Below are 47,421 nucleotides of genomic sequence, written 5' to 3'. Positions count from 1 at the left end.
GATTCCCGGCAGGAAGGCGGCGTAGCATGCGCTAGAATGACGGCATTCTAGGTGATTCTCGGCTCCTCGGGCAGCCTGCGGCTACCCTCGAGAACCGAGCTCTACACCAACATTCGGGACACTACCCGAGCCATCGCCAAGCACCGAACGTCGATCGAGAAGCTCATGCGAGAGCTCGGCCTTACCACCCGCCATGACTTCATCGGCATGATACGCTGTCTGTCGCTGACTGACACCTTCTGGATGAAGCGCGAAGACGAAGCTTTGACCTGGGACGACGTATCGCTCTATCGCAATCCCTTCGATGGTGTCATCGCGCGCATCGCCTTCGACGGCACCGGCATGTACGGGCGACGGAGCTCCCCCACCTCCCCGGAGTTCGCGACGTCGGGTTCGTTTGCGAAATGCTGGATTCGCGAAGACGGGCAGATCTCACTTTTGAAGCGCGGTTCCACCGGTTATGCGAACGCGGGGTTCGAACCGTATTCCGAGAAGCTCGCATCCGACCTGCTCGACGCTGCAAAAATCGACCACGTTCCCTATTCGCTGCTTCGATTCCACAAAAAGCTCGCCTGCAAATGCCCCCTGTTCACATCGGAACGCGAGGGATTCGTCTCCGCTCACCGCTTTTTCGAGGGTCCTTTCGATGTCGACGACATGCTCGCCTTCGCCGCCAAACACGGCACTGAAGAGGCCTTCCGCGAAATGGTCGTGATGGATGCGGTCATGGCAAACGTCGATCGGCACGCAGGGAATTACGGCTTTTTGGTCAACAACGCGACGGGTGAGATTCTTCGCATGGCGCCGCTGTTCGACCATAACATGGCATGCCTGCCCATGATGATGGAGATGGACGACTTCGACGAGTACATCCGCCTCATCGGGCCGAAGATCGGCACCGACTTCATCGCCATCGGACGCGCCCTCATGACGCCCGGCATCCGCGCGAAGCTTGTCGACTTGAAGGACTTCGAATACGAAGACCCAGGCTTTGATTACCCCAAGTGGAAGCTCGATGCCGTGAACAAGCTGAAGAACGTCCAGATCGAAGCACTGCTGGCATAAGGAGTCAAGGCTCCCCTGCCGGGGTCGAAAGCTCCCTGAAAGCAGGAAAGGTGCCCCGCATTGTGCGGGACGCCTTTCCCATTTTCATTGCAGCTACCTGGCAAATCGTGATTCGAGAGCCGCGCAGCGCTCCTCTATCACATGCCCCATCAGATCGCATTCGGAATCCTTGCATCCGTTTCGCTTGGCAAACGCGCGCCAATGGCGAACCGGCGCAAGCGTTTCCCCCACAATCTGTGCCTTTGCCTCAGCTGACAGTCCGCAGATTTCGCCAAACGAATCCAAGCCCTCGACCTCGCTTTTTCCCGCTTCCCCAAAGATGGAAGTGGCACGGACCCGCGCGGCAACGGGATTGATGTTGACATCGAAAACAGGAGCCAACACCCATCCGCTCTTCTTGCGAATGAGGCCTAGGTTTCGAAGATGGTCATCGGTGTTATGCAACGCCACGGAAAACACGACTCTTCGGAAGAGTTCCGTCAGCTCACAACTTGGGCTTGACGTCCAAACCGACAAGGCATCGGCAACGGTCGTATAGTCGCAATGCTCACCATCGTACGCACCGATCAGACTCATCGCACTCAAATAGGGAATCCTCTCACCCTTCTCAAGGGAACCTGATCGATCGAAGCGTTCGAGGAGCAACGCCGAGTCGCCTCCAATTCTCACAAGCTTCGAGGAAGGAACCGCCATACCCGCGGCACCCGCAATATCAAGCGCCGTTTTTTCCCACGCAATCACGTCCCATTCATCCCCTGGATGGGAGAATTTTGCAAGGAGAAGTTTCCCCTCGTCGACAACGGAAGCTTTTGGACGAGCACCGCCCAAAGAACCCGATCCAGCATCGAGAAGCTCTTTTATCTGGCCGTTTCTTTCGTTGCCCCGAGCTATTTCGTTTGACGCGAAAAGGAGCCGTTTGAGCTCGATAATCGGAGGGACCTCGTTACTCGCAGACAACCAGTCGTCGGAATCGGGAACGGAATAGCGAAGGGACCCTTGACGAGTGGAATCAAAAACACCGAGCAAATAGTCAACTTCATCAATAGCACGAAGCGTCACGCCCGCCGTCTGAGCCTCGACAATCGCCCTTCTGTCAATCAGATGCCTTCCCCAGCGATCGGGAGAAGAGTCACGCATCGCGCCAGGCATTCCCTCGCAATGATAAAAGGCAGTTCGCAGCGGCAAAGCGGGATCGATCGCATAAGCATCTGGTCTCTTGAGGTAGGCATCGCTGTAGGCAAACGAACAGCTTATCCGCCCACGACGCAAACCGAACCGACACGTTCCGACGAGAACTTCGGCAGCTTCACCGGCAAAACTCGTAAAGACATCGACAATAGGAACCATCAGGAACTCCTTACCCGTTGCGGAAGCACCTGATCAGCCCGAACGCGACCATAGTCGGTCTCGTAAGGGTCCGTGGCCTCCACCACGGCATCGAGGGAAGACAACGCGCGGCACACGTTGAGAAACGTTTCGAAGCTCACTTTCGGGTCTCCGTTTTCGAGACGGGAAATGGTGGCGCGCGACACCGCCGCTTTGTCCGCAAGTTGCTGAGATGTCAGATTATACAATTTGCGCCATGTTGCGAGGTTTTCCCCGATTTGCTTTGCAGCAAGTTTCACCGTTGGTGACGAAAGGCGCTTCATAGTAGTCCTTATTGTCTATATTACGTTACGTTATCTATGCTAGTGTAACATATTTTTAGCATTAATAAAGGCGCCCCGCATTGTGCGGGACGCCTTCTCTGCAAGATAGTTCAGCGGTGCAATTGAGGCTACAGCCCCAGATCGACCGCCACTTCAGCCGCGCACTTGAGCGCGTCGGCCATCGAGCTCACCACAAGCGAGCTGCCGTTGCGCGCATCGCCCGCGACATACACTGCGGTACGACCCGCCGCAGCAGCGCCTTCTGCCAGCTCAGCGCGATGCGTCGCCGCAGCCGCACCAGTCGCGCCGCCTTCCATCACGGGAAGGGGACGGCCCGCCGTCGCCACGGGAACGCCGAGCGCATCGAACACGCCATGTTCGGGACCCGCGAAACCGCAAGCCACCAGCACCAGCTGCGCCGCGATCTCCCGCTCAGAGCCCTCGACCGCAGAAGGCTTGCCCGCCGACCAATCGAGCGAATGGACCTGCAGGCCGCGCACGCGCCCGTCGCCATCCAGGAGCACGCGCTGCGTGTCGGCGCACCATTCACGCAGGTCATCACCTTGAAGCGCAATAGCCTCCTCCTGGCCGTAATCGGTCTTCTTCACGTTGGGCCACTCAGGCCACGCATTGGAGGCCGCACGCACCTCGGGCGCGCAGGGGCCGTATTCCAGCTGGCGCACCGTGCGCGCGCCCTGGCGCACCGCCGTGCCCATGCAGTCGTTGCCCGTGTCGCCGCCGCCGATGACGACGACGTCTTTGCCCGCAGCGCTGATGACGGGCTCGCGGCCTTCGAGCAGCGCACGCGTCTGCTCGGTGAGATAATCGACCGCGTAGACCACGTCACCCGAGGCGAGGCCTTCCTCGAAGCCTTCGGCGCGAACACCGCGTGCCGCACACGCGCCCGCCGCCACGACGACCGCATCGAATTCCTCGGCAAGCCCCGCGGCCACCACGGAATCGGCTGCGTCGGTGTTCAGCCGGAACTCGATGCCGAGCTCGGCCATGAGCTCGGTGCGGCGCGAAACCACCGACTTGTCGAGCTTCATGTTGGGAATGCCGTACATGAGAAGGCCGCCCGCACGATCGTGGCGCTCCACCACCGTAACACGGGCACCGCGACGCGCGAGGTCCCAAGCGGCGACCAAACCTGCAGGTCCCGAACCAATCACAGCGACCTTCGGGGCACCCGCGGCAGCAGGCGCGAACCTGCGCGGCCCGCCGTGCTCCCATTGCCAATCGGAAATGGCGCGCTCATTGTCGTGAATCGTCACGGGCTCGTCGTTGCGGCCTAGGTTGCACGCCGCCTCGCACAGCGCCGGGCACACGCGGCTCGTGAACTCGGGCATGGGACTCGTGAGCGACAGACGCGCCGCCGCCTCGCCCCACTGCCCGCGCCATGCGAGGTCGTTCCACTCGGGAATCAGGTTGTGAAGCGGGCATCCCGAAGGACGCGCCTTCCCGAACGAGGCCCCGAACTGGCAAAACGCAACGCCACATGCCATGCAGCGACTCGCCTGCACCCTCTGCTCGCCCTCGGGGAGGTTCACACCCAACTCGTTGAAATCCTGCGTGCGCTCCGCAACGGGACGCAGGTCATGAGCATGACGACCATGCTCCAAAAACGCTCCTGGCTTGCCCATCGCTTACTTCCCTTCCGTCATGGCGTCGAACGCGATCTGCAACGCCTCTTCATGCGACTTCCCCGATGCCTCGGCGGCCTCGACCGCGTTGATCACGCGCTCGTAATCGCGGGGAATCACCTTCACGAACAGCTTCTTCAATGTGTTGAACTGGTAGAGCAGCTTGATGCCGCGCGGCGACTGCGTGCGCTCGGCGTGCTCCTCGATCAGGCTGCGGATGAGCTCGATCTCGTCCTCAGAGGGCTCGCACAGGCGCACCATGTCGAGGTTGCAGTTGTCCGCGAGCGTGCCGAACTTGTCGTACACGTACGCTACGCCGCCCGACATACCCGCCGCGAAGTTCGGCCCGACCTCGCCCAAAATGAGCGCGATGCCGCCGGTCATGTACTCGCAGCCGTGATTGCCCACGCCCTCGACGACCACCGTAGCGCCCGAGTTGCGCACAGCGAAGCGCTGGCCGGAAAGGCCGTTCACGAAGCCTTTTCCGCTGGTCGCACCATAGAACGCCACGTTGCCCACGACCACGTTCTCGTCGAACTTGTACGTCGCCGCCTCCGGCGGGCGCACCGTCAGGACGCCGCCCGAAAGCCCCTTGCCGAAGTAGTCGTTCGCATCGCCCTCGATGTTCAGCGTGATGCCACGCGGCAGGAAGGCGCCGAAGCTCTGACCGCCCGAGCCGTCGCAGTCCACCGTGATCGAACCCTCGGGAAGCCCCTCGGGATGCCGGCGCGTCACCTGGCTGCCGAGCATCGTGCCCACGCAACGGTTCACGTTGGCGATATCGGCGCGGAAGCGGATGGGGCGCAGATGCTCGCGCGCCTCGGCCGTGTAGGGGATGAACAGCGTCGCGTCGAGCGCGCGGTCGAGCTGGCAATCGGGCGCCATCGAGGGGAGGAAGTGTTTGCCCTCGGCACCGGGGATAGCCTGGCCGAACTCGTTAGTCACCGTGGCGAGCATGTCGGAGAGATCCATCTCGTTCGCCTTCCAGTTGCCCGGCACCTCAACCTGGCGCAGGTACTCGGGGTGGCCGACCATCTCGTCGACCGTGCGGAAGCCGAGCTGCGCCATGATCTCACGCATCTCCTCGGCGACGAACATCATGAAGTTCACGACGTATTCGGGTTCGCCGGCAAAGCAGCTGCGCAGCTTGCAGTTCTGCGTCGCGACGCCCACGGGGCAGGTGTCTTGCTGGCAATCGCGCTGCATCATGCAGCCCATGGCGACGAGCGGCATGGTGGCGAAACCAAACTCCTCGGCGCCGAGCAGCGCGGCTATGACCACGTCGCGCCCGCACATGAGCTTGCCGTCGGTTTCCACCACGACACGGCTGCGCAGGCCGTTGCGCAGAAGCGTCTGTTGCGTTTCGGCGAGGCCAATCTCGAACGGGATGCCCGCATGGTAGATCGAGTCGCGCGGGGCCGCGCCCGTGCCGCCGTTGTGGCCGGAGATGGTGATCTTGTCGGCGCCGCCCTTAGCAACGCCCGTGGCGATGGTGCCCACGCCCGCGAGCGCGCACAGCTTCACCGACACGCGCGCGCCGGGATTGGCGTTCTTCAAGTCGAAGATGAGCTCGGCCAAATCCTCGATCGAGTAAATGTCATGGTGCGGCGGCGGGGAAATGAGCCCCACACCTGGGGTGGAGCGACGTACCTCGGCAATCCAGGGATACACCTTCTTGCCGGGCAGATGCCCGCCTTCGCCCGGCTTTGCGCCCTGCGCCATCTTGATCTGGATCTCGATGGCGGAAGAGAGATAGCGGCTCGTCACGCCGAAGCGGCCCGACGCCACCTGCTTGATGGCGCTGCACTTGCTGTCACCGTTGGGAAGCGGCGTCTCGCGAGCGGGGTCCTCGCCACCTTCACCCGTGTTCGACTTGCCGCCGAGGCGGTTCATCGCGATGGCCAGGCATTCATGCGCTTCCTTGGAGATGGAGCCGTAGCTCATAGCGCCCGTGTTGAAGCGCTTGACGATCTCGCTTGCGGGCTCGACCTCGTCGATCGGCACCGGGGATCCCTGTGGCGCGAAATCGAGCAGGTCGCGCAGCGTGACCGCACGGCCGGGCACATGGCATGCGGCGCTGTATTCCTTGAACATGCCGTAGTCGCCTTCGCGCACCGCACGCTGGAGCAGGTAAATCGTCTGAGGATTGATCAGGTGCTCCTCGCCGTCAATCGGGCGCCACGAGGTCACGCCGAGCGAGGGAAGCTGGTCGGGCGCCGGGGTCTTGTCAAGCGCGATCGCCTTGTCGTAGCGCTCGTTCAGCTCGCGCTGCACGCCTTCCACGCCAAGTCCGCCGATGCGCGTGGACGTATGGGTGAAGCACTCGTCGACGAATGCGTCGTCGAGGCCCAGAATCTCGAAGATCTGCGCGGAATGGTAACCCTGCATCGTGGAGATGCCCATCTTCGACATGATGGACGTGATGCCCGCGGTGACTGCCTTGTCGTAGTTCGCGACAGCGGTGTCGCCGTCCACGTCGAGCTCGCCGCGCTCGCACAGATCGCGGATGCACTCGTGCGCCATGTACGGGTAGATACCCGAAGCGGAATAGCCCACCAAGCAGGCGAAATCGTGCGCGCGCATCGCGTCGCCGGTCTCCACGAGCAAATCGGCGTCGGTGCGCAGGCCTACGTTGATCAGGTGGTTGTGCACCGCGGCGAGCGAAAGAAGGCTCGGGATGGGGACTTCCCCCTCGCCCGCGCGATCGGACAGCACGATCAGGTTCGCGCCGCCGCGCACGGCCGCCTCCACGTTCTCGCGCAATGAGGCGAGCGCCCCTTCGAGCGCGCCCTCCGCAGCGCTGCGCGGATAAGTGCAACTGAAGCGCGCCGTCTTGAACCCGACGCGGTCGATTGAGCACAGACGGTCGAACTCGTCGTGCGTGAGCATCGGGCCTTCGAGACGCACGAGGCGGCAGGTGTCGCGGCAATCTTCCAAGAGGTTGCCATGGTTGCCGACGTAGAGCACCGTCGAGGTGACGAAGCTTTCGCGCAATGCATCGATCGGCGGATTTGTGACCTGGGCAAACAGCTGGTTGAAATAGTCAAAGAAGCTGCGCGTCTTCTTGGAGAGACACGCAAGCGGCGCGTCGGTGCCCATGGACGCAAGCGGAATCGATCCCTTGTTCGCCATGGGGCGGATGAGCTCTTGAATATCATCGAAGTGGTAACCCAGCTTGGCCATACGGCGTGTGAAGGACACGCCTGCGTCCTCCTCAGCGGCAGGGGCGGCAGGCTCGGGCAGGGGCAAATCGTCGACCGAGAGCATTTCCTCGCCAAGCCAATCGCGGTAGGGCTTCTCGTTCGCGTAGCGGTTGCGAATCTCGTCGTTCCAGATGACGCGTCCCTGGTCAGGGTCGACCTCGAGCATCTCGCCCGGGCCGAGGCACCCCGCCTGCAGGATGTCCTCGGGATCAACGTCGATCGTGCCGACCTCGGAAGACAGGATGAGCCAGTCCTTGCGCGTAACGTAGTAGCGAGCCGGGCGCAAGCCGTTGCGGTCGAGCGCGGCACCCAGCATGCGGCCGTCGGTGAACGCGATGGCCGCAGGCCCGTCCCAAGGTTCCATGAGCATGGACTGGTAAGCGTCGTAGGCGCGGCGCTTCTCGTCGATGCGATCGTTGTTGTCCCACGGCTCGGGAATCATCATGGTGACGGCGCGGTCGAGCGGACGGCCGTTCATCGTCAGGAACTCGAGCACGTTATCCAAGATGGCGGAGTCGGAACCCTCGCGATTGATGATTGGCAGGATCTTCTTCAGGTCCTCGCCGAGCACCGGGCTGTAAAGCTTCGGCTCGCGGGCTCGCGTCCAGGAGATATTGCCGCGCAGCGTATTGATCTCGCCGTTGTGGATGATGTAGCGGTTCGGATGCGCGCGCTCCCACGACGGCGTCGTGTTCGTGGAGTAACGCGAATGCACGAGCGCAAGGGAAGTCTCGACCGCCGCGTCGTTCAGATCGGTGAAGAAGCGGCGCATTTGGGTCGCCACAAGCATGCCCTTGTAGACGATAGTGCGGCTCGACATCGAGCACACGTAGAAGATCTTGTTCGCGAGCGCCGGGTTCGCGTCAGCTGCACGCTCGATGGTGCGACGGCACACATAGAGCTTGCGTTCGAAATCCTGGCCTGCGGAAACGCCTTCCGGGCGACGCAAAAACGCCTGCAGGATGGTCGGCATGCACGCCTGCGCGGTGCTGCCGAGGTCGTGCGGATCGACCGGCACCTCGCGCCAGAACATCAAGGGCACGCCGCACTTCGCGCAACCTTCCTCGAAGACGCGCTTCGCGTCGCGCACGCCAACTTCGTCATCGTGCGGAAAGAAGAGCATGGCAACGCCGTAGTCGCCTTCCCCTGGCAAAAGCTGGCCTTCCTTCTGCGCTTCCTTGCGAAAGAAGCGGTGCGGAATCTGGAAGAGCACGCCCGCGCCGTCACCGGTGTTGCGCTCGAGGCCCGTGCCTCCGCGGTGCTCAAGATTGACCAGCACCGACAGCGCATCGTCCAGCATGGCATGGCTGCGCTCGCCCTTCAGGTGCGCCAATGCGCCGATGCCGCACGCGTCGTGCTCGTATGATTCGCGGTAAAGACCCGCCGCGGGCTGCTTCCCCTCGCAAGCTGCGCATGCCCCTTGCCCAGCCTCACACCGAGGCGCCCCCGCCTGTTCGCTCAGTTGATAGTTCATATGCGATCCTTCGTCTATAGGGCTGCCGTTTTACCAAAATGGCAGTCTATGACGTAGTGTATCGGCTCTCGAGCGCTTTGTTTCAAGCTGCAACATGGTTATGACAACCTGGAAACAGACTTGAAACAAAGCGACCGCGATGCGGCGGCGGGCGGCAGAAAGCATAGGGGGAAAGCAAGATTCTGGCACAAAAGCCGAGCTGTCCCACGAATTACGTCCCTATCGTTCCTCAAATCGAGGGAGACTTGGAAACTGCGCCAACATTTCAGAAAGAAACCCCAGGTCGAGCGATTGCTCAACCTGGGGTTCCTTTCTTAGCCGTCAACCCTCCGTGGGACAGCTCGGTTTTTGTGCCAGAATTTCCCGATTTCGCTGCACTTTTTGCTAGTGGGCGCCTCGTGTACACGAAACGCCCGCCCAACTCACAGCGACACCCGCGTCCCGCTTACGCGAGCTCGGTTTCCACCTCGAGCTTGCCCGCATCCTGCGCCTTGCCGTGCGACCCGTCGGCGTTCACGAAGGTGTCGCGGGCCGCGCGAGCCTCCGCCTCCTTCTCCGCCAAATTCGCCTTCGCAACTGAGATCATCAACTTGATGCGGTTGAGTTGGTTCACCTCCGACGCGCCCGGATCGTAGTCGACAGCCACGATGTTGCTTTCGGGATAACGGCGGCGCAGCTCCTTGATTACGGCCTTGCCGACAACGTGGTTCGGCAAACACGCGAACGGCTGGGTGCACACCACGTTCGGCGCGCCGGTCTTGATAAGCTCCACCATCTCAGCGGTGAGCAGCCACCCCTCGCCCATCGAGTTGCACAGCGAGAGGATCTCGCTCGCATATTCGGCCAGCTCATAGATGTTCGCCGGCGGGTTGAAACGCGACGACTCGGCGAGCGCCTTGTTCACCGGTGCGCGGAACTTTTTGATTGCGGAAAGTGCCACCTTCGACCCGAGCGCACCCTTCGAGCTGCGCCCGAGCGGATCTTTCTGGAAAATGCCGCCTGCAACGCCGAACAGGAAAAACTCGATGAGCCCCGGCACCACGGCCTCGCACCCTTCCCGCTCGATCACGTCGACGATCTGGTTGTTCGCCGTGGGATGGAACTTCACGAGAATCTCGCCCACCACACCGACGCGCGGTTTGGTTCCCTCGCCCTGAAGCGGCAGCGTGTCGAAGTCCTCGACGATCTGGCGAATCGTGCGCTTGAAGCGGCCGTACGACTCGCCGCTTTTCAACTGGCCCTTGCACGTGGCCATCCAGTGGTCGAACAGGCGATTCGCGCTACCGGGTTCCACCTCGTAGGGGCGCGTGCGATAGAGACACTGCATGAGCACGTCGCCGTACTGCAACGCGTACACGGCCTGGAGCAGCATCTTCGGCGTGATCTTGAAGCCGGGGTTGTGCTCACCTAAGTCCTTGAACGAGATGGCGATCACGGGAATGTGCGCGAGTCCCACAGCCTTCAGTGCCTTGCGGATAAGCGAGATGTAGTTGGTGGCGCGGCAACCGCCGCCCGTCTGCGTGATGAGCACGGCAAGCTTGTCGGTGTCGTAGCGCCCCGACATGACGGCTTCCATAATCTGGCCGGTGACCAGGATGGACGGGTAGCAGATGTCGTTGTTCACGTACTTGAGGCCCGCGTCGACCGCGCCGTGGTCCACACTCGGCAGAAGCTCGACGTTGTAGCCGAAGCGGCTGAAGATGGGCACGAGAAGCTCGAAATGGTACGGCGCCATCTGCGGAGCCAGGATGGTGTAGCCCTGCTCCTTCATCTCTTCGGTGAACACCGCGCGCGGGAACTCCGTGTCGGCACCTTCGCGCTGGCGCATGCGCTCCTGAGCCTCGGGCGCAGCCTTCTCGTTGAACGCGTCGGGGACGGCGTCGGGCGAGATCTCGATGTCGCACGCGGGGCAGCTAGCGGGCGTCGCGGTGCGTTCGGCCTCTTCATCGGCCTGATCCTTCAGTGCGGCAAGGAGGCTGCGCACGCGGATGCGGGCAGCGCCCAAGTTGGACACCTCGTCGATTTTAAGCACGGTGTACACCTTGCCCGCCGACTCGAGGATTTCCTGCACCTGGTCGGTGGTGAGCGCGTCCAAGCCGCAACCGAACGAGTTCAGCTGGATGAGATCGAGGTCGCGACGCTCGGTCGCCACCTTCGCCGCCGCATAGAGGCGCGTGTGGTACATCCATTGATCGACCAGGCGAATCGGGCGCTCGAGCGTACCCAAGTGCGCGATGGAGTCCTCGGTGAGCACCGCCAGCCCAAAGCTCGTGAGCAACTCGGGGATGGCATGGTTGATCTCGGGGTCGTTATGGTAGGGGCGGCCCGCCAGCACGATGCCGTGGGTGCCGGTCTCCTCCATCCATTTCAGGGTCTCGGTGCCCTTCACGCGCATGTCGCGCTTGAACGCCTCGTCTTCGGCCCAAGCAGCGTCGACCGCAGCGTCCACTTCCGCCTGCGTCGGGGCGGAAACACCTTCGCCCATGAGCTCAGGGTGCGCCTCGATAAGCTCAACCATCAGGCGTTTCTTCAGGTGCTCCTTCTTGTCGTAGGGAAGCCACGGGTTCAGGAACTGCGTCGATGACTCACGCAGCTCATCGATGTTCAGGCGCAGCGCCTCGGCATAGCTCGCCACGATCGGGCAGTTGAAATGGTTGCCCGCCGTGTCGTCTTCCTGGCGCTCCCACTTGCTGCAGGGGAACCAGATGAAATCCGGATGCTTGTCGAGCAGGTTCATGATGTGGCCGTGCGAGAGCTTCGCCGGGTAGCACACGCTCTCCGACGGCATGGACTCGATGCCCGCCTCGTAGGTCTTCTTCGTGGACGGGTCGGAAAGCACCACGCGCCATCCGAGCTTCGTGAAGAAGGTGAACCAGAACGGGTAGTTCTCGTACATGTTGAGCGCACGGGGAATGCCCACCGTGCCACGCGGGGCCTTGTCGGCGGAAAGCGGCATGTAGTGGTCGAACAGGCGCTTGCTCTTGTACTCGAAGAGGTTCGGCACCTGCTGCGACTTCTTGTCGAGCGCGCCGGCGCCCTTCTCGCAGCGGTTGCCCGTGATGAAGCGGCGGTGTTTGCCGGTGTTCTCGTCCTTGCCGAAATCGTTCACCGTGAGCAGGCAGGCGTTCGAGCAGCCCTTGCAGCGCACGGTCTTGTGCGTGGGAGAGAGAGATTCGATCTGCTCGAGAGAAAGCAGCGTGGATTTGATCTGGGGAGCGACAACTTCGGCGTCGGCGGAAGCCGATTCAACCTGCGGGACGGCGGAAGCCGCGGTCGAGCTGCGCTCAGAAGCTTCGCAGCCTTCGCTCCGCTCGCCGGCGTCTTTCGCCTGGTCGTGGCTGGATTCCAACGCTGCGACCTGCTTGCGATAGCGGTCGCGCGCGAGAAGCGCGGCACCGTAGGCGCCCATGTTGCCCGCGATGTCGGGGCGCACGGCGTGCACGCCCGCGAGCTGCTCGAACGCGCGCAGCACGGCATCGTTCAAGAACGTGCCGCCCTGAACGATGACCTTCGTGCCCACGTCATGCGGGTCGCGGATCTTGATGACCTTGAACAGCGCATTCTTGATGACCGAGATGGCCAGGCCCGCGGCGATGTCGCCCACCGTAGCGCCTTCCTTCTGCGCCTGCTTCACGCGGGAGTTCATGAACACAGTGCAACGACTTCCCAGGTCAACGGGGTGTTCCGCATGGATTGCCGTCTTGGCGAATTCGGAAACGTCCAGGTTCAGGCCTGTCGCGAAGCTCTCGATGAAGCTGCCGCAACCCGACGAGCACGCCTCGTTCAGCATGATATGGTCGATTACGCCATCCTTCACGCGCAGGCACTTCATGTCCTGGCCGCCGATATCGAGGATGAACTCCACGCCCGGAAGCATCTGTTGAGCGCCGCGCAGGTGCGCGACCGTCTCGATCTCGCCCGAGTCGACGCGCAGCGCCTCAAGGAGCAGCGCTTCGCCGTAGCCGGTGACCGTGGCATGCCCGATGGTGATGAGCGGTTCGCCCGTCTCGGCATCGACTGGCATGTCGTTGTAGAGCTTGGCGATGGCTGCCTTCGCGCACCCGAGCACGTCGCCCTTGTTCGACACGTAGTGCGACCAGAGGAGGCTGCCCTCCTCGTCGATGAGCGTCGCCTTGAACGTGGTCGAGCCCGCGTCGATGCCCAGATAGGCAACGCCCGTGTAATCCATGAGGCTCTCGCGCTTCACGCACTCGGCGGCATGGCGCTCCTTGAACTCGTCGAGCTCGGCGTCGCTTGCGAACAGCGGAGGCAGGCGCACGACCTCGGAGCCCTGGATGTCGCCCAGATTCTTCAGGCGATCGAGCACTTCGGAGAGCTTCTCGGCGCGCACGGTCTCGCTCGCCGCGCCCGCGATGGCGCAGCCGCTTGCCACGAACAGGTGCGCGTTGTCGGGCACGATGCGGTGCTCCTCGTCGAGCTCAAGCGTCTCGTAGAAGCGTTTGCGCAGTTCGGGAAGGTATTGCAGCGGACCGCCCAAAAACGCCACGTAACCGCGGATGGGTCGGCCGCATGCGAGGCCGGAGATGGTCTGCGTCACGACGGACTGGAAGATGGACGCGGCAATGTCCTCCTTGCGCGCGCCCTCGTTCAAAAGCGGCTGCACATCAGTCTTCGCGAACACGCCGCAGCGCGAGGCGATGGGATAGATGGTGGTCGCATTCTGCGCAAGCTCGTTCAGGCCGCCCGCATCGGTGTTCAAAAGTGCCGCCATCTGGTCGATGAATGCGCCCGTACCGCCCGCGCAGGTGCCGTTCATGCGCTGCTCGATGCCGTTTTCGAAGTAGATAATCTTCGCGTCCTCGCCGCCGAGCTCGATGGCCACGTCGGTTTTGGGGATGAAAGTCTCGACCGCGGTTTTGCTCGCGATGACCTCCTGCACGAACTCGATGCCGAGCCACTGGGCCAAAAGCAGGCCACCCGAGCCAGTGATGGCAATCGTCATGCGCTCATCGCCGAAGCCTTCGGCGGCCTCGGAGAGCACTTCCACGATCGTTGCGCGCACGTCAGCGTGATGACGGCGGTAAACCGAGTACTTGACCTGGTTGTTTTCGTCCAAAATAGCAAGCTTCACCGTCGTCGAGCCGACATCGATGCCAATATGGAGCGCGTCCTTCACGACGGGTTCCCCAACCGGAGTCGCATCAACCGTTGTGGTGCGGGGCGCGCAACCCTCGCCCGAACATGCGCTAAGCGACGCCTTCTCGTCCACCGTCAATTCCTGATTGTTCATGTTTTCGTCTTCCATCGTTATCGCCTTCGTTTACAGCTTGATCGGATCGCCCGGTTTGATGAAGAAGAGCTTCATCGCGATAAGTGCCATGTCCCGGGAACTCTCGCGCATGCCCGTTTCGACCCAACGCGTGATGACCCCCAGATACGCGCTCGCGTAGAACGCGACGTAATACTGCACGAACGGCTCGGGATTGTTGCGGTAGCGCTCGTGCAGGATGGTCTGGATGATTTCGGTGCACAGTGCATCGCGCACGCGGGGGCCGAAACTCGGATCGCCCTTAGGGCCCATCACCGCATGCAGGAAGTCGCCCTGTTCACGCAGGCAGTCGAACAGTTCCACTAAAAAAGGCATTGGGCGCTTGCTCACACGGTAGCGCATGACGTCTTTCAAGCCGATCGTCTGCATCTTTGCCTGAAGAGCCTCGAGGTCGGCCATGATGTCTCCCTCGAGCGCGCGAAGCAGCCCATCTTTGTCCCCGAAGATGTTGTAGAGCGTGCCGCGGTTGAGCCCCGCGCGAGCGCACAGGTCGCTTGCGGAGAACCCGTCGAGCCCGCATTCCTCCGTCAGCTCGATGAAGGCCTCGCGCAATGCCTGCTTCGAGCGCGTGATCCGCCGATCTTCAGAAGCGGCACCTTCGTTCGCCGAACATGCCATAAGCTCCACCCCCATTCAACAATCCGACCAATAATAAACATATTGTTCAATAGTGTGATTGTAGCGAGCTGGCACGCGAATGGCAACGGATGCACGCCGTGTTTACACAGGTTTTGTATGGAGAAAGAGGGGCCGGCCAAGACGCAGCCGAATCGTCTTCCCCCGCCGCACCAAATCAGCGCCGTTTTTCCCGCTAAAACGGTGACGGCTGCCGTTTCCCCTCCGAAAAAAGGTATCCTGTTCGAAGAAATCAACAGCCCACGCGCAATTCAAAACGCCCATTCGCGAGAGGGAGAGCATCTATGCAAATCACACCTGCCGAAATCGCCGAAACCCTGGCGATGGTGAACAAGGAGCACCTCGACATCCGAACGATCACGCTCGGACTGAACCTGCGAGGATGCACCGATTCGGACATCGACACGATGGCGCGCAAGGTCTACGATCGCATGACCACCGCAGCCGAGCAGCTCGTTCCCACCGCCGAACAACTCGAGCGCGAATACGGCATCCCCATCGTGAACAAGCGCATTTCGGTGACGCCCATCGCCGAAATCTGCGCAGCGACCGACGCCCGCGACCTGTCGCCAATCGCTGTGGCCATGGACAAAGCCGCGAAGGTCGTCGGCGTCGATTTCGTCGGCGGCTTCTCCGCCCTCGTGCACAAGGGCGCGTCGCGCGCGGACAACAACCTCATGGACTCCATCCCCGACGCCCTCGCGGCGACCGACTTTGTGTGCTCAAGTGTGAACGTAGGCTCAACGCGCGCGGGCATCAACATGGACGCCGCCTTCAAGATGGCGGGCATTGTGAAGAAGACCGCCGAAGCAACCGCCGATCGCCAGTGTATCGGCGCAGGTAAACTGGTCGTTTTCTGCAATGCCGTGGAGGACAATCCCTTCATGGCAGGTGCGTTCCACGGCTCGGGCGAGGCCGACGCCGTCGTGAACGTGGGCGTCTCGGGCCCGGGCGTTGTGCGTTCGGTGCTCGCCAACATGCCGAAGGACGCCGACATGACCGCCATCTCGGAAGCGATCAAGGCAACCGTCTTCAAGATCACGCGCGCTGGCGAACTCATGGCTCGCGAGGCGAGCAAACGCCTGGGCGTGACGAAGGGCATCCTCGATTTGTCGCTCGCGCCGACGCCGGCCGAGGGCGACTCAGTCGCGGAGATTCTGGAAACCATCGGCGTCGGAAAGTGCGGCGGTCCGGGCACTACGGCGGCGCTTGCCATGCTCAACGACGCGGTGAAGAAGGGCGGCGTCATGGCATCGTCGAGCGTCGGCGGTCTTTCAGGCGCGTTCATTCCCGTGTCGGAAGACGCCGGCATGATCCGCGCAGCCGAGGCAGGCGCCCTTTCCCTCGAGAAGCTCGAGGCCATGACCTGCGTCTGCAGCGTGGGGCTCGATATGATCGCCATCCCGGGCGACACGTCAGTGGAAACGATCTTCGGCATCATCGCCGACGAGTGCGCCATCGGCATGATCAACAACAAGACCACCGCCGTGCGCGTCATCCCCGCCATCGGCAAGAAAGTCGGCGACCGACTGGAATTCGGCGGCCTTCTGGGATACGCCCCCGTCATGCCCGTGAACGGGCACGCCGGCACTGTCTTCGCCCACCGCGGAGGCCGCATGCCCGCCCCGATCAACAGCTTGAAGAATTAACAATTGTCAATTCCAAGACAGCAAGAGGGGCCGAAGCATTCAACTTCGGCCCCTCTTCATATTGCAGGGAATCCCCGCTTCCTCATCTAGCGAAACCTCAGCACGTATCCGCAGGTCGGGGGTAGGTGCTTCCCGAACAGTGCCGCCGCAGGCGTCAAGCGCCGGCAGCGCTCGCATCGCGTAAAGCGCTCATCGTACACGCGGCACAACCGCGAGTCCTCGTCGAGGAACTCGCACGGCGCCGGGAAGTCGATGCCGACAGAGCCGTCTTCACCGACTTCCCGCTCATAGCAACACATTCCGCAGCGCAGGCACGCATTGTCCCACGAGCCGTCGAACCATGCCCGCAGCGCCGCAATCGACTTCGACATCGTCCGGCTAGTCCCGCGTCAGCTTGCGATGGAGACGATGCGGCTTCGAGGCCTCCTCGCCCAAGCGCTCGATGCGGTTCTTCTGATAGCTGTCGAAGTTGCCCTCGAACCAGAACCAGTTGCCCGGGTTCTCGTCAGTGCCTTCCCACGCGAGGATATGCGTGGCAATGCGATCGAGGAACATGCGGTCGTGGCTCGTCACGACGGCGCATCCGGGGAACTCGAGCAGCGCCTTCTCCAAGCTGGAAAGCGTCTCGACGTCCAGGTCGTTTGTGGGCTCATCGAGCAGCAGCAGGTTGCCGCCCTGCTTCAGCGTGAGCGCCAAATTCAGGCGATTGCGCTCGCCACCCGAGAGAACGCCAGCGGGTTTCTGCTGATCAGAACCTTTGAATCCGAAGCTTGCCACATACGCGCGGCTCGGCACCTCGGTCTCGCACACCATCATGTAGTCGAGCCCGTCGGAGACCACCTCCCACACGTTCTTCTTGGGATCGATGCCCTCGCGCCCCTGATCGACGTAGGAGAGCTTCACCGTCTCGCCCAGCTCGAGCGTACCCGAGGTCGGCTGCTCCTTGCCGACGATCATCTTGAAGAGCGTGGACTTGCCCACACCGTTCGGGCCGATCACGCCCACGATGCCGTTGCGCGGCAACTCGAACGACAGGTTGTCGATGAGCACACGGTCGCCAAAGCTCTTGCAGAGCCCGTCCACCTTGAGCACGTTCGCACCAAGGCGCGGACCTGCGGGAATGTGGATCTCGGTGAAGTCGACCTTCTTCGACTGCGCAGCTTCGGCCACCATCTGGTCGTAGCGCTCCAGACGTGCGCGGCTTTTCGCCTGGCGCGCCTTCGGGGACGAGCGCACCCACTCGAGTTCCTCGGAAAGGCGCTTCGCCAGCCTCTCGTCGCGCTGCTTCTGCGACGCCAGGCGTGCGGCCTTCGTCTCAAGGTACGTGGTGTAGTTGCCCTTGTAGGGGTACAGATGCCCGCGGTCGACCTCGCAAATCCACTCGGCCACGTTATCCAGGAAGTAGCGGTCGTGCGTGACGGCGAGCACCGCTCCTTGGTACTTGTGGAGGAACTGCTCGAGCCACAGAACGGACTCAGCGTCCAAGTGGTTCGTCGGCTCGTCCAAAAGCAGCAGGTCAGGCGCCTCAAGCAGCAAACGACAGAGCGCCACGCGCCTGCGTTCGCCGCCAGAGAGCACGTTCACCGGCATATCGGGGTCGGGGCACTGCAGCGCGTCCATCGCCTGCGAGAGCTGGCTGTCCAAATCCCAGCCGTCAACTGCGTCGATGGCATCCTGCAGTTCGCCCATTTCCGCCATGAGCGCGTCGAAGTCGGCGTCGGGCTCGGCCATGAGCCCGCCGATCTCGTTGAAGCGGTCGATCTTCGCCTTCACGTCGCCGAACGCGAGCTCGATGTTCTCGAGCACCGTCTTGTCCTCGTCGAGCGGCGGCTCCTGCTGGAGGATTCCCACGGTGTAGCCAGGCGTGAGACGCGCCTCGCCGTTGGAGACCTCCTCCATGCCTGCCATCAGCTTCAAAAGCGTGGACTTGCCCATGCCGTTCGGGCCGACCACGCCGATTTTCGCGCCGGGATAGAACGACAGCGTGACGTCGTCCAAGATCACCTTGTCGCCGTGCGCCTTGCGCGCCTTGTACATCTGGTAAATAAATTCGGCCATTCGATAGACTCCCTATTGTCCTGGTCATTGCATACGTGAGGCATATTGTATCAAGCAAACGTCCGCTACAGCTCGAATGCCTCCAAATCATCGGGCACTTGGAGGTTGCCGCCGTACACGCTGCGGCCTTCGGCGAGGTAGTGCTCCTTGCGATGCGCCAGGTCGTCATCTTCCGTATGGTAGAGCACGAGGTTCTCCACACTGAGATGCTCCGCCGTCGCGCATGCCTCGCGCACGGTCCCATGGTGAATCGGGTGCGGATTGTAACGCTCGATGTCGTCGTGGCGGCAGTAGGCCTCGTGGACAAGCCACGTCGCCCCTTCGACATGCGAGAAGTTCTTGCTGGTCAGAGGTTCATCCCCGCTGCAGGCGAGCACCTTGCCCGCGGAATATTCCATAGCGAACCCGAACTGCTTGGCCGAGCCGGTCGAGTGAATGTCGAAGAAGGTCACAGGGCGCCCGAGGATCTGCGCCGTGTCGCCGTCTTCGACCGCATGTAGGAACACGCGCTTGCCGATAAACGCCGACTCGCTCGGACGCAAGAGCATGTGTGCCAGCTTATCGGCGGCCGCCACGACCTCACCGTTTCCCCAGAAGTGGAATTCCCCCTGATAGTTACCGCACTCCATGCCGTAGCACACCACGCGGAGAATCCAAACGGACCCGAGCAGATGATCGACGTGGGTATGGGTGACGAACAGATCGTGGATGGAATGCCAATCGATGCCCGCCCGCTCGAGCTGGGTCAAGATGCCGTTCCCGCCGCCCGCATCGACGAGGAAGGTACGGCCCGGCGCCTTCCCCATCGCGTCGTCCTGTAGCGCGAAGCACGCGTTGTAGCATTTCGTTGCGAGCGCATGGCCGGTGCCGAGCATCGTTAACCGCATGGTAAAACCCTTTCGCTTCATGCCTTCAAGGCCTTTCGAGAATAGCCGAAGCCCTCCGAGAAAATCCGCTCTCGGAAAGCCTCGTCCAGCGGACCCCGGCACCTTTCGGGATAACCCCGGCCCCCTCCTGGATGAGGCCTTCGACATTATCCCCTGGCAGTCAGCGCCTTCTCGAAAAAGACGTTCAACCTTCCCAGAAGAGTCTTTCGGCCCCTTCGGGAAGCCCTGCCAAAAAAGAAGGCGCCGCTTTGCAAGCGACGCCTTCAGCCCTTCATCAGTTGCGACGTGAGTGAGGGCTATGCAGCTGAACCCATGCGGGTTCGTTAAAACGTTTCACGAACCACCAAGGTATCGAGCGGCTCGGTTTGCTCGTGGCGAGGACTCGGTTCAGCATCCTCGGCACTGTGCCCTACCATCATAAGGTCTACGAGCACATAATTGTTCGGGATATTGAAATTCTTTCGAATAATCGCAGAATCATACGCCCCAACCCAACAACTTCCTAGGTTTTCGGCAGCTGCGGCGTTCGCGATGTTGGTGAGGACAATCGACGTGTCGATGTCGCCGAAGTCGCCCGTTTCATAGCCGAGCCCCTTCGCTGACACGCCGGCATCGTAAGCGCCAATTATCACCGTGGGCGCACCGTAGCGGCAGCGCGTCGCCTCGTCGATCTTCGCAAGGCCTTCGGCGCTTTGCACCACGCAAAGGCGGAATGGCTGCGAGTTCTTCGCCGTGGGAGAAAGCTGCGCCGCCTGAAGCAGCACGTCGAGCTCCGCGTCGGTCAACTGCACGTCGGAAAAAGAGCGCACCGAGTAGCGCGCCTTCAGAAGGTCGAGGTATTCCTGCCCGTTCATGCTAACTCCTTCGGTCGATTGCAATTTGCCGAGAACAGTATAACCCTGAAGGCAGACGAGCCGAGCACGCGAAGCCGGGCGAACAGAGAAGGCTCGACAAGATCCCCCGCGAGAAGGCCGCGCCAAGGAAAGTCGCATCTTAGCCTTGAAAGACTGCACGGACGAGGTATTCCACATTCCCTTCCGCACCCTTGATCGGCGACTCGATGGTGCCCGTCACCTCGAAACCCTCGCGCTCAAGAGCGCATCGAACCTCTTCCACCGTGCGTGCGCGCACTGTCTCATCGCGCACGATGCCGTGGTCCGTCTCGTCGTGGCGGGACTCAAACTGGGGCTTGACCAGCCCTAAGAACACGCTCGCCGACGCGCCGTCGCTCGCTGGATGCGACAAGCGCGCGAAAGCGGGAGCCAGCACGGCAAGCCCGATGAAGCTCACATCGCACACGATCAGGTCGAACGGCGCGCCCAATTCCCCAGGATCGGCGAGCTTGATGTTCGTGCGCTCGAAAACGCTCACGCGCTCGTCGGTGCGAATCTTCCAAGCGAGCTGGCCGTAGTTCACGTCGACGCACGCCACATGCGCAGCGCCCGCCTGCAAAAGGCAATCGGTGAAGCCGCCCGTCGACGATCCGACGTCGATGCAGTTCAGCCCCCTCACGTCCTGCCCGAACGCGTCGAGCGCACCCTGCAGCTTATGCCCTCCGCGCGAAACGAACTGCTTGCGCCCACGCACAACGATTTCAGCATCGGGCGCCACCTTCACCGCAGCACTCGTGACGTACACATCGTCCACCTTCACCTCATGCGCGAGCACAGCGCGCAAAACCGTGCCTGCATCAGGAAAAACTCCCTGCTCAACAAGGAGTTCGTCAAGGCGTATTTTTTTCGGCTTTTTCGTCATAGGGGCATTATACAGACTCAGTACACGAACACAAGTTCGTTTTTATATGATACACTACACTCGTGCAAGGTGGCGGGCTACCCCCTATCCCATTAGGAGGTTGCTCATGGTTACCTATACGGAATTGTTCACATTCTGTCTGGTTGTGATAGCGGTTATCGAGCTTTCGTTACGCTTAAGAAAGTGAAGTAGCCGCCCCCGCTAAGACGGGAAACGGCTACTCCCACAAGCTCAAAACTTGCCAACGGGGTAGCTGCCGTAGCAGCGGCGAGCCACCTTGCACGCGTTCAGTATACCATCCTGGCCCGACGCTCGGCCGGACAATCCACCGTTAATCCTTCGGAAGCAAAAGCTGTGCGATCTGCACGGCATTAAGCGCTGCGCCCTTGCGAATCTGGTCGGCAACCACCCACATCGAAAGGCCATAGTCGACCGTGTCGTCGCGGCGAATGCGCCCCACGTAGGTGTCATTCGTGCCCGCGAGCAGGCCGGGCATCGGGTACACGTTGTTCGCGGGGTCGTCCATCACGGTGACACCGGGCGCTGCAGCGAGTGCCTCTCGGGCAGCCTCGGGCGTCACGTCGGCGGCGAACTCCACGTTCACAGACTCGCCGTGACAGCGCAGCACGGGAACGCGAACGCAGGTAGCGGCAACCTTCACGCCCGCATCACCCATGATCTTCTTCGTCTCGGCGACCATCTTCCACTCTTCCTTCGTGGAGTCGTCGTCGAGGAACTTGTCGATGTGCGGGATGCAGTTGAAGGCGATGCGGTGCTGGAACGCCGACACCGTGAGCTCGTCGTCGGGCGTGCCACCCAGAAACTCGCGCGTCTGGTCGTAGAGCTCGGCCATGGCGGGTGCGCCGGCGCCGCTTGCCGCCTGATAGGTCGAAACGACGACGCGGGTGATTTTTGCCAGGTCATAGAGGGGTTTCAGGGCAACGACCATCTGGATGGTCGAGCAGTTCGGGTTGGCGATGACGCCCGAGTGCCACGACACGTCGCCCGGGTTCACCTCGGGAACCACCAGGGGCACGTCCTCGTCCATGCGGAATGCGCTCGAGTTGTCAATCATGACGGCACCCGCGGCAACCACGGCCTCGCGCATCGCCTTGGAAACATCGGAGCCCGCAGAGAACAGCGCGATGTCGACGCCATCGAACGACTCGGAGGTCATTTCCTGTACAGTGAGCTCACCTGCGGGAACGTCGCCGCAACCCTCGAAGGGAAGCTTCTTGCCAGCCGAGCGCGCAGACGCGAGCGCGCGCACCTCGCTTGCAGGGAAGTCCAGGTCATGCAAGACCTTCAGGAACTCATTTCCCACAGCGCCCGTCGCACCGGCAACAGCAACAACTGGATGAGCAGGGATAACCTTCGTCCAAGCCATGTTTACCTCCCTATCGGCCCTTGTTCATCTTGGCGGCGATTTCTTCCGCCGAAAGCTGGGTTTCCACGAATACGCTGTCGGAATCCAGGCCGAAGGCGGAGTGCAGGCACTGGACCGCCTGAGCGGCCTGCGCGGCATCGACCACCACGGACAGGCGAATCGGGCTCGTGGAGATAGCCAGAATGTTGATGTCGTTTTGGCCCAGCGTCTCGAACGCCTTCGCGGCAACGCCCGGCGAGGACTTCATGCCCGTACCCACCAGGCTCACCTTCGCGATGTCCTCGTCGACGATGTAGGTGCGCGCATTGATGGTCGGCACGATGCGCTCGACGGTCTCGCGGGCGCGCGGCAGATCGCCGCCCGGGCAGGTGAAGCTGATGTCGGTGATGCCCGACTCCGACACGTTCTGAATGATCATGTCGACGCTCACCTGGTTGGATGCCAGCGCGCTGAACAGCTTCGCCGCCACGCCCGACATATCGGGAACGCCGCGAATCGTGACCTTGACCTCGGACGTGTCGTGCGCAATGCCGGTGATTACCGCTTCCTCCATGTCGGGAGCCTCCTTGATATACGTGCCCTCGGCGTCGGAAAACGCCGAACGGGAATGGATGACGACGTTCCATTTGCGGGCGAACTCGACGGCGCGCATCTGGAGCACGCCAGCGCCCGCGCCAGCGAGTTCAAGCATGTCGTCGTAGGAAATCTGGTCGAGCTTCTTAGCGCGCGGGCACACGCGAGGATCGGCGGTGAAGACACCTTCGACGTCGGAATAGATCTCGCACACGTCTGCTTTGATTCCCCAGGCCACAGCCACTGCCGTCGTGTCGGAACCGCCGCGACCGAGCGTGGTCATGTCATCGTTGTCGTCGATGCCCTGAAAGCCCGCAATCACGGGGATGATGCCCTTGTCGACCGTCTCCATGATGCGGTCGGATCGCACGCTGACAATCTTCGCCTTGTTGTGCGTTCCGTCCGTGCGGATGCCCGCCTGGCGGCCCGTGAAGCTCATGGCGTGATAACCCTGCGCCTCGAGTGCCATGGCCAGAAGCGTCATCGACACCTGCTCGCCGGTCGAAAGGAGGCGGTCAAGCTCGCGCGCTGGAGGGTTCGTGTTGAGCGCGTTTGCAAGTCCTACCAGCTCATCGGTCGTTTTTCCCATCGCCGAGACGACGGCGACCACATCGTCGCCCGCCTTCTTCTTGGCGATGAGCTTGTTCGCGACCATCTTGATACGCTCGGGCGACGCGACCGACGTCCCCCCGAATTTGCATACGACTAACGACATCTCGATCTTTCTTTTGAAAGGGAAACCTTTGCGCCACTATACCAAACGGCTCGGGATACACTCCCGAGCCGTACACGAGCGAGCGATTTTCCATGCCGAGTACACCAAGCCGCACGTCGCGCGGGGAAAGCATGCGATCCCGATCCGAGCGTAGACCGTCATGTGCTCGGAGCACCGGCGACTTGCACGCCACACGCCGACCACGTCCCACAAGCGGCGCCTCGGCCGCTACTCTCCTGCCGCCGTGCCCTCGGGCATCTTCAAAAGCAGCACGAAACCGACGATGAACAGCACCGCCACGGAAAGGACGCCGATCGAGCTCGAACCCGTCAACTGGGTGAACACGCTCACGAGCAACGTGCCCATGATGGCTGCGTACTTGCCGAAGATATCGAAGAAGCCGTAGTACTCGTTGGCGTGTTCCTTGGGGATGAGCTTGCCGAATTCGCTGCGCGAGAGCGCCTGGATGCCGCCTTGGAACAGGCCGACGCAAATCGCGAGCACCCAGAACTCGGCAGCGCTGCGCAGGAAGAACGCCGCGAACAGCGTGATCAAAAAGTACGCGAACACGGCGATGAGCAGCATCTTCTTCGTGCCGAAACGCCCCGCAAGGCGCCCGTAGGCGATCGCCGAGGGGAATGCCACGAACTGCGTGACCAGAAGCGCCAGCACAAGGTTCGTCGAGCTGATGCCCAAGTCGGTGCCGTAGCTCGTAGACATCGCGATGATCGTGTGCACGCCGTCGATGTAGAAGAAGAACGCCAGCATGAACATCATGAGCCTGTGGTCGTGGAAAATCTTCTTGCACGTTCCCACAAGGCCCGTAATCGTGTTCTTGAACAGATGCTCCTCGCGCGGCTTGTAGTGCGTCTGGTGCACGTCGCGCCAGATGGGAACGCTGAACGCGAGCCACCACACCGCCGTGATGACGAACGAGATCCGGATGCCATCAAGCTGCCCAATCCCAAAGTTCTCGCCGAACAGCACGAGCACCAAGCAGATGATGAACGGCACGCACGACCCGATGTATCCCCAGGCGTACCCCTGCGACGACACTTCGTCGTAGCGCTCCTCGCTCGATGCAGCGTCCACAAGGAAGGCGTCGTAGAACACAAGCGACGCGTTCAGCATGACCGACGACACCACGTAGATCACGAGGAACACCATCGCGTCGGAAGGAATGCCCATCACGGCGAGCGTCACCGCGCCCGTGCCGATGGTGCCAGCAAGGAACTTCTTCTTGTTGCCCTTCAGATCGGCGAGGCTACCGAGGAACGGCATGAGCAACGCCAGCACAAGCGAGGCCACCGTCGACGCGTATCCCCAGGCCACAACCGCAGAAGAATTCGGGTCGGCAATCGCTGAGAAATAGATGGGGATAAGCGTCGATGCAAGAAGCACGTAGGCGGAATTGCCCACGTCGTAGAGGACCCAGCTGCGCTCGGGTTTCGTCATATGGGTGCGCGACAACGCAACGCCTTTCACTCAAAGTTCGGAAAATCCCTGCTCACGCGTCATGGCAGCCTATGTAAAACGTACGCAAAGACGCATGGGGGACGTTAACAAGCCGCTCATCATTGTATATGATGCTTTACTTAGCGACAGTAAAATTCCCGTCAGGGGCTCAAAGGATGGAGTTCAGACTATGCCGGCAATCATCACGCACGACACGTTCGGGCAGGACGCCTACGCGCGTCATTTCTCCTCCATCGGCGGAACGAAGGACGAGGCTGAGGCATTCCTCTTGGGAAACCAAGGGCCCGACCCGCTGTTCTATTCCATCGCCAATCCCCTGCTCTCGTCGGTCCATCGACTTGGGAACATCATGCACAAGGAGAAGCCGAACGAGATACTCGTCGCCTTCAAGCAAGCGATCGGCGCACTCGACGAGGCGGACCGCTCCGTCGGGCGCGCCTATGCGCTTGGGTTCCTGGGCCACTACGTGCTCGATTCGACCATGCATCCGCTCGTGTACTTCCACGAGTTCCAGCTGTGCGATGCGGGCGAGCCGGGCCTTTCGCGCGCGGACGGCAGCGAGGTGCACGCTGTCATCGAGAGCGAGTACGACGAGATGGTGCTCACGGTGAAGCGCGGCGAAACGGTGGCGACGTTCAACCCGGCCGTGAACATCCTCAAGGGTTCCGATCGCATGCTGCGCATCGTTTCGCTTTTGTACGCGAACATGGCGTTCTCCGTGTTCGGCAAGATCATCCCGCGCAACGCGTTCGGCGACGCAGTGCGCTGCTTTCGCCTGGTGCAGCATCTCTTCCATTCGGGCTCTGGCGTGAAGCGCGAGGCCATCGCGCGCATCGAGGAGTTGGTACGCCCGTACTCGTTCTATCGCGCGATGAGCCACCGCGCGATCTTGGCGGAGACGTGCGCGTACGACAACCGTGAGCATGCCACCTGGGAGAACCCCTTCACGCATGAGAAATCGGCCGACAGCTTCTGGGACCGCTACGAGAAGGCGCAGCAGCGTTTCGACGAGGTGAGCTCGCTGTTCGACGCCGACGGCTTCAACGCGGAGACGGCGCGCGCCATCACGCGCGACCTCAACTTCTCCGGCGAGCCCGTCGAGGCGAAGCTGCTCGCGGTGGAGTAAGGGCGCGGGTGCGACAATCTGCCTTCTCGAAAAATCGGGGCCTCACAAGCGTACGGCCCTTCTTGTCGCGCGGCCCCCTTCGGCCCGCGCGCAGCTCGATTCCCTATACGCTTCCCTTACGCGAAGCCCCACAGGCTGCAGAGCGCCGGCAGAAGCGTGCAGGTTAGCGCGATTATCAAAAGCGTCGGGATCCAGCCAATCTTCGCCATGTCGGCGAAGCGGTAATACCCAGTCGAATAGGTGAGGATCGGCACGCAGTCGAGTGGCAGAATGTAGGCGAGCGACGCCTGCCACGCTACCACCATCAGCATGCAGTACATGCCGATGCCGAAGTCTCCCGCGATAACGCCGAACGGGTACGCCAGAATGCTCGCAACCGCCGGCCCCACGGGCACGATGTTGTGCACGATCGCGCCGATGGTCGACAGCACGGCGAGCACCACCACGGGCACCTTCCAGCTTTCGGGAAGCGCGCCCACAACGGCGTTCACGATCCAGTCGCCGGCACCTGTGGCAACCACGAAATGCGCAACCGACAAAATGCACATGATCATAACCAGAACGCCCCAGTTCATGCGCGAAACAAGCTCCTTGAACTGCAGCGTGGAGCAACCCGGCACCGAAAGCGCCACCACCGCGCAGATGGCGATCATGGCGGTGTTCAGCACGCTGATCCACGAACTTAGGATCCAAAACACCATGGCCAGCGCGATGATCACGATGGTGGCAATTTCAGGCCGCGTGATCTTGCCCATGCCGGAAACCTCGGCCATGGTGGCGTCGATGGATTCCTGCGAAATCTCTTCGGGCTTGAAGAAGCGCGTGATCACGAACCACGAAGCGAACAGCATGATAATGCAGAACGGAAGGCCGATCATCGACCATTCCACGAAGCTCATGTTCACGCCGAACAGCGACGAGAACAGCCCCACGGTGACAACATTGCAGCCGTTGCCCGTCATAACCGCGCAGCCGCCGGCGTAGCTTGCCCACGGAATGGCGATCATCATGGCCTTGCCCATGGGCGACTTCAGCTTCTCGGCGTGGTTCAGCTCGAGCAGGCGCTTGCCAACAGAAATGAATACGCCGCATGCGGCCACGTCGGACATGAAAAAAGACAGGAACGCCGTCGCGCACATGAACCCGAGGAGCATCTTGTTCGTGTTCGTGCCCGACCATTTCAGCACGAAGGCCGCGATGCGGGTGGGAAGCGTCGTCGCATCGAGCGCGACCGTGAAGGCGAACGTGCCCATAAGGAAGAACACCGTCGATCCCATGGCGTTCTTGTACGCCTCGTCGAACGTGCACACCCCCATGATGGGCATCATGATCAAAATGAGCAGCGCCGTTGCCGGAAGCGGCAGCGATTCGGTGATCCACAAAAGGATGCCGGCGGCCAAAATACCCAGCACCATGCGTCCTTCGTAGGTGAGCCCCGGCGTGGCCGGAGCCAGTGCGGTCACAGCGATGACGATCGCCGCGATGATGATGAACAGGATGCTCCGCGGCCTCAAACCCGCGGGCTTCAACGCTTGAGCCATGCTACCCCCTAGTGCTCAGCTTATCCTTGTTTCCCCTTGAGCGAGAAAACCCTCGCCGTCGGCTTTCACGCGACGGCGAGGGTTAATACGTTGTGCGAGCTTACGCGGCGCCGAGCATCGGCGGCAGGATGAGCAGAACGGCGCTGAAGAACACCATCGTGGCGATGGTGACGGGCAGGCCGCCCTTCCACATCTCGTTGAACTTGTAGTAGCCGCCCGCATACGAAACCAGAAGCACAGAATCGAGCGGAACCAGGAAGCACAGCGCGCACCATAGAGCCAGCATGACGATGGTCGCGGTGTAGTTGCCGCCAACAGCTCCCACAAGGCCGATGACCGGGGCGGTGACGAGCGCTGCCAGGCCGGGGCCAGAGGGGAAGAAGTTGTGGATGATGGCGAGCACCACGCTGATTACCATGAACAGCGCGAAGAAGCTCATGCCGGAGGTGACGCCCAGAAGCATGTTCACGATCCAAGCGACCGAGCCTGCGGCCGACATGGCAGCAACGATGCCGTTGATGGAAGCCATCATGAGCAGGATGTCCCACGGGCTTTCGGAGCGGTACTGCTTGGTGGTGATCATGGACGTGCCCGGCAGGAACAGAAGGCCGAGCGCGAACAGAGCGACGAACGTGGTGTTCAGGATAGGCAGCCACGAGCTTGCGATCCAGCACACCAAAGCCACGACCAGAACGCCGATGTTGAACTTCTCCTTGAAGTCCATGGGCGGCAAAGCGGAAACCTCGTCCAGGAACTTCTTCACCGTCTCATCGGAAAGCGGCTCGGGCTTGTACACCTTGATGAGGATGAACCAACAGGCCACAAGCGAAAGCGCCACGGGAATGATGGTGTAGCCGAACCATTCGGCGAACGTGATGGTAACGCCGCACGCGCTTTCGGCAAGGCCCAAAACCACGACGTTGATCGGCGTGCCGGAAGGAAGCAGGCAGCCGCCGAACATGACGGCGAACGGAATGGCGAGCGCCAGACAGCGGCCCATGTTGGACTTGCCCTTTTCAGCGCCAGCGGCGCGCAGAAGCGAGGCCGCGAATCCCATCATAATAGCGGTGAGCGCTATGTTGGACATAACGGTGGAAATGATGGCGGAGATGACCATGAAGCCCAAGATGACCAGGTTGATGTTGCCCTTGGTCATGCGCACCACCATCGCGATCAAACGCTGAGGGAACGTGGAGACGCCCAGAAACGTGGTGAAGCCGAAGATGCCGACGAACATCCACAGCGAGCTCGTGAACGTTGCGGCCCAAATGGTGTTGTACGCCGCGACTCCCAAGAACCCGCACAGCGCCACCATCACCAAAGACGTTATGGGCAAAGGCAGAGCCTCGGTGGCCCACATAACCACGGCGGCCAGAAGCACCATAATCGCCGATTGCCCCTCGCGGGACAGATCAGGGGACCACAGCGGCCCGAACTGGCCTACGAGGATCAACACGATAGCGACGGCTATCCAGACCCATTTGAACTTAACCTTGTTCTTGCTGACTTTTTCAGCCATGTTTTCCCTTCCTTCTCCTACTTGATGAGCCCGCAGCATCCTAACGCATAGAACGCTGCGGGCAAATCCCCTGGGTATCGCTTAGGCCACTGACTTCAGGAAGATGTCGCCCAAAACGACGTCTTCCGCGGTCGTGTCGGCCGAAAGCTCGATGTCCTCGTAGCCTTCCACCGAAGCGGTGACGGTGTAGGGCGCGTCTTCGAGCTCTTTGAAGCGGAACTCGCCGAACTCGTCGGTGGAAAGCGTGGCCACAACCTCGCCGTCGGCGCTGTGCAGTTTCACCTCCGCACCTATGATGACCTCGTTAATCGTGCGGTCCACGAGCACGCCGTACACCCACTTCTTCGGAATGTTGATGTAGCACACGTGCGGGTGAGCGCCTTCGGCGACGGGCATGGGCGTTGCGCCTTCCGGCACGTCCTCCTCGTCGATGTAGGTAAGGGCGCCCGTTGCGCACACGTCCACGCAGCGCGGAACCGTCCAACCGTCATCGAGCAGATGCGCGCATCCCGTGCACTTCTGCGGGATCTCCAGCTTGTCGTTCCAGTAGATTGCGCCCGCCGGGCACGCGTCGACGATCTGCTTTTGGCCCTTGGACTTCTCCGGGTCGATGATGATGAGGCCGTCCTCGCGACGGTACACAGCGCCGTCCTTCGCCGCGTTCATGCACGCTGCGTTTTCGCAATGGCCGCACATGACGGGCGTGTACTGCACCTTCACCTCGGGCACCTTGCCGCGGGTTTCCTGGTTGACCTTGCACCAGAACTGGCCGCTCGTGGGCTGCTCGGCGGCTATGGGGCTCCAATCGTTGCCGCAGTGCTCGTCTTTGCAGGCCATCTGGCAACCGTAGCAGCCGTTGCACAGGCTCGCATCGAACAGAATGGTTTTCATCGTCTATGCCTCCTGCAGGTAGTCGTAAACGTTCGTGCCGGTTTCGGCCGTGTAGTACTGCGTGTCGAACGCCTCGGGGTACTTCTCCTTGAGCGCGTTGATGTCGCACTTGCGCACGCCGACCAGATAACCGCCGGTCACTTCGCCTGCGGCGTTCTTCGAAGAGGTGTTGCTCGGGGCGATCAGGTTGTTCGCGCCGCCGCGGTCGATGCCGCCCACACCGCTCACGATGGGGTCGGTTTCCGCGCCGTGGTCTTGCAGAACCGCGCCCGGGATGATGCGCTCGGACACGTACGCGCCGCCGAGCACGGTGCCGCGCTCGTTGAAGACCTCCACGATGTCGCCGCTCTTGATGCCGAGCTTCTCAGCGTCCACCGGGTTGATCCACACGGGCTCGTAGGCGTAGCCGTCCTCGCCGACAACCTTGCAGGTCTCGATTTCGCGAGTCCACGGGCAGTCGTCGAAGTTGGCGTGGATGCGCCAACGCGGGTGGTTGGACACCAGAAGGAACGGGTAGTCCTTCGCGCGCTCGCAGCTGATGCGCTCGTGGTGCGACTCGGATTCCTCGATCCACTTCGCCACGGGCTGACGCTCGGGGTCGTCGGGGAAGAAGTTCGCAAGGCCGGTGGAGTAGAACTCGATCTTGCCGGTGGGCGTTTCCATCGGGTTGTTGTCGGGGTCCTCGTAGAACTCGATCATGCCGGCGGGCTCTTTGTCCCAGCCCTCGCGGGTGGGGAGCATCTGGTAGCCCTGCTTCTTGATCAGCTCGAGGTCCTGCTCGTCTTCGGGGATGCCGGAACCGCGGTAGCCGATTTCCTGCCATTCCTCGACGGTCATGTCGCCGGTCAGGTGGCTCGCGCAGTCCTCGTAGATGCCGCCGAACTTCTCCAGCTTCTTGGCAACCTCGACGACGGCCTCGTAGTCGGAAAGCGACTCGTACTGGTGGTCGCACGCATGCTCTTCCCAGATGACGGAGTTGAACTGGCCCGAATAGGTGTCAACGCCGAAGTCGTCCAGCTCGAGCGTGGTGGAAATCGGCAAGATCATGTCGGCGAACAGCGTGTCGTTTTCCATCCACGGATGCTCGACCAAGAAGAACTCCAGGTTGGGGTTGGTAAGCGCGTCCTGGAACTCGTTGCCACCGTTCCAGCAGGTGGACCAGCAGGGAGAGTCGGACCAGATCATCTTGATGCCGTGGTCGCCGTCCTGCGGGAACTGGAAGTGCTTGAACTGGTCGGTGCGGTGGTGGCGGCTCGTGGTGTGGCCGTACCATTCCACCTTCTCTCCTTCCTTAACGGTGATGCACTGCGGCACCAACGTCTTCGGAATGAACGACGCGGGAAGCTCGCCCAAAACCGAGCCGTGGTAGCACGCGCGAACCTCGGGAAGGAAGTGTCCCGGGGGCAGCGGGTTAAACGAGTCCATGCCGATAAGGGCCCATTCGATGAATTTCACCTGGTTGCGGCCCGGTTTGCCCACTGCTTGCATAGCGAGCAGGTACACCTCCAGGCGCGCGGGCTCATGCGAATAGCACGAGCGGATGTAGCTGCCGCCGTTGCAGTGGCCGATGGACACGTTGTGCTTGGCCCAGTAGCGCGCGAGCGCCTTGATGCGGTAAGCCGGCACGTGGCACTTCTCCTCGGCCCATTCCGGCGTCTTGGGAACGCCGTCCTCGTTGCCGAGCACGTAGTACTCGAACCAGTCGAAGCCGTCGGTGTGCGTCTTCACGTACTCGGTGTCGTAGGTGCCCTCCGTCATCCACACGTACGCGATGGCGAGCTGCATGGCCGCGTCGGTGTTGGGCAGAATCGGGATCCACATGTCGGAGTGCACGGCGTTGGCGTAGTTCACGTCCGGCGCGATGTGGATCTGCTTCACGCCGATTTCGGTGAACCAGAAGCACAAACGCGACGCCTGCTGGCCCGACCAGCCCCACGGCGTGGTCTCAGGGTCGCAGCCCCAGAACAGAAGCGCGTCGGAATTCTCGGAGATGTCCTTGAACAGGTTGTGCTGATGGGTGTTCTGGCCCAAAGGCTCGTTGCCCCAGGCGTGCTTGGCGCCCCAGTACCAGCCTTCCCAGCTGTCTGGCTGGCGGGCCTGCATGGTGAGGCCGCCCGTCATGTCCAGAAGGTTCGCCATGGTGCCGTGCGGGCCGTGGATCGAACCGGTCTCGCCGTGGCCGTCGCCCTGGCAGAAGATGGAGTTGCGGCCGTAGGTTTCGTCGATGCGCTTGATCTCCGACGCGATGATGTCGGTGGCCTCGTCCCAGCTGATACGCTCGAACTTGGACTTGCCGCGATTTTGCGGGTTGCGCTCGCCGTTGGGATCCCAGTCCACGCGCTTGAGCGGGAAGGGGATGCGGTTGGGCGAATAGGTGCGGGTCTTGTAGATGAAGGTGAACGGGGAGTTCAGCGTCTTCATGCCCGGCTCGAAGGTGTGGCCCTTCGCGTTGATCGTCCAGTAGTTCAAATCCTCTTTGGTGTAATGCTCGTCGTAGTGCACCGGACGCATACGAACAACTTTGCCGTCTTTCGAGTCAACGGCGGTCAGGTTGGCGCCGTTGCCGAAAGAACACAGCGACATGTTCTTGTAGATGGTTTTATCCGATGTCTTCATGCTCCTCCTACTTTCGTCGTTTCTTGCAGAAGCCGCATGCCGTGCGCGGACGCTCGCGGATGCGGCGAGTGATGAGCTCGAGCCCTGCGGCTCGGTGATCCCCCTGCGATGCAGTGTATGGAGCGCGCGGGCGGAAGAAAAACATCGGCTCGTTGACCCGCTTCCCGTTTTCGTGGGGGCAAGGTGGCCCATCGTTCGGGTGGGCTAGCTCAACGAGATGTTGAGGCGTGGGTTTCCCAAGGTCGGTGGGCGGTTTTCCTGCGCATTGAAAGGTTGCCCGCAAACTGTTTGAAGAAAATACACACGCCGAAAAGCACAGTGAGCTTTAGAATTGCTACAAGGGTACTGGGGGAAATCTATCGAGGGGGACGAGTATGAACATCGATTACCTGTACTATTTCATGGACGTTGCCAAGACGAAGTCAATCACGCGCGCCGCGAAGCTGAACTTCATTTCCCCGCAGGGGATGAGCCGCGCCATGAACGAGCTCGAAAAGGAGCTTGGGTGCCAGCTTCTGGTGCGTTTCTCCAACAAGCTGGAGCTCTCCGAAGCGGGCGAGAAGATAGAACCCTATATTTCCCGAACCATCGAAAGCTATTCGCGCCTGCTCGATTTCGCCACGAGCGAATCGCATCTGGAACAGAACGAGAGCCGGTCGATCATGCTCGAATGCCAAAACGTCGCCATGTTGGCGTTTCTGACGCGCGAGGCGAAAGATTACGTCATCGCATCGGATGCCATACATTTCAGGGAATGCCAGAACACGCAGATCCGCTACGACCTTCTGATGAGCGCCGAGGCGAGCGACCCCGCGCCCACGATCGGGCTGGTGTGCTTCTTTCGTCAAAACCACGGTTCCAGCCTCGACGGCATCAACGATTTGGAGAAGGCGGGATTTCAGTATCGGCCGTTTCTGCGCACCTACGACAAGGTGCTCGTGAACGTGAAATGCGACGTGGCGAAAAAGGAAAAGCTAACCGATGCCGATATCGTGGAAAAGCGCATCGCGTGCACCAACACCGAGCTTTCCACGTTGCTCGCGAACCGCTTCGGGCGCGACGCCATCGTGCTCTCGAGCGCCGATTGGTCGCTTCGCCGCCGTATGGTGGAAAGCGATTCGGCGGTGACGTTTCTGCCGGCCATCGCGACGCTCACCATGGAGGAAAGCGAGGATTTCGCGCTGCGCGACATGGACAACCCCTACGGCGTGGAAATCGGTTTTGTGGGCGCGGAGTCGAGCCTGGAAGACGATGCGTTCAAGACACTCATGGACATTCTGCGCCGCTTCTATCTGAAGCACGAGAACACGGGGCTTTTCACCCTGTGCGACTAGGGTCTTCGGCCGCATGGCAATGCTTGAGAACGCATGACCTGCCCCTTTAGCATGCTCTGTCATGCGTAACCCCCTGCTCGGCGAAGCGCGGGACATTTTCTGCCGTGTGCCGTTCAATTGCTTGAAAAATGCAGTGTCGCGGGCCTTAAAGGGCGGGAATCGCACTCGCGTCGCCCATGCGCGAGCGAGCGTGCGACCAAGCCTTCTGCGCCAATTCGCCCTTCCCGTCAAATACAAAGGCGCCCGACGCGTGAGGGGAAACGTCGGGCGCTGTGGAGGGATGAAAAGGGGGATTGTCGATAAGACTTAGGCCTGGGGTGCCTTGGGCGCGGCGGGCGCCTTGGGAGCACCAGGGGCTTTCGGGGCGCCGGGAGCGCCGGGAGCCTTAGGAGCGCCAGGAGCCGCGGGCGCGTGGCCCGGGGTGGAAACCGCGAACCCGCATTCTTCGCACTGCGTTGCGGAAATCGGGTTCTCATGCCCGCACATGGGGCAGGAAACGGTGTTGGCATTTGCCGTTGCTGGTCTGAAGCACATGTCGTTTTCCTCCTTTCGTTTCTTGCTGGCACCTAGATTACGCGACGGCGCGGCGGTTGCACAGCAGCCCCTCGTTGGGCCGCCATCAACAAATCTGGGGGGTTCGAAAACGTGCGAAACGGCCCCTGCTTTTGTTGGGGCGGCTCTGTCTTTCGTTGATGTGACCTCGGCATATCGCGCGCGCGAACAACGTATCATTAAGCCAGTGCAAGCTTTGAGACAAGGAGGCAGAAATGCTTGGACCACTGGGTGGAGACCGACTCTGGAACCCGAAGGAACTCGATAAGTGCAAGGCTGCTGCGCAGGAGCTCGTTAACGCGCAGGACAAGGGCGAGGCCGAGGGCGGCATCATCTACGGCTACATGTACACCATGAACAACAGCGACTACGGCTTCAAGGGCGACGACCTTGAATTTAAGAGTACCGAAGAGATCACTGCGTTCGATGCGAACGGCCAGGTGAAGAACACCTACGTCGTGTACAAGCAGGCGTAAGCGCTTATCGTTAGAAGCCTTGGAATCGAAAGAGGGGGTCGGCATATGCGCCGGCCCCCTCTAATATGAGCAGGATATTGTCAAGAGGCAAAATCGGGCCTGACCCAGTTTCCTGATGAGGCCCCGTTCGCTTTCGATATTTCCTGCACCTGGCCAGCCGTCGTCACGCTGCGCGCTCTATCTGCGCGTTACACGTTCTTCAACAGGATGGTGCTCATGCAGTCGGCGGCGTGCTCGGTCGCGTCCGCGCAGTTCTCCATGTGCTCGAAGATGCGCGACCACACCATCACGCGCATGGTGTTCTCGCAATCGGTGGTGTGCAAATCGCGGATGACGTGCATCAACAGCTGGTCGGCCTCTTCCTCGTAGGTGTTCACCTCGATGATGAGCGACTTGAACTTCTTGGACTTCTTGAAGTTGCGGAAGTCCTCCATGGCCTTGTTGAGCGCCTTGCATTCTTTCTTCAGCAGCCGCGCGAACTCGAGCGCATCCTTGTGCATGAAATGCACGTCGTACATGTAGAAGCGCTGGATTACCTCTTCAAGCTCGTCGATGATCGTGTCGAGCGCCTGGGCGAGGCCGATGATGTCCTCGCGGTCAATCGGCGTGATGAAATCGGTCGCCACGTTGCGGAAGATGTCGTGGTTGATGTCGTCGCCTTTGTGCTCGATGGCGTGCGCCTTCTCCATCGTTTCCTTGAGCGCATCGGCCGTAGAGAAGTCCTCGATGGCCTTGATGAGCAGGTCGGCCTCATCGACCGCAAGCTCTGACAAGCTCTCGAACGCGCTGAAATAGTCGTACTTATGGTGCCTCTTGCCCATTCATCGACTCCTTTTCGCTAAGCGAATTGACCGGAAGAACGCGAGCCCCGGGAAGAGGTCGCGCTGACGCTCAAACGCCCAGAGTTTAACGTGTTCTTTACTGAGTTCCCAACGCGATTCGCGCGAATTGCCGCAGACGATATCAGAAAGCCCCGCAGCGGCGCAATCGGCGGGTTCTTACGCCCACTGCGCGAAGGTGCGGCTCCGCTCGGCTCCGATGGTGGTCTGCCTGCCGTGTCCGGGAAGGACGATCGTCTCGTCGGGCAGAAACGCCAGCTTGCGAAGCGATGCGCGCATCTCCTTCATGCTTCCGCCCTCGAAATCGGTGCGCCCCACAGACCCTTCGAACAGCGTGTCGCCCGAAATGAGGACAGGTGCGCCGCTCTCGTGGTTGCCGAACTGCGGCACGAGGTACCAGCACATGCCACCCTTGGTGTGGCCAGGGGTTACCATCACTTTCCATGCCATGTTGCCGATTTCCACAACGTCGCCGTCCTCGGCGCGAAAGTCGACCGGGCAGGCCTTGAACTTCCAATTGTCGCGAGAGATGGGCTTCTCCCCGCAAATCTCGGGGGCATCGATCTTCGACGCAATCACCGTCGCACCCGTCAGGCGGCGCAAGTCGGCCGCTGCGCCCACGTGATCGGAGTGGCAGTGCGTCAGCACAATCGCGTCAAGCTCGCGCCCGTCGAGCGCGCGCATGATCTCCTCCGCGTCCGATGACGGGTCGACCACCATCGTCGCCTCGCCGTCCGAAATGAAGTACACGTTGTTCTCGAGCATTCCCTGCACGAGAAAACACACGTCAACGCACGTTTTTTTCACCACTCGAAGAGACATTGCCTCAACCTTTCGATAGGAACAGTCCACAGGCAGGCTCAAGCGAGGCACGCGCCCACCACGCCTGCGAACGAACGACCATTACTTCTTCTTCCCCCCTTGCCCGGGGAGCATGCGATGGACGTCGAACACGCCCTCGAGCCCGAGCAACTTGCGCTGCACCGCATCGATGAGCGAGATATCCGACACCTGGAACAAAAAGCGCATCTCAACCATGCCGTCGCGGTGCGAGATGGTATTGCAGGACAGCACGTTCGCTCCCATGTCGGAGAGGACCACCGTGACATCGCGCAGCAGGTTCAAGCGGTCGATCGCCTCGATGTAGATCTCCACCTTGTAAGACGTGCTCGACGGCGCAGATTTCTCCCACTCCACCTCGATGATGCGCTCGGGGTGCTTCATAAGCTCCTCGGCGTTCGGGCAATCGGCGCGATGCACCGACACGCCGCGACCGCGCGTCACGAAGCCCAAAATCTTGTCGCCCGGCACCGGGTTGCAACAGCGCGACAAGCGCACGAGCACGTCATCGACGCCCTTCACGACGATGCCGTTCGAGCTGTGCGCCTCGCGACGCTTCGGCGAGACGACGCTTGTGATCATGGGGGGCATGACGCCGGGGCTCGTCTCAGACTGCCCGAGCACGCCGGCACGCGACTCCTCGTTCCCGTCGTCGACAAGCAGCTTCAACAAGCGATTGCCCACATGCTGCGGGCTTTCCTTCCCCGTGCCGATGTTGACAAGCATGTCATCGGGGCTTTTGTAACCCATGTGCTCGGAAATCGTCTTGATTGCGCGCATCGAGTTGGCGCTCGAGATGCCGATGCCGTGCTTCTTCATCTCGCGCGTCAAGCGGTCGCGGCCTATCTGCAGATCGTCGGAGCGGCTCGCCTTGCTGAAGAATCCGCGGATCTTGTTGCGCGCCGAGGGCGTCTTCACGATGTTCAGCCAGTCGCGCGAAGGCGTGGCGCTCTTCTGCGTGAGGATTTCCACGCGGTCACCCAGCTGCAGCTCGTAGGTCAGCGGCACGATGGCGCCGTTTACCTTCGCGCCCACGCAGTGGTTGCCCACCTCGGTGTGGATGGCGTAGGCGAAATCGACCGGCGTTGATCCCGCCCGCAAGCTCATGACCTCGCCTTTCGGGGTGAACACGAACACCTCAGTCGGCGCTAGGTCGACCTTCAAGTCCTTCAGAAACTCGCGCGAGTCCTGCGTCTCGTCTTGCCAGTCGACCATCTGGCGCAGCCACGCCAGCTGCTGGTCGAGCGCGGCGTCGGCCTTCTCGCCCTTTTCCTTGTAACGCCAGTGCGCCGCCACGCCGTATTCGCTTTGACGATGCATCTCCTCAGTGCGGATCTGCACCTCGAGCGGCCGCCCCGCTGGACCGATGACCGTGGTGTGCAGGCTTTGGTACATGTTGAATTTCGGCATGGCGATGTAGTCTTTGAACCGCCCGGGCATCGGATGCCACAGCGTGTGTACCGCGCCCAGCGCCGAGTAACAATCCTTCACCGACTTCACGATGATGCGCACGGCGATGAGGTCGTAGATCTCGGAGAAGCCTTTGCCTTTGTTCACCATCTTTTGATAGATGGAGTACAGATGCTTCGGGCGGCCCATGATCTGGCAGACGATGTTGACCTTCTTCATCTCGTCGTGCAGCGTGTCGATCACTTCGCCCAAGTACTGCTCGCGCTCGGCGCGCGACTCGGTGACCATGCGGCTGACCTGCTTGTACTTGTTTGGCTCGAGGTAGTAGAAGGAAAGGTCCTCAAGCTCCCACTTCACCGAGTTGATGCCCAGACGGTGCGCGATGGGAGCGTAGATCTCGAGCGTTTCGCGCGCCTTGAAGATGCGGCGATCCTCCTTGAGCGCCGAGAGCGTGCGCATGTTGTGCAGGCGGTCGGCCAGCTTGATCACGATGACGCGGATGTCTTTGCTCATGGCGACGAACATCTTGCGGATGGTGGCCGCCTGCTTGTCCGACAGGCTTTCCACCTCGATGCGCGTAATCTTGGTGACGCCGTCAACGAGCGCGGCCACGTTCTCGTTGAACTCGGTTGCCACGTCCTGGTAGGTGACGTCGGTGTCCTCGATCGTGTCGTGAAGAAGCGCGGCGCACAGCGTCTCGCCGTCCATGCGCAAGTCCGCTAAGATGATGGCGACCTCGACCGGGTGGATGATATAGGGCTCGCCCGATTTGCGCGTGACGCCTTTGTGCGCCGCGTCGGCGAAGCGGAACGCGCGCTCGAGCATGTCGCGCTCGTCGTCGGTCAGGTAACCGTCGGTCAGGCGCTGCAGCTCGACGAAACGCTCTTCCGGGGTTTCCGTCGAGTGAAGCTCCCCCACCTCGGTGGGACGAGGCGCCACCGAAAACGATTTCTCGGGCGTGTACGCGCGCCCAAGCATGACATCATCAACCGTCTGCTTTTCGGAAGACGACTTGAGCGATTCGCCGAGCATTATCTCGTCATCGCCGCCGTTGCGGCCGTTGGTGCTCATGTCAGTCCTCCTTTCCCTTGAAACTAAATCGTAGTGACTTCATTCTACTCGATTCGTCAAAGGGAAAAGAGGACTTGGGGAAACTGGTCGTGCCCCGCGCGGGCAAGGCGTTCGCTACGAGCTTTGGCTTGCCGACGATTCCACCATCGCCTCCTCGAACGCGCGCACGTCGTCGTCGGTTCCCACCGTAGCGAAACCGTTGCGCGACGCCGAATACAGCTCCTCGTACGCATCGAGCGTCTTCTTATCGATTTGACCCTCGTTATAGAGCGCGCGAACGTCGTCGATCATCGCGTCTTCGGATGCGAGGTTCTGTTCGGAAGCGGGAGCGGCGTCGCTTATGGGCATCACGGCGAGCGAATCAGCGCTTACGCTGCCGACCTCGGCATTCGCAAAGTTTCCTGCGGAATCCTTTTCCCATATGCCCAGCTTGTCGCCGAACGAATAGTAGTGGTTCCCTTCAGTGTTGCCATCGAGGCCGTCCAAAACGCGATAGAGGAAAAGCAGGTAGCTCGACCCTTCCTCAAGTTCGGGAGCATCATCGTTCACGACAGCCACCCTGTCGCCAGCGCCACCCTTCATGCGAACGGAGATGACGGACGAGCCGCGCGATGCGGCGTCGTCGGTGAGAGCCTCACCTTTGAAAACGTTGTCGACCTCGAAGTAGTAATCCGTATAATACATTGCCGCATCGATGCCGCCAACGACGGGAATCACCAGAATGGGGTCGGATTTCCCCAGGTAGCGGCCTTCGGCGATAAGGTCGGAATCGTCGCGCAGCGAATCGAAGCTGCACGCAGCGCTAAGGGCGCTCACATGCAGCACAGCTTCCTTAGAATTCGCCTCGGCCGCCTCCGAATCGCTCGAAGAGGAAGCGCCCGAAGAATCACTTGACTGAGCCTGCCCCGCGTATCCGGAGAAGCTACACGCAAGCGCAAGGGCGGCAAGGGTTGTGAAAACGCGCCGTGAGATGTTCATAGCGTCTCCTTTGTCTTAGGCAGCTGCCAGCCTTATGCAAGGCCGACCGACGTTTCGTTCTCGATGCGAGTATCGCATTGTCCTCATGTTGACATAATAATACGTGGAGACATGCCAAAGCGTCAATGTGCGGCAGGATAGGAAGTCGTAAAACACCTGGTAATACGGCTATTTTCCCTTTCAGATTGTTCCCTTTACCGCAGATGCAGCGGCTTCATCTGCGGGGTGATGGGGCCGGACACGCGCTGCTCGAGGCGCGCGCAATCGCAGTCGATCACCCACTCGTAAAAGGCCTTGAAGATGTCGCGCTCGCCTAAGCCCTCGCGATAGCGCACGCTGTCGGTCAGCTCCACGCGCCCGGCGCCTTCCTTCACACGCACCATGCGCGCGCCCTCGCCCGATGCGTAGGCCACATGCGTCTCGATAAGCCCCAGCTCGCGGAAGACCGCAATACCGCACGCCGCCGACGCCGCCGTGATCTCGCAGCCCGCACCGCTCACGATATGCGCGAGTTCGCCATCGGCCATCTCGAAGAACTCGCCGGGCGTCTTGCGCTGCCACGTACGAAGCGTGCGGTACACCTCGGCAAGCACATCGTGATCGGGCGTCATGTCCTGCAAGACGCGGTCGTTGTGCTTCACGTCCGAGCGCCCGAACAGCAGATGCACGCGCGCGTCCTTGCCGTCGCGCCCCGCACGGCCGCTCATCTGGTTGAACTCGATCTCGTTGTACGGCAGCTGGAAGAGCACGACGTTGCGGATGTCGGGAATGTCCACGCCCTCGCCGAACGCCGACGTGGCCACGAGTACCGCGATCGCGCCCGTGCGGAACAACTCCTCGACGCGCGTGCGCTCGGCACGCGAAAGGCCCGCGTTGTAGAAGCCGATGAGCGGCGCCATTTGCGGCACGCGTTTGCGCAGGTTGCGGGCGAGCGCCACCGACTGCTCGCGCGAGGACACGTAGATGACGCTCTTCTCGCCCTGCGCGACGAGCGTCGCCAGGTAGTCACCTCGATTGCGCAGGTTGCGCTGGTCGACCACATGGAGGTTCGTGCGCATGGTGTCGTCCACCACGTGCCCCGCCACGGGGAGCACACGGTCGATATCACTGGTGACAGCCTCGTCCGAAGTTGCCGTAAGCGCGAGCACAACCGGGTTGCCCATCTGCGCGATAGCGCTTCCGAGCTGCGCATATGCGGGGCGATGGCCCGCGCGCGAAAGGCCGATGTGGTGAGCCTCGTCAACTACGACGAAGCCGATGCGGCCGGTAGCCGCGAACTCGGGGGCATGGCATACGAGGAACTCCGGCGTCGTGAGCACGATGTCGACCGAGCCGTCCGCCAGGCCCGCGAAGGCTTGGCGGCGCTCGTCGGGCGCGCTTTCCCCCGTGAGCGTGCACGCGTTGATCCCGAAGGGCGAGAGCGCTTCGTTGATGTGAAACGCCTGGTCAGCAATAAGCGCACGCAACGGGTAGACGAACAGGCTCGCCGTATGGTGCGCGAGCGCTTCGCATGCCGCATGCACCTGGAAGGTGAGCGACTTGCCGCGCCCCGTCGCCATGACGGCGAGCACGGAGTTCCCCGCGCGAAGGCTCGAGAGCACCACGCGCTGCGATTTGTGCAGTTCGCGGTCGCCGATGATCGCCCGCACCACCGCGTCCTCGAGCGCGTCGGGGTCGCTTTGCGCCTTCTGTTCCCATAGCGCGCGGTTCTTCTCGCGCTCCGCCTCGTAGGCCTCGATGTCCTCGGGGCTCTCGCAGCAATCCTCGCAAAGCTCCGCATCGCTCGTGGCATACAGGTCGGCCGCGAACGACAGGTTCTCCGGCTCGAGGCACGCCTCGAGCGCAGGGCACGTGCGTGCAGGCGTAACGGACTGCAGCATCGCCTTCACCGACTTGCGCCCGCGCCAAGTGTCGATCTCCACCTGGAACGCCGCGTTCACCACGCTGTCGGTTGCCATGAGCATGTCGATGTCGGTGCAGTGGAACATGATTCCCGAAATCGACGAGCGACCGTTCGTGAGCGTGCACGAGAAATGGTTCTTCTCGGCGCCGACGGCGCGACAATGAGTGAGCAGCACATCGCGCGCAAGGAAACACGGCGTCGGGTTCTCCTGGCCGAAGGGGGCGACCTGCTTCAACGCCCCCACCGTCTCGAGCGTGAGCTCATCGAGATTGATGCACGTGTCAATCTCGATGAGCGGGTGGAAGTCGTCCTCGGGCAGCTTGTCAAGGTAGTCGCAGAGCGCCTTCGTAAACGCGGGAATGTCCCTAGTCTTGAGCGTGATACCCACCGCCGCCTCGTGTCCACCGAAGCGAACAAGCAGGTCAGACGCCGATTCGACCGCGGCGAACAGGTTCACGCGTCCGACGCTTCGGCCTGAGCCGCGCGCCTCGTCGCCGTCGATGGTCAAAAGGATGCACGGCACGCCGTAGATGCCGACCAGGCGGCTTGCCACGATGCCCTTCACGCCCTCGTGCCACCCCTCGCCCGCAACGACGAGAGCGCGCTGACCGTGGTAGATTTCCGCAGCCTGCACCTTCGCGATCTCGGAGAGCTCGGCCTCGATCGCGCGGCGCTGGTCGTTGAGCCCCTCAAGCTCGGTCGCCAAGCGGTACGCCTCGTCGAAGTCGTCGGACATGAGCAGGTTGAGCGCCAAGTCGGCGTTGCCCATGCGCCCTGCAGCATTGAGGCGCGGAATGAGCGAGAAGCTGAGGTTCGTGCTGGTGAGAGGCTTGCCAACCGCTCCCGACGTTTCGAGCAGCGCAGCGATGCACGGGCGCGGAGCCTTGTTCATCATCTTGATGCCCTCGATCACGAGCGGGCGGTTCTCGCCGAGCATCGGCATGAGGTCGGCCACCGTGCCAAGTGTCGCGAAGTCAACGAAATCGCGCCAGAGGTAGGGCTTGCCGAAGCGAGCACCGAGCGCCTGCACAAGCTTCAGCGCCACGCCCGCGCCGGCGAGCACGCAGCTTGGGCACGTGGCGTCGATCTTCGGGTCGGCGACGGGCACGCCCTCGGGAACCAGGTCCGTAGGCTCGTGGTGGTCGGTGATCGCGACGTCGATCCCCGCCGCCTGCACGAGCTTCACTTCGGCCTTGCAGGCGATGCCGCAGTCGACCGTCACGAGGAAATCGGGGCCGTAGGTCTTCACGCGCTCGAGTGCCGCGGCAGTGATGCCGTAGCCCTCCTCGAAGCGCTTCGGGATGAACGGCACCGTGTCGGCCCCGAGTTCCCGCAGGCCACGGGTGAGCACCGTCGTCGCGGATATGCCGTCCAAGTCGAAGTCTCCGAACACGAGGATGCGGCGGCCCTTCCGCACGGCGTCCTCGAGCGCGTCGACAACGTCGCCGAGCCCAGGGATCAGGTAGGGGTCGAGCCAATCGTGCTTGAACGAGGGAAACAGGAACGCGCGGGCCGCCTTCGGGGTATCGATTCCGCGGCCGACAAGCGTTGCCGCGACGAAACGGGGCAGGTCAAGCTCTCGCTGGAGCACCGATACCATGCGACTCGACGCACGGCGAATGTTGAACTGAGCTGACATGGAAATCTACCTCTAAACATGCATCGTTATCTTTTCTCGCTGCGTATTTTCCCACAATCACCGCATGGTGTCACAGCTCACTTCGACCTTGCGGGGCAGACGGCCGATACGCCGCTCGCGCGAACCAACCATTGGCCCGCCCCAAATACGGAGTCTAATCAGAGCGAGCGTAAAGGACGCGTAAAGATTTCCCCATTGCCCGAGACGCTACGCTAGGATGGAGAAAAACCGAGCTTAACAGGAAATGGAAAGCACTATGGCAAACTACGGCGTAATCGACCTGGGGTCGAACTCAGTGCGCCTCGTCATCTTCGACGTGAAGGACGGCATAAGCAAAAAGAAGCCCATTACCTGCAAGGACTTCCGAAGCATCATCAACGACAAGGTAATGGCGGGGCTTTCGGCCTATGTCGAAGCGGGCGAATTCACCCAGGAGGGCATCGCCCGTGCTGTCGGCGTGCTCTCCGGGCACCTGAAACGAGCGCGCTATTTCAACTGCGTACGCACCGACATCTTCGCAACCGCCGTGCTGCGCAACTGCACGAACTCCCGCAAGGCCATCCGCGCAATCGAAGAGGCCATAGGAGCTCCCGTGAACCTGCTTTCCGCCCGCGACGAGGCGCATCTCAGCTTCACGGGAGCCTCATGCGATCGCACGATCGAGAAGGGCACCGTGGTCGATCTGGGCGGCGGGTCAACCGAGCTCATCCGCGTCGAAGAAGGGCGCGACTTCGACGACGTGAGCATCGGGCAAGGATCGCTCTCCTCCTACGCGGGATACGTGGAGTTCGTCATGCCCCAGGCAGACGAGGTCGAAGCAATCGAGCGCGCGTTCCTCGATCAAGTTGCAAAAACACCTGTTGACCTCAAGAAGTACCGTGCAGAGACGCTCTATGGCGTCGGAGGAAGCGCTCGTGCCGCCGCAAAGCTCTACGCCCAAATGACCGGCGAGTCTTGCCGGCCGAAAACCCTCACACCCGAGCATTTCGATGCGCTGCTCGATCTTCTGGAGAACAACCCGTCGAAATTCGCCCACCTTGCAGCGCGGGCCGTTCCCGAGCGCATCCACACGGTCGGGCCCGGTTGTGTCATCCTCAGCACGCTCATGCAAAAGCTCGATGCCCGCAAGCTGGAAATATGCAAGCGCGGCGTACGCGAAGGCTATCTCATCGAGCGCATGCTTGGCAATGCGCCTTGCTCGAGGGTAAAGGCTCAGTAACGCTTTCGGCTCATCGTTCCACGGCGCGTTATCATGAAGGGCAGCGCTAAGAACGCGTCATCATGCACATCAAGGAGGCTCTCTGCATGGCCAACGACAATCCCACTTCATCTGACCAGGTCATTCCCGCAGCAGGCAACCCTGCACCCTATCTGCAGAACCGCGAGCTGTCATGGCTCGACTTCAACGAGCGCGTACTCGAACAGGGCGCCGACGAGTCGGTCCCTCTTCTGCAGCGTCTGAACTTCATCTCCATCTTTTGGAGCAACCTGCAGGAATTCTTCATGGTGCGCGTCGGCAGCCTGACCGACTTGTCGCTCGTGAAGAAGCACATTGTCGATTCCAAGTCCAACATGACGCCCTCCGAGCAGCTTCGCGCTATCTACCTGCGCTGCCACGAGCTCTACCCTGCTTACGAACGCACCTTCGAGCAGGTTCGCCTGCTGTTGAACAAGGTCGGGGTCACGCATGTTCGTCCCAACGAGCTTACCGATGAGCAGCGCTCCTACCTGGCAGAATACGCCGAAGCCAACGTGACACCGTTCCTCTCCCCGCAGATCATCAATGCCCGCCACCCCTTCCCGCATCTGGAAAACGGCGCGCTCTACATCGTCGTGCGTCTCGACGAAGAAGCCGACAACGCCCAAGACCAGGCAAAAAGCGAGCACAAGAAGAAGGGAAAGAAAGGCAAGAAAAGCAAGGGGAAGCCGGCGAAAGAATCCACGAAGAACGCCTCCCTTTCGCAAAACGTCGGCGCCGAGGGAACCATGCTCGGCCTCATCCCCCTGCCGCGCCAGTGCGCGCGCGTTGTGAAGCTGCCAGGCGATGGTTTTTCCTTCATCTTGCTTGAGCATGTGGTGGAAATGGTCGCCGAACAGGTATTTTCCATGTACACCGTGAAGCATACCAACGTCATCTGCGTCACGCGCAACGCCGACATCGACGCAACGGAGTCCACCGACGAGAACGACGAGGATTACCGCGAGCACATGAAGCGCATCTTGAAGAAGCGCGCGCGCCTGGCTCCGGTGCGCCTCGAGAGCGAGCGCGAGCTCTCCGACACCCTCGAGCCTCTGCTGCTCGATCGCCTGAACCTGAAAAAGCATCAGATGTTCACGACGTCGGTGCCGCTCGACCTGAGCTTCACCTGGGGCTTAGCTTCGCATCTTTCCGAAAAGCAATGCGCAGCGCTCGTGTATCCGCCGTTCACGCCGCAATGGCCGGCATGTCTCGACCGCAAACGTCCCATCATGGACCAGGTGACGGCAGGAGGCGACGTGCTGCTTTCCTACCCTTACGAGAGCATGGACCCATTCGTGCAGCTTTTACGCGAGGCGTCGCGCGACCCGCACGTCATCTCGATCAAGATCACGCTCTACCGCCTGGCAAGCCAGTCGCACCTCGCCGAAGCGCTCATCGACGCCGCCGAGAACGGCAAGGAGGTCACCGCGTTGTTCGAGCTGCGCGCGCGCTTCGACGAGAGCAACAATATCGAATGGTCGCAGCGCTTCGAGCAGGCCGGATGCAACGTCATCTACGGCTTCCGCGATTATAAGGTGCACAGCAAGATCTGCTGCATCACCCGCCAGACCGACGACGGTATCCAGCACATCACGCAGCTCGGCACGGGCAATTACAACGAGAAGACGGCCAAGCTCTACACCGACTTGTCGCTCATCACGACGAGCCCCACGATCGGCCGCGATGCGACGGAGTTCTTCCGCAACATGGCGCTTGAGAACGTGTCGGACAACTACGATGTGCTGTGGGTAGCGCCCTTGCAGGTGAAACCGCTCATCCTGAAGAACATCGACCACCAGATCGAGCTTGCGCGGCGAGGCGAGCCGTGCGGGCTGTTCTTCAAGACGAACTCGGTCACCGACAAAGAGATCATCGACAAGATCGCGGAGGCATCGCAGGCGGGCGTGAAGACCGTCATGCTCGTTCGCGGCATATCGTGCCTGGTCCCAGGCGTGGAAGGCTATACCGAGAACGTGCGCGTCGTGT

General features: G+C 61.4%; 31 protein-coding genes (1 of these 31 cut by a window edge). 7 read left to right on the top strand and 24 right to left on the bottom strand.

Going from position 1 to position 47,421, the window contains the following annotated elements:
- Positions 1–51: 51 nt before the first annotated feature.
- Positions 52–1,065 (top strand): HipA domain-containing protein, encoded by a 1,014-nt coding sequence (locus F8C90_RS04925; protein WP_158049344.1) that lies wholly within the window; start codon positions 52–54, stop codon positions 1,063–1,065.
- A 93-nt stretch (positions 1,066–1,158) separates the two neighbouring features.
- On the opposite strand, the gene F8C90_RS04920 is transcribed toward F8C90_RS04925, so the two are convergent.
- From F8C90_RS04920 to F8C90_RS04895, 6 genes are all read right to left on the bottom strand, one after another.
- Positions 1,159–2,412, bottom strand: a complete 1,254-nt coding sequence (locus F8C90_RS04920) for a type II toxin-antitoxin system HipA family toxin (RefSeq protein WP_158049343.1) — start codon at positions 2,410–2,412, stop codon at positions 1,159–1,161.
- A complete protein-coding gene (locus F8C90_RS04915; RefSeq protein ID WP_158049342.1) occupies positions 2,412–2,714 on the bottom strand; it encodes a helix-turn-helix domain-containing protein in 303 nt (100 codons plus the stop codon). Before F8C90_RS04915 ends, F8C90_RS04920 begins: the two co-directional genes overlap by 1 nt.
- A gap of 128 nt (positions 2,715–2,842) precedes the next feature.
- Positions 2,843–4,357 (bottom strand): glutamate synthase subunit beta, encoded by a 1,515-nt coding sequence (locus F8C90_RS04910; RefSeq protein ID WP_158049341.1) that lies wholly within the window; start codon positions 4,355–4,357, stop codon positions 2,843–2,845.
- Positions 4,358–4,360: 3 nt separating this feature from the next.
- Positions 4,361–9,034 (bottom strand): glutamate synthase large subunit, encoded by a 4,674-nt coding sequence (gltB, locus tag F8C90_RS04905; protein ID WP_158049340.1) that lies wholly within the window; start codon positions 9,032–9,034, stop codon positions 4,361–4,363.
- Between the two features lie 445 nt (positions 9,035–9,479).
- Positions 9,480–14,300, bottom strand: coding sequence for an acyl-CoA dehydratase activase-related protein (locus tag F8C90_RS04900; RefSeq protein ID WP_425481725.1), 4,821 nt, complete (start codon positions 14,298–14,300; stop codon positions 9,480–9,482).
- A gap of 15 nt (positions 14,301–14,315) precedes the next feature.
- On the bottom strand, positions 14,316–14,957 hold the full coding sequence (locus F8C90_RS04895; protein ID WP_246155787.1) for a TetR/AcrR family transcriptional regulator: 642 nt from the start codon (positions 14,955–14,957) through the stop codon (positions 14,316–14,318).
- Positions 14,958–15,244: 287 nt separating this feature from the next.
- Here F8C90_RS04895 and F8C90_RS04890 point away from each other — a divergent pair, with 287 nt between their 5' ends.
- Positions 15,245–16,609, top strand: coding sequence for a PFL family protein (locus tag F8C90_RS04890; protein WP_158049339.1), 1,365 nt, complete (start codon positions 15,245–15,247; stop codon positions 16,607–16,609).
- Between the two features lie 86 nt (positions 16,610–16,695).
- On the opposite strand, the gene F8C90_RS04885 is transcribed toward F8C90_RS04890, so the two are convergent.
- From F8C90_RS04885 to F8C90_RS04850, 8 genes are all read right to left on the bottom strand, one after another.
- Positions 16,696–16,980, bottom strand: a complete 285-nt coding sequence (locus F8C90_RS04885; RefSeq protein ID WP_158049338.1) for a CxxCxxCC domain-containing protein — start codon at positions 16,978–16,980, stop codon at positions 16,696–16,698.
- A gap of 7 nt (positions 16,981–16,987) precedes the next feature.
- Positions 16,988–18,667 carry an energy-dependent translational throttle protein EttA gene (gene ettA / locus F8C90_RS04880; RefSeq protein WP_158049337.1) on the bottom strand — a complete coding sequence of 560 codons (1,680 nt, stop codon included), beginning with the start codon at positions 18,665–18,667 and terminating at the stop codon, positions 16,988–16,990.
- Positions 18,668–18,732: 65 nt separating this feature from the next.
- On the bottom strand, positions 18,733–19,554 hold the full coding sequence (locus tag F8C90_RS04875; RefSeq protein ID WP_158049336.1) for an MBL fold metallo-hydrolase: 822 nt from the start codon (positions 19,552–19,554) through the stop codon (positions 18,733–18,735).
- A gap of 323 nt (positions 19,555–19,877) precedes the next feature.
- Complete coding sequence (locus tag F8C90_RS04870; RefSeq protein ID WP_170264549.1) at positions 19,878–20,408, bottom strand: nitroreductase family protein; 531 nt, start codon at positions 20,406–20,408, stop codon at positions 19,878–19,880.
- A gap of 139 nt (positions 20,409–20,547) precedes the next feature.
- Positions 20,548–21,309 carry a TlyA family RNA methyltransferase gene (locus F8C90_RS04865; protein ID WP_158049334.1) on the bottom strand — a complete coding sequence of 254 codons (762 nt, stop codon included), beginning with the start codon at positions 21,307–21,309 and terminating at the stop codon, positions 20,548–20,550.
- 331 nt (positions 21,310–21,640) lie between these two features.
- A complete protein-coding gene (locus tag F8C90_RS04860) occupies positions 21,641–22,696 on the bottom strand; it encodes an aspartate-semialdehyde dehydrogenase (RefSeq protein WP_158049333.1) in 1,056 nt (351 codons plus the stop codon).
- 10 nt (positions 22,697–22,706) lie between these two features.
- On the bottom strand, positions 22,707–23,984 hold the full coding sequence (locus F8C90_RS04855) for an aspartate kinase (RefSeq protein ID WP_158049332.1): 1,278 nt from the start codon (positions 23,982–23,984) through the stop codon (positions 22,707–22,709).
- A gap of 228 nt (positions 23,985–24,212) precedes the next feature.
- Entirely contained in the window at positions 24,213–25,439 is a 1,227-nt protein-coding gene (locus tag F8C90_RS04850; RefSeq protein WP_158049331.1) for an MFS transporter, read from the bottom strand.
- Positions 25,440–25,629: 190 nt separating this feature from the next.
- Here F8C90_RS04850 and F8C90_RS04845 point away from each other — a divergent pair, with 190 nt between their 5' ends.
- Positions 25,630–26,586, top strand: a complete 957-nt coding sequence (locus F8C90_RS04845; protein ID WP_158049330.1) for a zinc dependent phospholipase C family protein — start codon at positions 25,630–25,632, stop codon at positions 26,584–26,586.
- A gap of 116 nt (positions 26,587–26,702) precedes the next feature.
- Here the strand turns inward: F8C90_RS04845 and F8C90_RS04840 are convergent, their stop codons facing one another.
- The 4 genes from F8C90_RS04840 to F8C90_RS04825 form a co-directional block, all read right to left on the bottom strand.
- The gene (locus F8C90_RS04840) at positions 26,703–28,127 is read right to left on the bottom strand and encodes an SLC13 family permease (RefSeq protein WP_158049329.1); all 1,425 of its coding nucleotides are present in this window, start codon (positions 28,125–28,127) and stop codon (positions 26,703–26,705) included.
- A 100-nt stretch (positions 28,128–28,227) separates the two neighbouring features.
- Entirely contained in the window at positions 28,228–29,646 is a 1,419-nt protein-coding gene (locus F8C90_RS04835) for an SLC13 family permease (RefSeq protein WP_170264548.1), read from the bottom strand.
- Positions 29,647–29,727: 81 nt separating this feature from the next.
- A complete protein-coding gene (locus tag F8C90_RS04830; protein ID WP_158049327.1) occupies positions 29,728–30,537 on the bottom strand; it encodes a 4Fe-4S dicluster domain-containing protein in 810 nt (269 codons plus the stop codon).
- 3 nt (positions 30,538–30,540) lie between these two features.
- Positions 30,541–33,153 (bottom strand): molybdopterin-dependent oxidoreductase, encoded by a 2,613-nt coding sequence (locus F8C90_RS04825; protein WP_158049326.1) that lies wholly within the window; start codon positions 33,151–33,153, stop codon positions 30,541–30,543.
- A gap of 374 nt (positions 33,154–33,527) precedes the next feature.
- Between F8C90_RS04825 and F8C90_RS04820 the strand changes: the two genes are divergently transcribed.
- Positions 33,528–34,487, top strand: coding sequence for a LysR family transcriptional regulator (locus tag F8C90_RS04820; protein WP_158049325.1), 960 nt, complete (start codon positions 33,528–33,530; stop codon positions 34,485–34,487).
- A gap of 306 nt (positions 34,488–34,793) precedes the next feature.
- Here F8C90_RS04820 and F8C90_RS04815 read toward each other — a convergent pair whose 3' ends face one another.
- Positions 34,794–35,021, bottom strand: coding sequence for a hypothetical protein (locus F8C90_RS04815; protein WP_158049324.1), 228 nt, complete (start codon positions 35,019–35,021; stop codon positions 34,794–34,796).
- A 233-nt stretch (positions 35,022–35,254) separates the two neighbouring features.
- On the opposite strand from F8C90_RS04815, the gene F8C90_RS04810 reads away from it, so the two are divergent.
- Positions 35,255–35,515, top strand: a complete 261-nt coding sequence (locus F8C90_RS04810) for a hypothetical protein (RefSeq protein ID WP_158049323.1) — start codon at positions 35,255–35,257, stop codon at positions 35,513–35,515.
- 188 nt (positions 35,516–35,703) lie between these two features.
- On the opposite strand, the gene F8C90_RS04805 is transcribed toward F8C90_RS04810, so the two are convergent.
- The 5 genes from F8C90_RS04805 to recJ form a co-directional block, all read right to left on the bottom strand.
- Positions 35,704–36,336 carry a DUF47 domain-containing protein gene (locus F8C90_RS04805; RefSeq protein WP_158049322.1) on the bottom strand — a complete coding sequence of 211 codons (633 nt, stop codon included), beginning with the start codon at positions 36,334–36,336 and terminating at the stop codon, positions 35,704–35,706.
- Between the two features lie 177 nt (positions 36,337–36,513).
- Positions 36,514–37,161, bottom strand: coding sequence for an MBL fold metallo-hydrolase (locus F8C90_RS04800; protein WP_343030124.1), 648 nt, complete (start codon positions 37,159–37,161; stop codon positions 36,514–36,516).
- Positions 37,162–37,257: 96 nt separating this feature from the next.
- Positions 37,258–39,636, bottom strand: a complete 2,379-nt coding sequence (locus F8C90_RS04795) for a RelA/SpoT family protein (RefSeq protein WP_425481726.1) — start codon at positions 39,634–39,636, stop codon at positions 37,258–37,260.
- A gap of 153 nt (positions 39,637–39,789) precedes the next feature.
- Positions 39,790–40,653 carry a hypothetical protein gene (locus tag F8C90_RS04790; protein ID WP_158049319.1) on the bottom strand — a complete coding sequence of 288 codons (864 nt, stop codon included), beginning with the start codon at positions 40,651–40,653 and terminating at the stop codon, positions 39,790–39,792.
- A gap of 194 nt (positions 40,654–40,847) precedes the next feature.
- On the bottom strand, positions 40,848–44,195 hold the full coding sequence (recJ, locus tag F8C90_RS04785; protein ID WP_158049318.1) for a single-stranded-DNA-specific exonuclease RecJ: 3,348 nt from the start codon (positions 44,193–44,195) through the stop codon (positions 40,848–40,850).
- Positions 44,196–44,451: 256 nt separating this feature from the next.
- On the opposite strand from recJ, the gene F8C90_RS04780 reads away from it, so the two are divergent.
- Positions 44,452–45,414: a Ppx/GppA phosphatase family protein gene (locus F8C90_RS04780; RefSeq protein ID WP_158049346.1), complete on the top strand. Its 963-nt coding sequence runs from the start codon at positions 44,452–44,454 to the stop codon at positions 45,412–45,414.
- Positions 45,415–45,500: 86 nt separating this feature from the next.
- On the top strand, positions 45,501–47,421 hold the 5' portion of the coding sequence (gene ppk1 / locus F8C90_RS04775) for a polyphosphate kinase 1 (protein WP_211361024.1). The gene runs 710 nt beyond the window's last position; the window shows 1,921 of its 2,631 coding nt (coding positions 1–1,921); its start codon is at positions 45,501–45,503; the stop codon falls past the right edge of the window.

This window comes from Ellagibacter isourolithinifaciens (assembly GCF_008831035.1).
GTDB lineage: Bacteria > Actinomycetota > Coriobacteriia > Coriobacteriales > Eggerthellaceae > Ellagibacter > Ellagibacter isourolithinifaciens.
The sequence above is the reverse complement of the archived record's forward strand: the minus strand, read 5'-3'. Positions and strand labels throughout refer to the sequence as shown.

Bases quoted from the DNA above. Each gene is read 5' to 3' on its own strand.
- F8C90_RS04870 (WP_170264549.1), bottom strand. From the start codon at position 20,408: ATGAACGGGCAGGAATACCTCGACCTTCTGAAGGCGCGCTACTCGGTG.
- F8C90_RS04910 (WP_158049341.1), bottom strand. From the start codon at position 4,357: ATGGGCAAGCCAGGAGCGTTTTTGGAGCATGGTCGTCATGCTCATGAC.
- F8C90_RS04920 (WP_158049343.1), bottom strand. From the start codon at position 2,412: ATGGTTCCTATTGTCGATGTCTTTACGAGTTTTGCCGGTGAAGCTGCC.
- F8C90_RS04915 (WP_158049342.1), bottom strand. From the start codon at position 2,714: ATGAAGCGCCTTTCGTCACCAACGGTGAAACTTGCTGCAAAGCAAATC.
- F8C90_RS04895 (WP_246155787.1), bottom strand. From the start codon at position 14,957: ATGGGGGTGGAGCTTATGGCATGTTCGGCGAACGAAGGTGCCGCTTCT.
- F8C90_RS04825 (WP_158049326.1), bottom strand. From the start codon at position 33,153: ATGAAGACATCGGATAAAACCATCTACAAGAACATGTCGCTGTGTTCT.
- F8C90_RS04790 (WP_158049319.1), bottom strand. From the start codon at position 40,653: ATGAACATCTCACGGCGCGTTTTCACAACCCTTGCCGCCCTTGCGCTT.
- F8C90_RS04830 (WP_158049327.1), bottom strand. From the start codon at position 30,537: ATGAAAACCATTCTGTTCGATGCGAGCCTGTGCAACGGCTGCTACGGT.
- gltB (WP_158049340.1), bottom strand. From the start codon at position 9,034: ATGAACTATCAACTGAGCGAACAGGCGGGGGCGCCTCGGTGTGAGGCT.
- F8C90_RS04835 (WP_170264548.1), bottom strand. From the start codon at position 29,646: ATGGCTGAAAAAGTCAGCAAGAACAAGGTTAAGTTCAAATGGGTCTGG.
- F8C90_RS04845 (WP_158049330.1), top strand. From the start codon at position 25,630: ATGCCGGCAATCATCACGCACGACACGTTCGGGCAGGACGCCTACGCG.
- F8C90_RS04815 (WP_158049324.1), bottom strand. From the start codon at position 35,021: ATGTGCTTCAGACCAGCAACGGCAAATGCCAACACCGTTTCCTGCCCC.
- F8C90_RS04795 (WP_425481726.1), bottom strand. From the start codon at position 39,636: ATGCTCGGCGAATCGCTCAAGTCGTCTTCCGAAAAGCAGACGGTTGAT.
- F8C90_RS04805 (WP_158049322.1), bottom strand. From the start codon at position 36,336: ATGGGCAAGAGGCACCATAAGTACGACTATTTCAGCGCGTTCGAGAGC.
- F8C90_RS04860 (WP_158049333.1), bottom strand. From the start codon at position 22,696: ATGGCTTGGACGAAGGTTATCCCTGCTCATCCAGTTGTTGCTGTTGCC.
- ettA (WP_158049337.1), bottom strand. From the start codon at position 18,667: ATGGCCGAATTTATTTACCAGATGTACAAGGCGCGCAAGGCGCACGGC.
- F8C90_RS04855 (WP_158049332.1), bottom strand. From the start codon at position 23,984: ATGTCGTTAGTCGTATGCAAATTCGGGGGGACGTCGGTCGCGTCGCCC.
- F8C90_RS04865 (WP_158049334.1), bottom strand. From the start codon at position 21,309: ATGACGAAAAAGCCGAAAAAAATACGCCTTGACGAACTCCTTGTTGAG.
- F8C90_RS04900 (WP_425481725.1), bottom strand. From the start codon at position 14,300: ATGGAAGACGAAAACATGAACAATCAGGAATTGACGGTGGACGAGAAG.
- F8C90_RS04780 (WP_158049346.1), top strand. From the start codon at position 44,452: ATGGCAAACTACGGCGTAATCGACCTGGGGTCGAACTCAGTGCGCCTC.
- F8C90_RS04885 (WP_158049338.1), bottom strand. From the start codon at position 16,980: ATGTCGAAGTCGATTGCGGCGCTGCGGGCATGGTTCGACGGCTCGTGG.
- F8C90_RS04875 (WP_158049336.1), bottom strand. From the start codon at position 19,554: ATGCGGTTAACGATGCTCGGCACCGGCCATGCGCTCGCAACGAAATGC.
- F8C90_RS04890 (WP_158049339.1), top strand. From the start codon at position 15,245: ATGCAAATCACACCTGCCGAAATCGCCGAAACCCTGGCGATGGTGAAC.
- F8C90_RS04810 (WP_158049323.1), top strand. From the start codon at position 35,255: ATGCTTGGACCACTGGGTGGAGACCGACTCTGGAACCCGAAGGAACTC.
- F8C90_RS04840 (WP_158049329.1), bottom strand. From the start codon at position 28,127: ATGGCTCAAGCGTTGAAGCCCGCGGGTTTGAGGCCGCGGAGCATCCTG.
- F8C90_RS04820 (WP_158049325.1), top strand. From the start codon at position 33,528: ATGAACATCGATTACCTGTACTATTTCATGGACGTTGCCAAGACGAAG.
- recJ (WP_158049318.1), bottom strand. From the start codon at position 44,195: ATGTCAGCTCAGTTCAACATTCGCCGTGCGTCGAGTCGCATGGTATCG.
- F8C90_RS04850 (WP_158049331.1), bottom strand. From the start codon at position 25,439: ATGACGAAACCCGAGCGCAGCTGGGTCCTCTACGACGTGGGCAATTCC.